This is a genomic window from Micromonospora sp. DT68, assembly GCF_049847245.1.
Lineage (GTDB): Bacteria > Actinomycetota > Actinomycetes > Mycobacteriales > Micromonosporaceae > Micromonospora > Micromonospora profundi.
In genome coordinates, this window is the sequence record NZ_JBNCNZ010000026.1 from 1 (window position 1) to 57,025 (window position 57,025).

The window sequence follows — 57,025 nt, forward strand, 5'->3', positions numbered from 1 at the left end:
CCTCTCCACCGGCACCACCTTCGCCCCCAGCACCAAATGGCACGACTACTTCGGCCTCAACGGCGAAACCACCCTCTGAACCGCGGCGGCCACCCGGCGACGTGCGGCCGGTTCAAACCTCCGAGCCCGGGTAGCAGAAAGGGCAGGGACCGAAGGAGGAAAGTCAGACATGAAGGCGTTGACCTGGCAGGGCAAGCGGGACGTACGAGTCGAAGAGGTGCCGGACCCCCGGATCGAGGAATCCACCGATGCGATCGTGAAGATCACGTCGACCGCGATCTGCGGCTCCGACCTGCACCTGTACGAGGTGCTGGGGCCGTACCTGAAGCCCGGTGACATCCTCGGCCACGAGCCGATGGGCATCGTCGAGGAGGTCGGGTCCGGAGTGACAGGGCTCAAGCCCGGCGACCGGGTGGTGATCCCGTTCAACATCTCCTGCGGCAGCTGCTGGATGTGTCAGCGTCAGCTCTACGCCCAGTGCGAGACCACCCAGGTCACAGGCGAGGGCAAGGGCGCCTCGCTGTTCGGGTACACCTCGCTCTACGGCTCGGTGCCCGGCGGCCAGGCCGAGTACCTGCGTGTCCCGCAGGCCCACTTCGGACCGATCAAGATCCCGCAGAGCGGGGCCGACGAGCGCTACCTCTACCTGTCCGACATCCTGCCCACCGCCTGGCAGGCCGTGAAGTACGCCGACACCCCGCCCGGCGGCACCCTTGCCGTCTTCGGGCTCGGGCCGGTCGGCCAGTTCTGCGCCCGGATCGGCCGTCACCTCGGCGCCGGCCGGGTCATCGGGCTGGACCTGGTGCCCGAGCGGCTGGAACTGGCCCGCCGGCACGGCATCGAGGTGCTCGACGTCAGCGAGATGTCCGACGTGCCCAGCGCGCTGATCGACCTTGTCGACGGGCGCGGGCCGGACGCCGTCATCGACGCCGTCGGCATGGAGGCACACGGTTCGCCCGCCGGCAAGCTGGCCCAGACCGCCGCCGGTCTCCTGCCGGACAAGCTGGCCCAGACCATGACCGACCGGGTCGGTGTGGACCGGCTCTCCGTCCTGCACGCCGCGCTCAAGGGGGTGCGCCGTGGCGGCACCGTCTCCCTCTCCGGCGTCTACGGTGGCGAGGCCGACCCGATGCCGCTGATGGAGATGTTCGACAGGGGCATCCAGCTGCGGATGGGGCAGTGCCACGTACGCCGGTGGACCGACGAGATCCTGCCGCTGCTCTCCGGGGACGACGATCCCCTGGGCGTGGAGGACCTGCGTACCCACCGTCTGCCGCTGAGCGACGCACCGCGGGCGTACGAGATGTTCCAGAAGAAGGAGGACGGTTGCATCAAGGTCGTTCTCGCTCCGTGAGCCATCAGCCTGACCTGCGGCGGCTCGCCCGGCACGTGTCCGGGCGGGTCTGGACGGTCGGTGCCGCGCCGCGCCGAGGGCTCGGCTGAGCGGGAATCCGGGGACACCGTGTATCGATCAACTCGCATAGTGTGGTGGGCCGGCAAGCATTCCGGCGCCGCACGACGGGAGAGAAGATTGACTATCCGGCTGAACCGCAGGACAGCGCTCGGGCTCGGCACCGTGGCCACCGCCGGCACAGTGCTCGGCACTGTGACACCTGCGAGCGCCGCCGAGGTCGCCCCGACCACCCCCGCGCGGGCCGCACGCCGGGTCGCCGCCAGCTACACCAAGTTCAGCACGCAGGCCGGCGGCAACTGGCAGGCGTACGTCAGCGTGGCCCGCCCGGACGGCCCGCCGGTGGTCGCCGTGACGGCCCAGGCCGACCAGCGGATCGAGGCGTACAGCGTCAACAAGATCGCGGTGGCCACTGCGGTGCTGGACAAGGTCGACCGGGGGCTGCTCGCCCTGGACCAGCGCGTGGAGGTGACCGCCGCCATCGTCGTACCCGGTGGTGACGGCATCTTCAGCCTGGACGGCGCGTACCCCAGCAGCGTGACCCTCGGCCACGTCCTGGCGAATCTGCTCACCGTCTCCGACGACACGGCGGTGCGGCTGTGCGGGTCGGTCTGCCCGGCCGCCGAACTCAACGCCATCCTTGTCGCCAAGGGCTTCCCGAACACACAGGTGGAGCCGGTCGCCAACCCGAACCGTTTCTTCCTGGGCACCAGCACCCCGCGCGAGACGCACGACCTGCTGCGCGCCCTGGTCGGGGGCAGCCTGCTCTCGCCGGCGTCGACGACGTTCCTGCTCGGGCTGCTGCGCTCGCCTGTGGCGTTCACCGACGGCATCCGGCGCACCATGTCCTCCGACGACCGGGCGCGCATCGCCACCAAGGCGGGCTGGTTCGCCGACGCGCGGCACGAGGCAGGGGTGATCTTCGACCGGTCCGGAGCAGCGGTGCTCACCTACGCGCTCTTCGCCGACGGGCAGGCCAACCCGGACGACTTCGGCGCCACCCACCCGGCCGTGCAGGCCCGCGCCTCGATGGGTCCCCGCTTCCTGGCCGCTGTGGACCGGCTCAGCGGCACTGGCACGGCGTACCGGACGACCGCCCGACGCCCCAGCAACGGCGGCTGACCTGGTGGCGGGCCGAACGTCGCACGGCGATCGGCCCGCCCCGGCGCAACCGGTCCCGGGTGACTACCGTGTAGTGCGGACACGGCGGAGGGACGGCGATGGCGCCAGCGGATCGTACGGACGGTGAACGGTCGCTCGGGCGACTGCTGCGAGGCACGGCAGGGCTGGCCGCGCTGGCGGGCCTGGCCTGGGTGGCCCGGGACGTGCCGGCGGCCCTCGGCGGCCGGCTCAGCGGCGCTCGCGCCGAACGGGCGGCCCGCTCGCCGCAGTTCCGCGACGGCACCTTCCACAACCGGGCCGGCACCCGCACGATGGTCGCCGACCCGGGCCGCAACCTGCTCCGCGAGCTGATCTTCGGCAAGCAGAAGCGGCGGCCCACAGCGCCAGTGCCGCTGCTGCGCCCGAGCGCGCAGCAGGCCACCGACGAACTCGCCGTCATCTGGTACGGCCACGCCTCAGCCCTCATCGAGATCGAGGGCCGACGGGTGCTGCTCGACCCCATGTGGAGCGACCGCTGCTCGCCGTCCGGGCTGGTCGGTCCACGGCGACTGCACGAACCCCCGGTACGCATGGACGAGCTCCCCCCGCTGGACGCCATCCTGATCTCCCACGACCACTACGACCACCTGGACATGGCCACCGTGCAGGCGCTGACGGCCGGGCAGTCGGCGCCGTTCCTGGTGCCGCTGGGCGTGGGCGCGCACCTTGACCGCTGGGGCGTACCCGCCGAGCGGATCATCGAGCTGGACTGGGCCGAGTCGCACCGGGTAGCTGGCCTGGAGATCACCGCCACCCCCGCGCAGCACTTCTCCGGGCGGGGCCTGCGCCGCGACGGCACGCTCTGGAGTTCCTGGGTGGTCGCCGGCTCCCGGCGCAAGGTCTTCTACACCGGTGACTCCGGCTACTTCGACGGGTACGCGGCGATCGGCGCGGAGTACGGGCCGTTCGACGCGACACTGATCCAGATCGGCGCGTACGACCAGGCGTGGCCGACGATCCACATGTTCCCGGAGGAGGCTGTCGACGCCCACCAGGATCTCCGGGGCGGGCTGCTCATTCCGGTGCACTGGGCGACGTTCAACCTGGCCCTGCACGACTGGTCCGAACCGGTGAACAGGCTGTGGGCGGAGGCGAAGGCACGCGACGTCCGGCTGGCGGTGCCCCGCCCGGGCGAGCGTGTGGTCGTCGCCGACCCGCCCGCCGTTGACGGCTGGTGGCAGGCGATCGCCTAGTGAAAGGAAGGGCCCCTTGTTAACGCCTGGCGTTAACAAGGGGCCCTTCCTTTCACTTCAGAGCACGAACGCGTCGGTCCAGAGGGCGCCGGACCGGCCGGACAGGGCGTCCAGCATGGCCACCGCCTGACCGTCGGTGAGCTGGGCCACGAAGTCCACGATCGCCCGGCCCCGGGCTCTGCCGATCCGGTCCGGGGTACGCGGGTGCAGCTCCGCCTCGGCCAGCTCGACGAGGTCGTGCAGCCGGCGGGGCAGCCGGGACTCCTCCTCCGGGTCGAGCAGCCACTCCCACAGCGCCTCGACAAGGGTGCCCAGCAGTCGGGCCTGGCCACGCTGGTGCAGGGCGAGATCCGGGCGGGCCAGCACGAACCGGTGGTGCACGAACTTGAGCACCTGCACCTCGTGCCACTGCGCGCTGCCGAGCAGCACGTAGCCGGAGCGCACCGACGGCTGGTCGGTCACCGTGATCGCCTCGACGAAGCGGGTCGACCAGCGGGCGGAGAACCGCGACACGTACTGCTCCGCCTCGATGGAGCCGTCGAACGGCATCGCCAGCAGCCCGTCGACAAGTTCCTCGCGAACATGCTCGACTGCGGCGGCGAACGCATCGTCGTCGGCGATCCAGGCGTCCTTGCGGTGCAGTTGCCGACGCAGTCGCTCGATCGCCGCGCCGGGCCTGCGGAACGCGCTGGCAAGCGCCGCGTCGGTGATCGCCCGGAGGTGTCCGCTCTCGCGCTGCCAGGCCATCAGCTCGGCCGAGACCGATCCCTGCTGGAGCACTCCGACGCGGTAGAAGTCCTCGACGTCGTGGATGGCGTACGCGATGTCGTCGGCGGTGTCCATCACGGACGCCTCCACGGTCTGCTGCCAGTCCGGGATGCGCCCGACGAACGGCTCCCGGGCCTGCCGCAGGTCGTCCAGCTCGGTCCGGTACGCGCCGAACTTCAACGAGCCGCTCTCCGGGTCGTTCGGCGGCGGGGTGGCACCGCGCGGCGGCGGGTCGAGCAGGCGGGGGTGCGGGTCGGGGTAGTCCAGCCGGGTCCACGGGTACTTCAGCAGGGCCGCGCGGACCGCTGCGGTCAGGTCCAGGCCGGTGGTGGCCGCGCCGCGGATCTCGGTGCTGGTGACGATCCGGTACGACTGGGCGTTGCCCTCGAAGCCGTCGGCGAGGCCGAGACGCTGGCGGGCCAGCCGGTCGAGCACCCGCTCCCCCAGGTGCCCGAACGGCGGGTGACCGAGGTCGTGGGCGAGCGCCGCTGCCTCCACCACGTCCGGGTCGCAGCCGCCGAGCCTGTCAAGCAGGTCACGCCACCTGTCGTCGGCGGTCAACCGCTCGGCGATCGACCGGGCCACCTGGGCGACCTTCAAGCTGTGGGTGAGCCGGTTGTGCACAAGCAGCCCGGAGCCGACCGGGCTGATCACCTGGGTGACTCCGCCGAGGCGGGCGAAGAAGGGCGAGGCGACGATCCGGTCCCGGTCGGCGCGGAACGGGTTCGCCGTAAGGTCGCCGAGAGCGCGGGCGCTGCCGCCGAAGAGCCGCCGGGTACGCGGCCCCGCAGGTGATTCCATGATCGCCACGCTAGCGCAGGCCCGGCCGGGACCGTCGACGGATCTGCCCGGCCGGGTGCGACGACAGCGCGCGGGAGCGCCCGGCAGAATGCAGGCGGTACCCGCTCTTTGAAGGCGGATCGAGTCGAAGGCGGATCGAGATCGTGACCCAGTCTGTTCATCAGCGGATCGCCGACGAGCTCGGCGTGGCCGAGCGTCAGGTGCGGGCGGCCGTGGAACTGCTCGACGGCGGCGCCACAGTGCCGTTCATCGCCCGCTACCGCAAGGAGGCCACCGGCCTGCTCGACGACAGCCAGCTGCGCACCCTTGAGGAGCGGCTGCGCTACCTGCGGGAGCTGGACGAGCGGCGGGCGGCCGTCCTGGAGTCGATCCGCGGCCAGGGCAAGCTGGACGAGGCCCTCGAAGCGCAGATCATGGCTGCGGATTCGAAGTCCCGGCTGGAGGACATCTACCTGCCGTACAAGCCGAAGCGGCGGACCCGAGCGCAGATCGCTCGCGAGGCCGGGCTGGCGCCGCTGGCCGAGTCGCTGCTTGCCGACCCCAGCCAGGACCCGAAGGCCACCGCCGCCGGGTTCGTCGACGCGGAGAAGGGCGTCGCGGACGCCGCCGCCGCGCTGGAGGGCGCGCGGGCGATCCTGATCGAGACGTTCGCCGAGGACGCCGACCTGATCGGCACGCTGCGCGAGCAGATGTGGTCGCGGGGCCGGCTGGTTTCCCGGGTACGCGACGGTCAGGAGACCACCGGCGCGAAATTCGCCGACTACTTCGACTTCGCCGAGCCGTACCCGAAGTTGCCCTCGCACCGGATCCTGGCCATGTTCCGGGGCGAGAAGGAGGGCGTGCTCGACCTGACGATGGAGCCGGAGGAGGCCGGCGAGGCGGACGCCGTACCGACCGGCCCGAGCCGGTACGAGGCGGCCATCGCCGGCCGGTTCGGCGTGTCCGACGCCGGCCGCCCCGCTGACCGGTGGCTGATCGACACGGTCCGCTGGGCCTGGCGTACCCGGATCCTCATCCACCTCGGTGCCGACCTGCGGATGCGGTTGTGGCAGGCCGCCGAGGAGGAGGCCGTGCGGGTGTTCGCCACCAACCTGCGTGACCTGCTGCTGGCCGCGCCGGCCGGCAGCCGTCCGACGATGGGGCTGGACCCGGGTCTGCGGACCGGCGTCAAGGTGGCGGTCGTGGACGCCACCGGCAAGGTGCTCGCCACCGACACGATCTATCCGCACGAACCGCGCCGGCAGTGGGACGCCTCGGTGGAGACCCTGGCCCGGCTGGCCGGGGCGCACGGCGTGGAGCTGATCGCGATCGGCAACGGCACCGCCTCGCGGGAGACCGACAAGCTGGCCGGCGAGCTGATCAAGCGGCACCCGCAGCTCAACCTGACGAAGGTGATGGTCTCCGAGGCCGGCGCGTCGGTCTACTCCGCCTCCGCGTACGCCTCGCAGGAGCTGCCCGGGATGGACGTGTCGCTGCGCGGCGCGGTGTCGATCGCCCGACGGCTCCAGGACCCGCTCGCCGAGCTGGTCAAGATCGACCCACGGTCGATCGGCGTCGGCCAGTACCAGCACGACCTGTCGGAGGTGAAGCTGTCCCGTTCGCTGGACGCGGTCGTGGAGGACTGCGTCAACGCGGTCGGTGTGGACGTCAACACCGCGTCCGCGCCGCTGCTGACCCGAGTCTCCGGGATCGGGGCCGGGCTGGCCGAGAACATCGTGCTGCACCGGGACGCCAACGGGCCGTTCCGGTCGCGTACCGACCTGAAGAAGGTCGCCCGGCTCGGGCCGAAGGCGTTCGAGCAGTGCGCGGGCTTCCTGCGCATCCCCGACGGCGACGACCCGCTGGACTCCTCCAGCGTGCACCCTGAGGCATACCCGGTGGTGCGCCGGATCCTCGCCAGCACCGGCCAGGATCTCCGTTCGGTGATCGGCAGGAGCACCATCCTGCGCGGGCTGCGGGCCACCGACTTCGTCGACGACAGGTTCGGCCTGCCCACCGTCACCGACATCCTCGCCGAGCTGGAGAAGCCGGGCCGCGACCCCCGCCCGGAGTTCCGCACCGCCACCTTCGTCGAGGGGGTGGAAAAGATCGGCGACCTGACGCCGGGCATGCTGCTGGAGGGTGTGGTCACCAACGTGGCCGCGTTCGGCGCGTTCGTCGACGTCGGCGTGCACCAGGACGGTCTCGTGCACGTGTCCGCGATGTCCCGCACCTTCGTGAAGGACCCCCGCGAGGTGGTGAAGTCCGGTGACGTGGTCCGGGTCAAGGTGCTCGACGTGGACGTACCCCGTAAGCGGATCTCGCTGACCCTGCGCCTGGAGGACGAGGCGGGCGCCGATGCCGGCCGCGGCGGCCGGACCAGCCAGGAAGGGCGCGGCGGCCCTGCGCAACGCGGACCCGGCGGACCGGGCGGACGCAGCGGGTCCGATGGTCAGGGCCGGCCTGGCGGACAGGGCCGGTCTGGTGGACAGGGCGGGTCTGGTGGACAGGGCGGGCGCGGCGGGCAGCAGCGGCAGGGCGCGGCACCGGCCAACGACGCGATGGCCGAGGCCCTCCGCCGGGCTGGCCTGGCCTGACCCGAGCCCGGAGGGCACCCCGTCCCCGTCGCGCCGCACCGGCCCGTCGCACCGCACCGCACCGCGAGAGCACCGCGTCGCGTCGCACCTCGTCGCGCCGCCACGTCGCGCCGCACCGCACCGTCGCACCGCACCATGACAGCACCGCACCGCACCAGCGGCGGGCCGCACGAGATCTTGGACAGTTTCCGTCAGGCGCTGACGGAAACTGTCCAAGATCTGCGGCGCCGCCACGTCTCGCGGCGGCGGGCGGCGAAACGGATCGCGGATCACGGGCGGCGGCGGCGGCGGCGGCGGCGGCGGCGGCGGCGGTGAAAACGGATCGCGGGGCGGCGGGGTTTCGGGTGAGGATCGCGCGGTGAAGATGCACGCCGATCAGGTCGACGTGGGTGCGGACGTGGTCGCCGCGCTGGTGGCCGAGCAGTTTCCGCACTGGCAGGAACTGCCGGTGCGACCGCTCGCCTCGACCGGCACTGTCAATGCCCTGTTCCGGCTCGGCACGGAGATCGTGCTGCGGTTCCCGTTGCGCCCCTCCGCCGATCCAGAATTGGGCGCCGAGCTGCGGCGGGAGCAGGAACACGCGCTGCTGCTCGCCGCGCACCTGCCTGTCGAGGTGCCGGAGCCGCTCGGCCTCGGCGCGCCGGGCGCTGGCTACCCGGGGCCGTGGACGGCGTACCGCTGGATCGCCGGCGACACCGCGGCGGCCGACCGGGTCGGCGGCTCGGACGCCTTCGCCGGTGACCTCGCCGACGTCGTGGTCGCCCTGCGGGGCATTGACACCGGCGGCCGGTCCTGGTCGGGAACCGGTCGCGGTGGGCCACTGACCGGCCAGGACGCCGACGTGCGTTCCTCCCTGGCCGTGAGCGACGGGCTCACCGACACCGTCGCGCTCACCGAGCTGTGGGCCCACTGCCGGGACACGCCCCGCGACGATCGCACCGACGTGTGGATCCACGCCGACCTGATGCCGGGCAACCTCCTGGTACGCGACGGACGACTGGTCGCGGTCATCGACCTGGGCGCGGTCGGCGTGGGTGACCCTGCGGTCGACCTGATGCCGGCGTGGAACCTGCTCGACGCCGGGGCGCGGGAGACCTACCGACGGGCGCTCGGCGTGGACGACGCGACGTGGGAACGCGGACGCGGCTGGGCGCTGGGACAGGCGATAAACGCCCTGCCCTACTACGTCGACACCAACCCGGTGATGGCCGACATCGCGCGGCGTACCCTGCGGGCCGTGCTCGACTGAGTAAGTCGCGTACCGTCGGCTCGTGGGCGAGGGCGACGACCGTGAGTGGCGGGAGCAGCGGCAGCGGGCCGTGCGGGCGCACGCCGACGCGGACGCGCGGCGGCGAGCCGCCGAGCAGTCCCAGGCCGCGGAGCTGGTGGCCTGGTTCGTGGCTGAGGCGACCCGGCGCGGGCTGCCCACCACCCGGCTGGTCGCCCGGGGCTACGACGGGCGCGGGCGCTACCGGACCGGGCTGACCGGCTGGTACGTCGACCAGGCCGGCACCCGGGCGGTGGACGTGACGGGCCGCTTCCACCTGCTTACCGTGTCGGGCGGTCTGCGGGCGTGGCTGTTCGGCGTCGACCCCCAGCCCAGTCCGGCGCCACTGGTCGTCGGGGCGGGTGGGCGCGACGGTGAGTCGATCCCGTTGCGGACACTGCTGCTCCGCCGGCTGGGCGACGACATGGACGGGCCGGATCCCGCCAGGTCGGATTCCGCCGCCGACATTCGCTAGCGCGCGGCGGCGAACACTTTTCGCGCCCCGGCCCGTGTCGGTTTTCCGACGCGGGCCGGATCGTTTCGTAGCCGGCAGGTCGTAAGCCCGGTCGCCCTGACCTCCGTGCGGGCAGTTTCCGCTGCGTGTCGCGCACCGATTACAGGTAAAGGTCGTTTGCCCCTAGTAGCGACCTCCTATGATTGATTTATCCCCGCATGGACAGTTAAACCTGAAGGTCCAATTAGTGAATCTAATACAGATTTCTCCCTATCGTCGGCGGCCGCATGCTGCCAGTAGGCCACGGTGAGCGTTCCGCTTGCCGGCGGAATCCTGCTCGCGCTCATCGTCGGCTCCCTGCTGCAACCATTGATCCTCCGGCTGCTGACCGCGGCCTCCGTCCTCGACATACCGTCCGATCGGTCCTCGCACGACACCCCGATCCCGCGCGGCGGTGGCGTAGGCGTCGCCGTGGCGGCCGGGCTCGCGATTCTCCTGAACGAGCACGCGCGGTCGATCGCCGTGCCGCTGCTGCTGTTCGCGACCATCGGCCTTCTGGAGGACGTCCGAGGCGTCCCCGTCCGGATCCGGCTGCTCATGCAGTTGCTCGTTGGCGTGGCCACGAGCCTGGCGTTGGTGCCGGGCGGCCACCCGGCGTACCTCCAGCTGGCCCTTGTCATCGCCCTCGCGGCGTGGCTGACCGCCTACGTGAACGCCTTCAACTTCATGGACGGCATCAACGGGATCTCGGCCGTCCACGCGATCCTCGCCGGATTGGTGTACGCCGCCCTCGGCGTGCTGCGGGACCTTCCGCTGCTCACCGCCAGCGGCAGTCTGATCGCCGCCGCGTCCCTGACCTTCCTGCCGTGGAACGCCTGGGTCGCCCGTGTGTTCCTCGGTGACGTCGGGTCGTACGCCCTCGGTGGCGCGTTCGGCGCGCTCGCCGCGTACGCGATCGTGCGCGGCATCCCGCCGGAGGCAGCCGTGGCGCCGCTCGCCCTCTACCTCGCCGACACCGGCTGGACGCTGCTGCGCCGCATCCGCAACGGCGAAGCCTGGTACCGCCCCCACCGCAACCATGCCTACCAGCGGTTGACCGACGGCGGGTGGTCACATCAACGGGTCACCGCGCTGACCGCCGGCATCGGCGCAACCGTCGCCGCCTGCCTGGTGGCCGCGTCCTTCAGCGGGCCAGTTCTCCGCGCCGCGCTCGATGTCACCGCCGTCGCCATCCTCGCCGGCTATCTCGCCGCCCCCGCGTGGCTCGCAGCCCAGCGGTCCCGGCCCCCAACAGACGAAAGGCCGATCCATGCCAGAACTGTCAACTCCCCGAGTCGGTGACCTGGCCGGCCGCGGGCCCCAGCCGGTCAAGCGGATCGCGGTGCTCGGCAGCAGCGGCTTCGTCGGCCGAGCGGTCGTCACCGAGCTCCGCAGCCGGGGCATCGAGGTCCAGACGGTGCCCGCGCCGCGCCTGTCGTGGCCGCTCGCACAGGCCCTCCGCGTCGATTCGGTGCCCGCGGGTCGGGACGACGAGTCGGTCGCCGACCTCGCCCGACACCTCGACGGCGCGCAGGTCGTGATCAACACGGCCGGGTTGCCGAACGGGTCCGCGCCGGACAGCGCGGAACTGTACGGGGGCAACGCCCTGCTGCCCACCCTCGTCGCCCGAGCCAGCGCCCTGATCGGCGCCACGCGCATGGTGCACGTCAGCTCGGCGGCAGCGCAGGGGGCGCTGGCGCTTGACGAGACCGCACGGACGATGCCCTTCTCCCCGTACTCGCGCTCCAAGGCGATCGGCGAACGCATGCTGCTCCACGAGAACTGCATCGACACCGTCATCTACCGGTCGACCTGGGTCCACGACGTGGACCGGCCGAACACCCGGGCGCTCGTCCGGCTCGCCCAGTCGCGGTTGAGCTGCGTCGCCGGAGCTGGTGACGCGCCGACGCCACAGGTCCTCATCGAGGACGTCGTCGCCTCGATCGTCCATCTCGGCCTCGTGAACGGACCGGTGCCGCCCATCGTGCTGCAACCTCCCAACGGGATGACGACAGGGCTCCTGCTCCGCCTGCTCGGTGGCCGCGAGCCGCGGCACGTCCCCGCGCGGCTGGCGCGGTACGCGACGAGCGGCATCAACGCGTACGGGAAGACGAGCCTGCGGGCCAACGCGCACGCGCGGCGCGTGGACATGCTCCTGTTCGGCAAGCCGCAGGTGCCCGGCTGGCTGGCCGAGCAGGGGTTGGCGCCGCAGTTGCGCCCCGAGGCGTGGGAGCGGCTCAGGACGTCCGGCAGCCCACAGACGTCCGCTGCCGGCGTGGACAGCGTCGCGCGCCCGAGAGCAGGCGAAGCGCAGCGGCACGACATGAGCGGAGCACCGTCCGACCGATCCGGCCGAGCCGACACGCCTGAGACGTACCTGACGAAGTAGCTCTTTTCGCCGACGCCCGGTGTCGTGCCCAACGCGACACGCCTGCGGGCTTCCGGAGGGGCGGTTGAACTTGTCCCAAATCCGTTGAAAGCCGACATCCGTTCCGAACGGATGTGTAACAAGGACATAAGGCACGGAAGCTTCTTTTGCCGAACGGCGGAAGCAGTGGTTGGACGGACAGGAGCCAGGACATGCCGCAGGACACGGAGCACACGGAGCGGGCGAGCCAGCGGGCGCGGCGGGCCAGGGCACGTCGCCGCGCGCTCGGGTTCCTCGCCGCCGACACCACCGGCTGGGTCGGCGGTTTCATCGTGGCCGCCTGGTCCCGGTTCGAGTTCCAGCTCGACCCGAGCCAACTGGCTCGGGCGGCGGGGGTCGGCGCCCTCGCGGCGTTCCTGCACCTCGCGGTGGCGGCGGTACGCCGGATCTACTCCGGGCGGCACCCACTGGGCAGCCTCCAGGAGGTCCAAGGTGTCGCCAGCACCACCATCCTGACGGCCGCCGTCATACTGCTCGGCCTGCTGTCGTCCGACGGCCGACCGGTACCGGCGAGCACCCCGCTCGTCGGCGGCGCGCTCGCCCTGCTCTTCATGCTCGGTGCCCGATTCACGTACCGGCACCGGCGTGATCTCTCGATGCGGCCGGACGTACGGTCGTCGACACCGGTGCTGCTGTTCGGGATGGGCGACGCGGGGCAGGGTCTGCTGCGGGCCATGCTCAGTGACCCGCGCGGCCGGTACCTGCCAGTGGGCGCCCTCGACGACGACCCGGACAAGCGCGACCTGCGTATCCGGGGGGTCCGTGTGCTCGGCGGCCGAGACGACATCGCCGCCGCGCTCCGGCGCACCGGGGCGGGCACTGTCATCTTCGCGGTGGCGAACGCCGATGCCGCGTTGATCCGCCAGATCCGCGAAGCCACCCTCCAGGCTGGCGCGGTGTTCAAGGTGCTGCCCCCGGTACGGGAGCTTGTCGACCACCGGATCACCGTCACCGACGTCCGGGAGGTACAGGTCAGTGACCTGCTGGGCCGCCGTCAGGTGGTCGGTGACCTGCCGATGAGCGAAAACAGTCTCACCGGCCGGCGGATCCTGGTGACCGGCGCAGGTGGCTCGATCGGCTCGGAACTCTGCCGGCAGGTGATGAAGGCCGACCCGGGCGAGCTGATGATGCTGGATCGGGACGAGTCAGCTCTGCACAGCCTGCAGATGTCGCTGTTCGGGCGGGCGCTGCTCGACGGCCCGGAGCTGATCCTCGCAGATCTGCGCGACGACGAGGGGGTGCGACGGATCATCCGGGAACGCCGTCCGGACATCATCTTCCACGCTGCGGCGCTCAAGCACCTGCCTCTGCTGGAGCAGTACCCGGGCGAGGCGGTCAAGACCAACGTCTGGGGCACGCTCTCGGTGCTTGACGCCTGCCAGGACGTGGCGAAGTTCGTCAACATCTCCACCGACAAGGCCGCCAACCCGATCAGCGTCCTCGGCTACTCGAAGCGGATCACCGAGCGGCTGACCGCGCACGCCGCATCCCGGTTCCCGGGGACCTTCCTCAGCGTCCGGTTCGGCAACGTGTTGAGCAGCCGCGGCTCGGTGGTCACCGCCTTCCAGCGACAGATCGAGGACGGCAAGCCCTTGACCGTCACCCACCCCGACGTCACCCGCTATCTCATGACCATCCAGGAGGCCGTCCACCTGGTGCTCCAGGCCGCCGAGATCGGGCGCGACGGTGAGGCGCTGGTGCTGGACATGGGCGAGCCGGTCCGCACCGCCGACCTGGCACGGCAGATGGCCGAGCACGCCTCCAGCTCGGTGCCCATCGTCTACACGGGCCTGCGGCCCGGCGAGAAGCTGCACGAGGATCTGCTCGGCGCCGGCGAGATCGACGCCCGGCCGTTCCACCCGCTGGTGTCGCACGTGGCCGTTCCGGCGCTCGACCCGATGGAGGCCGGAAGCATCGACCCCTTCGACGATCCGGCAAAGGTCGTCGAGCAACTCGCCCTGCTCTGCGCTCAGCCGGTCATACCGATCATCCGCGACTCGGCGCAGGTGCCTCTGGTCCGCTGAGCAGGTCGCGGAGACAGCGGCGGCCGGCATCGGTGCCGTTCGAGGGCGCTGGCGAGGAAGGACGAACGTGACGACCGATGTGGTGATCGTCGGGACCGGCGGCATGGGTCGGGAGATCTTCGGCATCGTCCGGGCCATCAACGCCCGCGCTTCGGGCGCACCGGTGTGGCAGGTTCTCGGCTTCGTCGACGACTACCCGACGGAGTCGAGTGTCAAGCTGGTCCAGCGACTCGACGTACCCTTCCTCGGTCCGTCGCGGTGGCTGGCCGGGCAGTCGCCCGACACCCACGTCGCCCTGGGTGTCGGCGATCCGCGCCGGCGCCGGGAGACGGATCTCGCGCTCCAACCGTATCGGCTGCCCGCGGCCACGCTCGTGCATCCCGCTGCCGAGATCGGCCCGGACTGTGTCTTCGAGGAAGGGTTGATAGCCCTCGGTGGGGCACGGGTGACGACGAACGTGGTCGTCGGCCGGCACGTACACCTCAACCAGAACTGCACGGTCGGGCACGACTGCGTGCTGGGCGACCACGTCTCGGTCAACCCGCTGGCCGCGGTGTCCGGCTACTGCCGGATCGAGTCCGGCGTGATGATCGGTACGACAGCGGCGGTGCTCCAGGGACGCACTGTGGGCCGGGACGCGACAGTTGGTGCGGGAGCGGTCGTGACCCGCGACGTCGCGGCCGCGACGACGGTCAAGGGTGCGCCGGCCCGGTAGCCGGGCATCGGATAAGCGGCGACCGGGGTCAGCGTCGGATGCCCGCCCAGTCGTGGTGCCGGCGCACGGTCGACAGGATGAAGTCGACGACCCGCCGCGACGTGTCGGCCACCAGGTAGTCGCTCGGGCAGGGAACCCCGCCGGCGGCGGTCTGGTCGACAACGACGCCTACCGATTCCACGACGGACTGCGGGTCGAGCCCCGTCATCACGATGCCGCCGACGTCCAGGGCCTCCGGGCGCTCGATCGATTCGCGCAGCGTCACCGCAGGGAATCCGAGGATCGTCGCCTCCTCGCTCACGGTGCCGCTGTCGGACAACGTACAGCGGGCGTGCCGTTGCAACGTGACGTAGTCGAAGAAGCCGAACGGCTCGTGGAAGGCGATCCCCTCCAGCACCGCGTCGTCCATCGCGAGGGCCTCCAGGCGCTTGCGGGTCCGGGGGTGGGTGGACACCAGCAGCGGCAGACCCCACCGGTCCCGTACGGCGCGCAGACAGTCCAGCAGCCGCCGCAGCCGATCGGGGTGGTCCACGTTCTCCTCGCGGTGGGCGCTCACCACAAAGTACTGGCCTGGTTCGATCTCAAGCTGCCGCAGCACCGTCGACCGTTCGATCTCGGACCGGTAGTGGTCCAACACCTCACGCATCGGCGACCCGGTGTGCAGGATCCGGCGCGGGTGCAGGCCCTCGGCGAGCAGGTTGCGCCGCGCGTGCTCCGAGTAGACGAGGTTGAAGTCGGCCACGTGGTCGACGAGCTTGCGGTTGGTCTCCTCGGGCACGTTGAGGTCGAAGCAACGGTTGCCCGCCTCCATGTGGTAGACCGGCACCCGCATCCGACGGGCCATCAGGGCGGCGATGGCGCTGTTGGTGTCGCCCAGCACCAGGAGGGCGTCCGGTCGCAGCTCGGTGATCGCCTGTTCGGTGCCGACGAGGACAGCGCCCAGGACGTGGCCCAGCGAATGGGTGTCGACCTGAAGGAAACGGTCGGGTTGGCGGACCTTCATCTCGTCGAAGAACACGTCGGACAACGCCGGATCCCAGTTCTGTCCGGTGTGCACGAGGACGTGATCCATTGTCTGGTCGAGCCGCTCGATGACCCGCGACAACCTGATGATCTCGGGCCGCGTTCCCACGACCGTCATGACCTGTGTCATTCGGCACCCTTTCGGCGTTGATCCCGGCTGGGCCGGCGCGTCGTCGTTCGCCGTTGTCGACGGGCGACGCCACAGGGGCCCTCTCTGGCGGAGCAACGACTCGACACCCGCACCGTAACGCGGTATGAACCAAGTTTTCTTTTCGCAGGTTCCGTGAATCAAAAACCGATTATTGGCGTTTCAGCAGTGACGTGCCACTTAGATCGCTATCGTCACTCTCTGATCCCGTCCCCTACCTTTCGCCGTGAACGGCGGATCAGACAGGAGGAGATGTGTCGTCCTCACTTATGGACCGACGCGTTTTGATCACCGGTGGGACCGGGTCGTTCGGTCAGACGATGGTTTCCCGGCTGCTTGACGCTGGTGCTACCGAGGTACGCATTCTGAGCCGGGACGAGGCCAAACAGGAGGCCATGCGGATCCGTCTGCTCGACGACCGCGTGCGGTTCTACGTGGGCGACGTCCGCGACGTCGACAGCGTCAACAAGGCGACGCGGGGTGTCGAGTACGTCTTCCACGCCGCAGCGCTCAAGCAGGTTCCCTCTTGCGAGTTCTTCCCGCTGGAGGCAGTACGCACCAACGTCCTCGGCAGCGCCAACGTGGTCGACGCCTGCGAACGCAACGGGGTCGACGCCCTGGTCATGCTCAGCACCGACAAGGCGGTCTACCCGGTCAACGCGATGGGCATGACCAAGGCCCTCATGGAGAAGGTTGCGCAGGCGCACGTCCGCAACAACCCCCGGGCCAACACCAGGGTCTGCTCGGTCCGCTACGGCAACGTCATGTGCTCACGGGGCTCGGTCATCCCGCTGTTCATCCACCAGATCAAGAACAGCCTGCCGCTGACCGTGACAGAGCCGACGATGACCCGGTTCCTGATGTCCCTGATGGATTCGGTGGACCTCGTCGAGCACGCCTTCCAGCACGGCCAGCCCGGTGACGTGTTCATCCGGAAAGCCGACGGCTGCACCATCGGCGATCTGGCCACGGCGCTGTGCAACCTGTTCGAGGTGCCGGCCAAGTTCGACGTGCTGGGGCTACGACACGGCGAGAAGATGTCGGAGACCCTGGCGAGCCACGAGGAACTGGCCCGCGCGGAGGACTTCGGTGAGTTCCTGCGCGTACCGGTCGACAGCCGCGATCTGAACTACTCCCTGTACTTCGAAGAGGGCGACACCACCAGCGACCACCGCGTCGACTACACCTCGGACAACACCACCCAACTGTCGGTGCCGGAGATCATGGCACTGCTACTCACCCTGCCCGAGGTGCAGCAACACCTCGACCCCGTACGGTCCCTGTCGTCGGCGGGCCGCGGATGAGCCCGGACACGGGCCTCCCCCGCACCGGGGGCGGCAGGTCGGGGCAGAGCGCCCTCCGGGTCGCCTTCGTCACCCAGTGGTTCGCCCCCGAGCCGACCACCACTCCGGTCTGGATCGCCAGATCGCTCAGTGAGCAGGATCTGCGGGTCGAGGTGCTGACCGGGGTGCCCAACTATCCCACCGGGAACGTCCACGACGGCTACTCCAGTTGGCGGCGTACCCGGGAGGTCCACCAGGGCGTCCCCGTGCGACGCGTGCCGCTGTACCCGAGTCATGACCAGTCCGCCGTGCGTCGTGTCGCCAACTACGCCAGCTACGCGGCGTCCGCCGCGACCCTTGGCGCCTCGGTTCTGCGGTCCGCCGACGTGGCTGTCATCTACTCGACGCCGGCGACCGCCGCCGCCGCCGGCATCTACGCGCGCTTCCGCTGGGGGCTGCCGTACGTCCTGATGGTGATGGACGTCTGGCCAGACTCGGTCTTCGCCACCGGCTTCCTCACCGGTGGGGCAAAGCGCCGTATCGCGGAACCCGCCCTGACCTGGTACACCGAGCAGACGTACCGGTGGGCCAGCCACATCACCGCCACGTCGCCGGGGATGCGCGACGCGCTGGTCTCGCGCGGCGTACCCGAGGACAAGCTCTCCGTCGTCTACAGCTGGACCGACGAGAAGGTCATGCGGCCCAGCGAGCCCGACCGGCAGCTGCGGTCCAGCCTGGGCCTGTCCGACGAGTTCGTGCTGATGTACGGCGGCAACCACGGCGCGGCCCAGAACCTGGACGTCGCGGTCCGGGCGATGGGCGAGCTGCGCGATCTGCCGATCCACCTGGTGCTGGTGGGCGACGGCATCGAGAAGGCCGGGCTGCGCTCGCTCGCCTCCGACCTCAATCTCCGGTCGGTGCACTTCCTCGACCCGGTGGAGCCGGAGCGGATGCCGGCCATCATGGCCGCCGCGGACATGCAGTTGGTCGCGCTCGCCGACGAGGAACTCTTCCGCTTCACGCTGCCCAGCAAGGTCCAGTCGATCCTCGCCTGCGCCCAACCGATCGTCACGTGCGCACCGGGGGACGCGGCCCGGGTGGTGCACGAGGCGGGTGCCGGTTTCAGCTCCCCGGCGGGCGACCCACACCAGTTGGCGAAGACCATCCGGCAGGCCGCCGAGGTGCCACGCGGCGAGCTGCGGTCGATGGGCCGGGCCGGCTACGCGTACTACCGGTCCCACCTCAGCGAGGAGATCAACGCGCGGACGCTGGCCGGCATCATCCGGGCCTCCTCCGGCCGGCGTCGCCGCGGCCGCGGCACAGGGGGTACGCCATGACGCAGCGCGTGCTGATCCTCGGGGCGACCGGGATGCTCGGCCACACCCTGCTGCGCTCGCTGAGCGAGGCCGCCGAGTTGGACGTCTACGGTTGTGCGCGCAGCACGTCCGTGACTCCGGCCCTGTTCCCCGGTCACCTGAGGCAGCAGATCACGCCGGGGATCGACGTCACCGATCCGGGTGCGCTCCGCCGGATCCTGGGCGAGTTGAGCCCGGACGTGGTGGTCAACTGCGTGGGCGTCATCAAGCAGCGCCCGGACGTCGAGGACGCCCCCAACACCATCGCGGTGAACGCGCTCTTTCCGCACGTTCTCGCTCGGGAGTGCGCGGCGCAGGGCATTCGGCTCGTCCAGGTGAGCACCGACTGCGTCTTCTCCGGCAGGCACGGCGACTATCGGGAACAGGACATTCCCGACCCGTACGACCTCTACGGTCGCGCGAAACTCCTCGGCGAGACCGTCCAGGCGCCGGCGCTGACACTGCGTACCTCGATCATCGGTCACGAACTAGGCACCGCCCGGTCTCTGGTGGACTGGTTCCTCACCCAGTGCGGGACCGTCAACGGCTACACCCAGGCCATCTACAGCGGGGTGACGACCGTCGAGTTCGCCGCGATGCTGCGTACGGTGGTGCTGCCCCGCCCGGATCTCACAGGCCTCTACCACGTGGCCTCGGCGCCGATCTCGAAGTACGAGCTGCTGAAGATCGTTGCCGAGGTGTACGGGTGGCCGGGGCGGATCGAGCCGTCGGATCAGGTCCGGTGCGACAGGTCGCTGTCAGCGGACGCGTTTCGGCAGCGGACCGGCTACCAGCCACCGGAGTGGCGGGACATGATCGTGCAGATGCACCGCCGCGCGGTCCAGTGGCGTCTTCCGGCGGCCCTCGGCACCGCCCAGCCGGCACGTTCCTGAGCGGTGCCGGGCCGCCGGCCCGGCACCGCTCACGGTCGGCTTCACCGTCCGGCGTACGCCCGGGGCCTTGTCAGCGCCTCCCGCGCACGGTCGAGGACGCTGGGCCGCCCGACCTGCTGGCGCCAGTCGCGGTATGCGGCGGAAGCCGCCATCCGGGCAGCATGACGCTGCTCGGGCGACGCGGCCACGAACTCCTCGATGCAGTCCCGCAGGGCCTCTGCGGTGAGGTCGGGCAGCACCATTCCACCGCCGGAACGCAGGACCGGTGTCCAGGGGGTCCGGTCGGAGCAGATCACCGGGCAGCCCACGGCGAGGCTCTCGGCGATCACGTGTCCGAAGTTCTCCCCACGAGTGGGCAGGACGAAGGCGTCGTGGCCGGCGAAGACGTCGCACACCTGGTCCGGCTGCACCGCTCCCCGGTAGGTCGCCCGGATGTTTCCCGGCAACGACTCCAGCAGGGACAGACAGGTCCGCCAGTACGCCTGGTCCTCGGTCGGACCGAAGATGTCGAATTCCACAGGGCCCTTGACCTCAGACAGCGCGGTGAGGACGAGGTCCAGGTTCTTCATGGGTGAGATGCGGCCGAGAAAGACGAGCCGGGCCGGGCCGGACGACCGCGCGGGCGGCAGGTCGACCGGCTCGGGGCCCCCCGCTCCGACCACTACCGGAATACGGGCCGACGGTACGACCCGACGGATGTCGGCCGCCTCCAGAGCGGTGGTGGCGTGCCAGTAGACCCGCTGGCCGTTCAGCATCCACCGCCAGCCGACGAGGAAGATCCGCTTCCTCGTCGAGTTGATGGAGAGGGCGCCCACGCCACATTCACCGCGCGGAGCGATCAGCACGCGTTCGACCCGCAGGGCACCCGTCTTCGCCGCCACGATGGGCACGATCGAGAAGAGCGACCAGAGGCTGTTGACGTACAGCAGGTCGAACCGAGTGGCCCGGAGCTCGCGGTACAACCGCCGCCAGTGCCGGAGCCGTCGGGCGCCGAGGTAGAACACCCGGTGCCGGCCACGCTGGACCCATCGGCCGGACAGGCCGGGAAACGACTCGGGAGCCCCGAGGTCGTGGTCCCGGGTCACGAGTGTCCCCTCGATCGCGGGACTCGCGGCGTCCATCAGCGACGAGACGGATCGTATCGGCCCACCCGCGAGGTAGCCGGGCTCGAAGTAATCGGCAGTCACCAACACCCGGTACGGATCCGGCGCGTCAACTGGCGACGTTGCAAACCGGTCCGCGTCGTACGCCATGGCGATCTCCCGGCTCTCGGCTGAACCCGGCGGGAGCGCCCGGGCCGGAAAGGTCAACGAATGAGACCGAGCCGGGGTGACGATTTGCGAAAGCGATGAGGACCACCACTGGCCGAATATGTGAAACCACGGGAAAAGAACCACGCATCCGGTATAAGGAATTGACGCAGTCCTCCGGTTTTCTTCGAACGCCACCGGAGGTATCGGCACCTCGAGAGGGACGCATGTCGCGAGTAGCGCTCATTTCAGGGATCACCGGGCAGGACGGCAGTTATCTGTCTGAGCTTCTGCTCAACAAGGGCTACACGGTGCACGGAATAAAAAGGCGGTCATCCAGTTTCAACACAGAGCGAATCGATCGGATCGACGTGCACCCGCGGCAGAACGACGCGCGGCTCTTCCTGCACTACAGCGACCTGTCGGACCCGGCTTCCCTGACCACGCTCATCCGCGACATCCGGCCCGACGAGATCTACAACCTGGGCGCGCAGAGCCACGTCCGGGTGTCCTTCGACATTCCGGGTTACACCGCCGATGTCACCGGGCTCGGCGCCATGCGGATGCTGGAAGCGGCTCGCGCGGCCAACATCGGCTGCCGGTTCTACCAGGCGTCCTCCTCGGAGATGTTCGGCTCCACCCCGCCGCCGCAGCGGGAGGACACGCCGTTTCACCCCCGCAGCCCGTACGCCTGCGCCAAGGTCTACGCCTACTGGTCGGCGGTGAACTACCGGGAATCCTGGGACATGTACTGCGCCAACGGAATCCTCTTCAACCACGAGTCGCCACGCCGGGGCGAGAACTTCGTGACCCGCAAGATCACCCGGGCGGTGGCCAGGATCGAGGCCGGCATCCAGGACACGCTCTACCTGGGCAATCTCGAAGCGGTCCGGGACTGGGGCTACGCGCCGGAGTACGTCGAAGCGATGTGGCTCGCTCTACAGCAGGACAAGCCCGACGACTACGTGGTCGCCACCGGCGAAGGGCACACCGTCCGCGAGTTCGTCGAGGCCGCGTTCGCCCACGTCGGGCTCGACTGGGAAAAGCACGTGGCAACCGACCCGGTGTACTACCGTCCGGCGGAGGTCGACGCCCTCATCGGCGACTACAGCAAGGCCCGCCGGACGCTCGGCTGGGCACCCAAGACGCTCTTCCCGGACCTGGTCCGGGTGATGGTGGACGCCGACCGGCAGTTGCTCGAGGACGAGCGAATGGGCCGCCTGGTGCGGGTGGACCGATGAAGGTGACGATCGAGGCGACTCCGATCCGCCCCGCGCACGCGGCCGGAGTCGAGGCGTTCACCTACGGGCTGCTGGACGGGCTCGTGACCGCCACCTCCCACGATCTGCACGTGAACGTCCTGCGCGGAACGCTCGACGCCTGGCGGGAACGAGTGCCCCACGACCGGCTCTCCTGGACTGAGGTCGGGATGCCGCTGCGGTCGGACAACCGCTACGGGCGGATTCTGCGCGGCTGGACACCGGACCGGGTTCGCGAATCGGTAGCCCTGCGGCGAACGGTGAACGCGCTGCGGCAACGGGCCCGCCCCGCCCGCGACGACTCCGACGTCGTGTTGTTTCCGTTCCACTGTGCTCCGGCGCGGGCCCGCTCGTCGGTGGTGGTGGTGCACGACCTGCGCCACCTGGACGCCGAGTTCAGCTCGCCAGGATTCGGAGAGGTGGTGCGGGAGAACGTCGCCCACGCCTCCGCAGTGGTCGTGTCGTGGCCCCACCCGTACCGCGAGGTCCTGACGCTCTTCCCGGAGGCGGCGGACCGGGTCGCCCTCATACCGCCGCCCACGTTCCAGCCGGCACCCGACAGGTTGCTGTCCGACCCGGAACCGGGCCTGCTGCTCTATCCGTCATCGACAGCCACCCACAAGAACCACGCCACGCTGCTGGAGGCGATGGCGCTGCTACCCGAATGCCGGCTCGTCTGCCCCGGCCCGCTTGTCGAGCCCGAGGCCACCCGGCTGCTGGCCCGCGCCGCCCGTCCCGACCTGCGGGGCCGGGTGACCTTCCCGGGGTTCGTGACGCTCGACGAGCTCAACAAGCTCTACGCCCGCGCCGAGGCCGTGGTGGTGCCGTCCCTGTGGGAGGCCGCGAGCGGCGCGATCCTCGAGGCGTTCAGCTGGGGCCTTCCGGTGGCGTGCGCGGACGCGGACCCGCTGCGGGCCCAATTGGAGTTCACCGGCGCCGACGCGGCCGTGTTCAGCGCGAAGGACCCGGTGGCCCTCGCCGACGCCGTCCGGCGGTTGCGGGCCAATCGGGAGCATTACGCGACGGCGTCCCGCAGGGCGAACGGCCGCCTGGCCGGTCGTACCTGGGCGGACACTGCGAGCGACTACGCTGCCGTCCTGGAATGGGTCGCCGCCGGACGACCGGGCCCGATACCCCGCTCCCCTTTCGCCACCGCGCTGGCCAACGGAGAGACGCGGTGAGTACGGCGGGCCGATATCCGGTGGCACGACCGTGCCTGTCGGAGCTTGAGGAGAGCTACTTGCTCGACGCGCTCCGCAGTGGCTGGATCTCCTCGCAGGGCCCGTACCTCAACCGGTTCGAGCACCAGTTCGCCGAGCGTTGCGGTGCCAGCTCCACGGTGGCGGTCGGCAACGGCACGGTGGCCCTGCACCTCGTTCTCGCGGCGGCCGGCATCGGCCCGGGCGACGAGGTAATCGTTCCCGCTCTCACCTACGTCGCCACAGCCAACGCCGTTGTCTACTGCGGGGCCCGGCCGGTGTTCGTCGACGTCTTGGCCGACACCTGGTGCATCGATCCGGACCAGGTACGGGCGGCCATCGGTCCCCGCACACGGGCCGTCCTCGCCGTCGACCTCTACGGTCATCCGGCCGACTATTCCGCCCTGCGGACGATGTGCGACAAGCATGGGTTGCTGTTGGTGAGCGACGCAGCCGAGTCGTTCGGGGCGACCCTGGACGGGCTGCCCACCGGGTCCCTGGCAGACGCCACCACCTTCTCGTTCTTCGGCAACAAGGTCATCACCTCCGGCGAGGGTGGGTGCGTGACGACGTCGGACCGAGCGCTCGCGGACCGTATGCGCCTGCTGCGTAACCAGGGGATGGATCCGCAGCGCCGGTACTGGTTCCCGGTCGTCGGCTACAACTACCGCCTGACGAACCTGGCCGCCGCGGTGCTCTGCGCGCAACTCGAACGCGCCGACGAGATCATCCAGCGGCGTGACCGGGTGATCGCGTCGTACGAGCAGCAGTTGGCGGATCTGCCTCTGCTGCGACCACAGCCGGTCGCCGCGAACGTCCAGCGCGCCCCGTGGATGGCGTCCTTCCTGGTCGGTGAGAGCGGCGCGAAGCCGCTGCGGGACGAACTGGCCCATGCACTGGACCGCCTCGGCGTCGAGACCCGCCCGTTCTTCGTCCCGATCCCGGACCTACCTCCGTATGGGGAGGACGGAGTGAGTTGCCCGGTGACCGACGACCTGAGCCGGCGGGGCATCAATTTGCCGACGTACGCCGACCTGGACGACGGCGACGTCAAGGTGATCTGTGAACGCCTCCGGGCCGCTGTCGAGACGATCGCATCGTGAGCACTGCGGACGCGCCACAGCCCTGGACGGGCGACTGAGGCATGCGGCCCGCCTGGCCGGCAACGGATCAGGCGGGCTGCGGCACCAGCCGCCGCCGGGCGTCGTGGCGTCGCAGCAGCACCTGGTAGCTGCGCCACCAGAGCGCCCCGCTGAGCAGCGCCATGACCACCAACGCGGCGGCCGCTCCGAGGGCGCCGAACAGCACCGCGCCGGCGACCACCACAGGCACCCGCAGCACGCCCAGCACGGCGCCGGCAAGCAACGCTCGGCCACCGGCCCCCTCGATCCGTACCCCGGCGAAGCCGATCACGGCAGGCACCGCCAGCAAGCTCTCGACCACGAGCAGGGGCAGCAGCATCTGCGCGATCTCCCAGTTGCCGCCCAGCACCGCGAGGCCGACCCGATCGGGTAGCACCGCCACGGCCAGCGCGAGTGGTGCGGCGGCCCCGGTCACCAGCACTGTGAGCCGGATGGCCGCGCGCATCCGGGCCGCAGCCGGGGCGGCGTGGCTCCGCCGCAGGTGGGGAAGCACGAGCGCCGAGGCTGTGGACACGACGAGATTCACAGGCCCGAGCACGGTTCGACCGGCGCTCAGCGCGCCGACCACTGCCGTTCCCGCCGTGGCTGCCACCGCCGTGAGAGCGAGTTGCGCCGAGCCGGTGGTGACAAGGAACTGAGCGCCGAAGCTCGCCGCGACACGCGTCTCGGCCCGGTCCGTCCGCCAGCGCGGGAACGTCCGGAAGCCCTGGCGCCATGCGGTGACGAGCCCGACCAGCGCGCCACCGCCCGCCCAACCGGCGAACACGACCGCCGGCTGCACAAGGTGGAGCAGGCCGGGCACGGCGACGGCGACCACAAGCGCGGCCCAGCCAATCTCCTGGAGACAGGCGATCCGTGGTGACCCGATCCCGAGACTGACCGCCTTGGCGTAGTCGTAGAGCGCCAACCCTGGCAGGGCGGCTCCGACGATCGTCAGATAGGCCGAGCCGGTCGCGAGGCCGGCGGCGACGACCGCCACCGCCGCCACGGTGCTCACCGTGGTGACCCGTGCGGACGCGGAGGCGGCGACATCCGCCTGCCCTGCGGCGGCAAGGACCGAGTCGGTGACCATCGCCCGCGTAAGCCCGGACACCAGGATGTAGAACGAGAAGGCGACAGCGAAATGCCCCACGCCGCCAACCGACTCGAGCCGAGTGATCGTGATAGCGAGGAGGAAGTTCCCCGCGCTGGACACCCCGCCGACGAGCAGAGCGGGTGCCGCTCGGCTCCTGACGAGACGGGTGAGCGCGGAGCCCCATCGGTGCGCGCGACTCCGCGGATGAGCGCCGGCCATCACCGGATGGCTCGGACCGGGAACTCGTACTCCCGAGGGCCGGCGAGGCGTCGAGCGTCGACGGTCGGCGGCCGGCGTCGGGTCGTCACCAGGATGTAGAACACCGGCAGCACCGACACCGTGTGCTGGACCAGGCTGATCATCGAGTCCGGGTACGTACTCGACCACAGCAGCGGGTTCGTCAGGATGAGGCACAGGATGCTGAGCCGGAAGGGGCCTGGTGCGCCCCGCCAGCGCAGCAGGAACCCGACCACCGCGGCCCAGACGCCGTGGAAGACGACCACCCCCGTCGGGCCTTCAAAGAGGTAGATGTTCCCGATCGACAGGAACGTGTACGCCGACGTGGGGCCGCCACCCAGGTACTGGTTGATTGCCTGGCCGGTGGAGAGGGCCGGCCGGTCCGGGTCGACGACTCGGGGCAGAACGCCGTACCTGAGGTAATCCGCGAGGCCGGGCCGGGACAGGTCGACCGGGACGCTGATGTCCGCGAGAGGTGCCAGTTGCAGATCCAGGCGCGCCCGGTCCCCCGCTGTCACCTGGTCCGACACGGCGACCCCGTGATCGGTACGGATCGCGTTACGGATTTCGAACATGGCCGGCCAGACGAGGAACAGCAGTGCGGCTGTGACCACGAGATATCGGACCCGGATCACTCCGCAGATGACGCCGGCGGCAGCGACGAACGAGATGAAGCCCATCAGGGGCGCCGAGAGGGCGGTCATCGCGGCCAGGACGACCTCGGCCGCCGTGAGCAGAGCGAGCCATCCGTAAAGCTTCCGGATGGAGATATGGCCACCGAGGTGGCTGGCGATCAACAACGCACAGGCGAACGCGTTCCAGCCGGACACCAGCGCCGTGATCGGGGCGAGGCTGGAGTCGGGCAAATCGCCGGACACCTGCGCGACGATCGTTCCCCTGCCGACGTACGCCCCCAGCAGGCTGGCCAGCGCGCTGACCACCGCGACCACACGGGCGACGCCGTAGATCCTCGGATACTGCGCGTTGGCGCGCTCAAGGCCACGTCGCCACTGGTGGTCGGGCCGACCGAAGATCAGGGCGGCTGTCTCCACAAGCACGCTGCCGAGCAGCGCGAGCCCCACCAGGCGCAGAATGAACCCGAGCTCCGGGTTCTGGTACAGCACGGCGGTGGGAATGATGAGGAGCAGGAACGGCGCGAGGACGACGAGGCTGACCGGGTAGCACCGGAAGATCCGCGGCAGGAGCCGCCCCGGCCGACGGCTGCCGGACACCGCGCGGTGCCGGGCGCCTCGATGTGCCGCGGCCTCGACGAGGGAGCCTGCCAGAGGTGTACGGCTGACCAGAGGTCCCACACGGGCCGTCATCGTGCAGGGACCTCCGCCTCGCTGTCGTCTACCTAGTGAGCAACGACATGCCCGACGCCGGGACACGCCTCGATGGCACCTACGGCGCCCATCCGTCACCGCGAAAGGCCGTGCCGACACGGCCAGCCAGCGCGCTCCCATCGACCGATTGACATTGATCAGTTCGCACCGGAAGGCTCGCGCCTACAGGTCCTTCACCCAAGGAGGCGCGATGAGACCGAGACGACTGGCTATCGCCGGCGTGGTCACCCTGCTCGGCGCACTGGCGTTGGCCCCACCGGCGAGCGCGCGGCCACCGTCCGACCCGGGCGCCCGCGACGGCCTGGAGGTGTACGTCGGCACTGTCGACGCTAAGCAACGCGACCAGCTACGCGCGGCGGGGGTGGACCTCGGCCACGACGCGAAGACGGACTCGGCCGGTCGCACCACTGTCGAGACGGTCCTCAGCCGACGGCAGGCGAAGCGGCTGACCGACAAGGGTGTCCCGCTGTCGGTGAAGAAGGTCCGCGGCAGGGAGGCCTCGCAGGCGCTGCGGGAGCAGGCCGCCGCCGGCTGGACGTCGTTTCGCCCCTACGGGGAGCCCGGCGGCATCCGGGACGAGCTGAACGCGACAGCCGCCCGTCACCCGAAGCTCACGAAGGTGGAGACGATCGGCCGCACCCATCAGGGTCAGCCGATCCTCGCAATGAAGGTCACAAAGAACGCGCGGACCGTCCCGGACGGCAAGCGACCGGCGGTGCTCTACGCCGGCGCCCAGCACGCCCGGGAGTGGATCACGCCGGAAATGACCCGCCGGCTGATGCACCACGTGCTGGATCGCTACGGCACCGACCGGGAGATCACCCGTCTGCTGGACACCACCGAGTTGTGGTTCCTGCCGGTGGCCAACCCGGACGGCTACGACTTCACGTTCACCCCCGGCAACCGGCTGTGGCGCAAGAACCTGCGTGACAACAACGGCGACGGGCAGATCACCTCCGGTGACGGTGTCGACCTGAACCGCAACTTCGCCTACAAGTGGGGGTACGACAACGAGGGCTCGTCGCCGGAGCCGAGCAGCGAGACGTACCGCGGCCCCAAGCCGAACTCGGAGCCGGAGACCGTAGCCCTGGACAGGCTCTTCCGTCGGGTCGGCTTCGAGTTCTTCGTCAACTACCACTCGGCCGCCCAACTGCTGCTCTACGGCGTCGGTTGGCAGGTGAGCACCCCCACCCCGGACGACGTGATCTACGAGGCGATGGCCGGCGACGACGCGAACCCGGCCGTACCGGGCTACGACCCGGACATCTCCGCCGAGCTGTACACCACGAACGGTGACACCGACAGCCACGCCACAGTCAAGTACGGCACGTTGGGCTTCACCCCGGAGATGTCGACATGTGAGGCAGCCGCGGCCGTCGACCCGGACGACCAGTGGCGCCCGGAGGACTGCGTCAGTGGCTTCATCTTCCCCGACGACGAGAAGCTGATCGCCGGTGAGGTGAGCAAGAACCTGCCGTTCGCGCTGTCGGTGGCGCGCTCCGCGGCGGACCCGGACGACCCGGTGTCGGTAGTGGGCCGCACCACCCCGGACTTCGTGGTGGACGCGTTCGACACCTCGTACGGGCGCACTCAGCAGGTCGCCGCGATCACCCGCCGGGCGCTGAAGAACGTACGGATGCACTACGTCGTCAACGGCGGCCGGCCGAAGACCACGGCGGTCCGCGAGTGGCGTGGTGGTGAGCGGTACGGCGACACCCACGACGCCTACTACGCCGAGCTGCGCGGCACTGTCACCGGGGCGAAGCCGGGCGACCGGGTGGAGGTCTGGTTCACCGGGGTCAAGCAGCGGGCCGGAGTGGTGTCCAGCGAACACTTCACCTACCGGGTGCACGGCGACATCGGCGGCGACGTGCTGGTCCTCGCAATGGAGGACGTCACGGGGCTCAGCCCGACGCAGACGGGCACCACGGCGAAGTACGCCGACGAGATCGCGGCGTCCCTGACCGCCGCCGGGCGCAGCAGTGACGTGTACGACTTCGACGCGCAGGGGCGGACGGCGCCGCATCCGCTCGGCGTGCTGTCGCACTACAAGACGGTGGTCTGGGAGACCGGCGACGACGTGATCCCGCGCTCCGCCGGTCAGGTGCCCGGCACGGCGGCCAAGGCCGCGCTGGACACCGAGCTGGCCGTCCGGGACTACCTCAACGAGGGCGGCAAGCTGCTGGTCAGCGGGCAGTACGCGCTGTACGCGCAGGGCGCCAACGGGTCGTACGTGTACCGCCCGGACGCGCCGCCGGAGTGCACCGACGCCGAGGACCCCACGTGCCTGCCACTGTTGAACGACTTCCAGCAGTATTGGCTGGGCGCGCACACCTACGTCAGCGACGGCGGCACGTCGCCGGAGGGTGACCCGTACCCGGTCGCCGGCAACAGTGCGGCGTTCACCGGGTTCACCGGGCAGCTCAACGCTCCCGGGTCGGCGCAGAACCAGGCGCACACCGCCTCGTTCCTGACCACGTCGAGTTTCCTGCCGCCGGACCAGTTCCCCCAGTTCGCCAGCTCCGCGCCGGTGGGCTGGACCAGGCCGGGCGGCGCGCCGTTCGACCCGCGTACCGGTGAGTGGTACCTGCACAGCGGCCAGTCCGACGAGTCGTACAAGCGGCTCTCCCGCACTGTCGACCTGACCGGGGCGACGAGCGGCGAGCTGCGCTTCTTCACGTCGTACGAGATCGAGCAGAACTGGGACTTCCTCATCGTCGAGGCGCATGAGGTGGGCAGTGACGGCTGGACGACCCTGCCGGACGCCAACGGCAAGACCAGCACGGCCACCGGGGAGAGCTGCGCCTCGGGTTGGGTGGAGCAGCTGCACCCGTTCCTCGCCCACTACCAGGGCGCGGACTGCTCCTCGACAGGCAGCACGGGCAGCTGGAACGCGGCGACCGGCTCCTCGGGCGGCTGGAAGGAGTTCGTCGTCGACCTGTCCGCGTACGCCGGCAAGCAGGTCGAGGTGTCGATCTCGTACGTCTCGGACTGGGCCACCCAGGGCCTCGGCGTCTTCGTGGACGACGCTCGGGTGATCGTCAACGGTTCCACGGTCGCGGAGACGTCGTTCGAGTCCGCTGACCTGGGAGGCTGGACGGTGGCCGGTGCACCGGCAGGCTCCGCGGGCAACCCCAACGACTGGTCGCGCAGCCAGCAGGCGTTCGAGGAGGGCTCGGTGGTGGTCACCGCCGACACCGTCTACCTGGGCTTCGGGCTGGAAGGACTGTCGCCCGCGGCCCGCGACGACCTGGTCGCCCGCTCGCTGACCCACCTGACCGGCCGACCCCGCCACTGACGGCGTCGAGGTGGGGCGCCCGGGCCCCGCGCCGCGGGGCACCCTAGTCGGGTGGGCGGGGGGGGGGCCCCGCCCGGGGGGGGCCCCGGGGGGATTCCCCGGGGGCGCCGACGCGTGTGGTGCGGCTTGCTCAGGCGCGGCCGCGGCGGGTGCGAACTTCCTGGAGCCGTTCGGCGAGGATGTCCTCGAGCTCGGCGATCGAGCGCCGCTCCAGCAGCATGTCCCAGTGGGTACGCGGCGGCTTGGCCTTCTTCTGCTCCGGCTCGTTGCCGTCGACGAGTCGGGCGACGCTGCCGTCGAACTTGCACTCCCAGGTCGTCGGGACCTCGGCGTCGACGGCGAACGGCACCTCGAACTGGTGGCCCTTGGCACACAGGTACTCGCGGGTCTGACGCGGCGCGAGCTCCGTGTTGCGGTCGGATTCGTAGCTGACCGCGCCTAGCCGGCTTCCGCGCAGCATACGCTCGCCCATGATCGACTTCCCCTCGTTCGTGGTGCTGGTCTTCCGGGTGTAACGGTGGGTTCCCGTCGCCCCATTCCCGCCCGAGGGCACCATGCGTCCACGGGTGGGCCGGAACCAAGGGTAGCTGGCTTGGCCGGACACCTGCCCGGCCGTGTTCCGGCGGCGGCGGGTGATGGCTGCCACCGGGGATGTTAACCGCCGAGGCGCGGTGAAGGTTGCGCCGGGCAGCCACCGGCGGTTCAGCGGGTGGCCTCGTCGGGGGCGGCGGCGCCGAGGCGGGCCAGCGCCACGGCCAGGTCGCTGACCTGGTCACCGAGCTGCGCCACCCGCCGCTGGGCCAGGTCACGGTCGGATTCGGCGGCGTCGAGGCGTACCGACAGGGCGGTGAGCCGGCCCTCGGCGGTGGCCGCGACCTGCCGGGCGGCGGTCAGCTCGACGGCGAGGGAGTCACGGTGCGCGGCCGTGGCGGCAAGCTCCGCGCGGAGCTGGGCGGCGAGTTCCGCAGCCTCCTGCCGGGCGTCGTCGGCCGCGCGGGCGGCGACCTGGGCGCGGTCGCGGGCCCGGTCGGCCTGCTCGCGGGCGCGGGCCGCGTCGGCGGCCTCGGCACGGGTCCGGGCGGCGTCGGCGCGGGCCTGGTCGATCTGGCGGCGGACGTCCTGCACCTCGCTCTGCCACCGGCCGGCCCGCTCGGTCGCGTCGGCGGCGGCCCGGGTGGTCCGCTCGAGGTCGGCGCGCAACCCGTCGCGTTCGACGGTCAGGTCGGCAACGCGCTGCCGCTCGGCGTCGCGGTGCGCCCGCAGGTCCCGCGCCTCGGCGCGGGCCTGGTCCCTGTCGTGTTCGGCCTGGACACGCAGCGCCTCGGCGGCGCTGGCGTCGTGTCGTGCCGCGTCGCGGGCGGCCTCGGCGTGCTGCGCGCGCTCGTCGGCGGCGGTTGCCCGCCGTGCTGCCTGCTCGGCGCGTTGCCGGGCGTCGTCGGCCTCGGCGAGGGCGGTGCGGGCCTGCTCCCGGGCGCGTGCGGCGTCGGCCGCCGCGTTCTCGGCGTCGTCGCGGGCCTCGTCGCGTTCGGTCTGGGCGGCGGCGATCTCGGTGGCGGCGTCGGCGCGCGCCTGGGCGAGTTGCCGTTGCACACCCAGCGGGGACAACTCGGCGTGCAACGCCTCGGTCAACGTCTCGACGATCTGGTCGAGCCGGTCCACCGCCTCCCACGTGCGGGCCACCTGCCCGGGCAGGCCGGGGGCGTTGCGGTGTCGCATCCGGCTGTTGCGGGAGGCGCGCTGGCACGCGCCGTCGTTGTCCCGGCAGTAGCGGAAGGGGCGACCCGCGCCGACGCGCTGCGGCACCGGCCGTCCACAGTGGGCGCACGGGCGGGTGTCGGTGGGGGTGGGCTCGGCGTCCATCGAGGTGGCAGTCTAGTGCCGGGCCGCCGACGGGGTCAGGTCGCGGCCCGGGCCGTCGAGTCCAGGGTGTAGCGGCGTTGCAGCAACAACGCGGCGAGCATCGCCACCGCCGGCAGCAGCCCGAAGCCGTAGCGGACCGCCGCGAGCGCCGTGTCCGGCTGCACCGGCGACTCGCCGGCCGTCGAGGCCACGAAACCACCCACGGCCAGGCACAGCGCGTACGCGTACGGGCCCAGCGCCGCCCCGGTGGCCTCGGTGGCCGTCCACACCCCTGTGTAGGTGCCGGCGCCGGTGGTGTTTGTGGTGGCGGCGCGGATCACGTCGGGCAGCATCGAGAACGGCAGCAACTGCATGCCGGCGAACGCCACCCCGAGCACCGCCACCGCGCCGATGAGCAGTGGCAGGCCGGCCGGGCGGCCCACCGCCAGCACCAGCGAGCCGGCCGCGAACGCGCCCTGCGCGCCCAGCAGCGCCCGCTGTTTGCCGATACGGCGGGCCAGCACCAGCCAGGCCGGCGTGACAAGCAGCGCCGGCGCGACGAACGCGGCCACCAGCACCGTCGTGAGGCCGGGCGCGCGAAGCTCGTACTCGGCGTAGTAGGGCACTCCGGCCAGCACCAGGTGGGTGGTGGTGGACATGGCCAGGTAGGCGGCGACCAGCCAGCGGAACTGCCTGTCGCGCAGCGCCGTGCGCAGTGCCCGCCACCCGCCGTGACCGGCCGGGGTGGGGGTCGCCGCAGAGCCGCGCAGGCGGGCGATGCCGGCGACGCCGACGAGCATCGCGATCAGCATCCCGACCGCGAGGATCACACCCATCCGCTGGTAGCCGGCGCGGGTCGCGGCGTCACCGCCGGTGAGCAGCGGGGCCAGCAGACCGGAGACCAGGATGCCCAGGGTCAGCACGACCATCCGGAACGCCATCAGCCGGGTGCGCTCGTGGTAGCCGATCCGCAGGTCGGCCGGGGTGGCCAGGTAGGGCACCTGGTAGGCGGCGAACAGCAGGTTGCCGGCGACGAAGAGCACCGCCACCCAGGCGGCGGCCGACGCGCCGGTCAGGCCTTCGGGCACCGCGAAGAGCGCGGCGAACGCGACAGGCAGGGCGCAGCCGACCAGCAGGAGTCGACGCCTGTCGCCCCGGCGGGTCTGCTCGACGTCGGCGCGGTGACCGATCCACGGGTGCAGCAGCACGTCGGCGATCTTCGGCAGCAGCAAGGCCAGGCCGGCGAGCCAGGGTGCGACGGCCAGCACGTCGGTGAGGAAGTAGAGCAGCAGCAGGCCGGGCACTGTCACCCAGACACCCATGCCGAGCGACCCGACCGCGAAGCCCGTCAGGGGGCCGCGGGGCAGCGTCGCGTCGGTGGCGGCCGCGGGCCGCCGGTCGAGCCCGGTCATGGCCGTTTCCTCTCCGCAATCCAACGGTTGCTGGATTCTAGGGGCAGAATGGCGCCCATGACCATGCCCCGACGCCGTCCGGGTCGGCCCCGACGCGAGGAGACCCGACCGACCCGCGAGGTGGTGCTCACCGCCGCCACCGCGCTGTTCGCCGAGCGCGGCTTCGACGCCGTCGGGCTCCGGGACGTCGCCGCCGCCGCCGGCGTGGACGTCGCCACCGTCGCGCACCACACGGGTACGAAGGCCGCACTGTACGACGCCTGCTTCGCCCGGGTGTTCAGCGCCGAGCGGGCCGTGCTCACCGAGGCCGCGCAGCGGGCGCGCGTCGCCCTGGACGCGGGGCCGGACGCGGCGCGGCGGGCGCTGCACGATCTGGTCGACGTGTTCGTCGACTTCCTTGAGGACCACCCGGAGACCACAGCGCTGTGGCTGCGCCGCTGGCTGGAACCGCAGCGGCACGCCGAACTGGACCAGCGCTACGCCGAGCCGCTGTACCGGTTGGTGGCGGAGCTGCTGACCGCCGCGGCGGCGGCCGGCGCGCTGACCGAGCCGACCCCGCACGTCACGGTGCGCAGCCTGGTGTGGGCCACCCACGGACACGTGGTGGCGCTGGCCGCCGGCGCCCCGGGCGCCAGGGAGCGGCGCGAGTTCCGGGCGTTCGTGCACCGTCTCCTGGACGGCCTGTACGGGCCGCCACCCTCTTGACGGGCCGCTCCCGTCCGACGATTATCCATCGGACGTTGGATTAATGGGGGCAGCGATGCAGGCACCACCACCGAGGGTCGCGGTCATCGGCGCCGGCGCGGCCGGCCTCGCCGCGGTCAAGGCGCTACGCGACGCCGCCGTGCCCACCGTGTGTTTCGAGGCCACCGACCAGGTCGGCGGCCTCTGGGTGTACGGGGCGCCCGACTCGCCCGCGTACCGCACGCTGCACCTGAACACCAGCCGTGGCCGCACCGAGTTCGCCGACCACCCGATGCCCGCAGACTGGCCCGACTACCCCGACCACCGCCGGATCGCCGGCTACCTGGGCGACTACGCCGACCGTTTCGGGCTGCGCGACAGCATCCGCCTGCGGCACACCGTCGAGCAGGTCAGCCGCGACCCCGCCGGCACGTGGACGGTGACAGCGAGCGGACCGGACGGGCCGGTGCAGGTCACCGTCGAGGCGGTTGTCGTCGCCAACGGCCACAACCGGGTGCCCCGACTGCCCGACCCGCCGTACCCCGGTGAGTGCACCGCCGAGCAGATGCACAGCCACGACTACCGCGGCCCCGAACAGTTGGCCGGCAAACGGGTCCTGGTCGTCGGCGGCGGCAACTCGGCGATGGACATCGCTGTCGACGCCTCGTACGCCGCGCAGCGCACCCTGCTGTCGCTGCGCCGGGGCGTCTGGGTGGTGCCCAAGTACCTGCTGGGTCGCCCCTCGGACACCCTCAACGGCGCGCTGGCCCGCCGCCTGCCGTGGCGACTGCGCCAACGCATCAGCCAGACCATGCTCACCGCGACCGTCGGCAGTCCCTCCCGCTACGGGCTGCCCGCGCCCACCCACGGCTTCCTCCAGGACCACCCGACGCTCTCCGACGGGCTGCTGTCCCGGCTTACCCACGGCGACGTCGAGGCCCGGCCCGGCGTCGCCGCCCTGCACGGCGACCGGGTCGAGTTCACCGACGGACGCAGCGACCACGTCGACCTGATCATCTGGTGCACCGGCTACCGGGTGCAGATCCCGTTCCTCGACCCGGCGCTGCTCGGGGCTGGCGCCGACACCCTGCCGCTGTACCGACACGTGTTCCACCCCGAGGCTCCCGGCCTGACGTTCGTCGGCCTGATGCAGTCCACCGGCTCCGCGTTCCCCCTTGTCGAGGCGCAGGCCAAGCTGATCGCCGCGCACCTGGCCGGCCGGTACGCGCTGCCCGATCCGCAGCGGCAACTCGCCGCCTGCCGGGCCGAACTGCGCGCCGCGACCGCCCGCTGGGGTCAGCGTCGCCCGGCCATGCGTGTCGACTTCGACGCGTACCTGGCCGAGCTGACCCGTGAGCTGACCTCCGGGGCCCGCCGAGCCGCCTCGGGAGCGGGGCGGTGACGGGCCGCTCGCTGGCCGGACGGCGGGTGCTCGTCACCGGGGCGAACGGGACCTTCGGCCGCCACCTCGGCGCCGCGCTGACCGCAGCCGGCGCCCGGATCGTCGGGCTCGACCTGCACGCGCGCGCCGACGACGACGCGCCGGTGCTCGGCTGCGACCTGACCGACCCGGACGCCGTGCCTGCGGCCGTACGGGCCGCGGTGGACCTGCTCGGCGGCCTCGACCTGCTGATCAACAACGCCGGGGTGGGTGGACCCGCCCCCGCCGAACTGCCGCCCGACGAGGTGGTCCGCCAGCAACTGGAGGTCAACCTGCTCGCCGCGTGGCGGACCACCGCCGCGGCGCTGCCCCCACTGATCGCCGTCCGCGGGCGGGTGATCTTCGTGGCCAGCCGGATGGCGGTGCTGCCGTTGCCGCTGGCCGCCGCGTACGGGGTCAGCAAACGGGCCCTCGTCGCGTACGCCGACGCGCTGCGCCACGAGGTCGGCAGCCACGTCGGCGTGAGCGTCGTCTACCCGAGCATGGTGGCCTCACCGATCCACGACAGCACCGCCGAGGCCGGCCTGTCCCTGCAGGGGGTGTCCCGACCGGAGCCCGTCGAGGGTGTCGTCGCGGCGATCCTGCGTACCGCCATCGCCCGACGGGCACCCCGGGACGTGGCGACCACGAGACGCGGCCGGCTGGAGATGGCGGTCGGCCGGCACGCGCCCGCGCTGGCCGACCGGCTGGTACGGCGTACCCTCGCGGCCCGGCTCGCCGCCGGTGACCTGGACGCCGCGCCGCTGGCCGCCGGGATGCTCCGTCGCCACCGCGAGCCCGACAGCTGACGCGCTCAGCGCGCGGCGCTTCCCGCAGCGGTCTGCGCGGGCTGAGCCCCGATCCTGTGTGCCTGGTCCGTCACGGCTGCCAGGAGGGCAGTGAGTGCGGGAGCCGGCGGGGTGTCCCGGGTGGCGGCGAACAGCCGTCGTTTGAGGGTGGCCTCGGCGACGTCCCGGACCGCGAGCGCGGGGTCGTTGTCGGGCACTGTCAAGGCAGGCATCAGGGCAACGGCGGCAGCCACACGGACGAGTTCGAGTTGAACGTCCGCGTCGCTGCAACGGTGCCGCAGGTCGGGCTCGTAACCGCCGAGCCCGCGGCAGGTGCCCACGACCATGGCATGGTGACCGGTGCCCTCGGCGGAGGCGGCCCAGATGTCCGATCGCAGGTCGGCCACCGCGACGGGTCCGCCGGACTGGGCGAGGGGATGCGTCGCGGGCAGCACGAGTTTCAGGCGCTCTTCGAGCAGGAGGGTGAAGCGGAGTCCGGCCGGGCGGGGGCGGGGATGACTGTCGTACTCGTCGCCGACGACGAGATCGACAGCGCCCAGGCGTAGCCCTGGCAGGGACTGTTCCAACTCCAGCTCGAAGACCTCCACGCGGACCTGCGGGTGCTCGGCCCTGATGCGGGCCACCGCCGGGACGAGGAGACGGCGTGCCGCCGACTGGAGGCCGCCGGCCCGCACGGTGCCCCGGATCTCCCCGCTGAGGGCGGCAAGGTCGGCTTCTGCCGCCTCGGCCGCCGACAGCAGCACCCGCGCGTGCTGGGCGAGAAGGTGCCCGGCGTCGGTGAGCCGTACGCCCCGTCCGGCCTTGTCGAACAGGCGGGCGCCGACCTCCTTCTCCAGCAGGGCCAGTTGCTGCGAGACGGTGGACGGGCTGTAGCCCAGGGCCGCGGCGACCGCCGCCAGGGTGCCTCGCTCCTCGAACTCCCGCAGGAAGCGCAACCGCCGGAGACCCAACTCGATCATGCGGTAATCCTAACGATTCACCTCCGGAAATCATCGCTAGACCTGATCGGTCACGTCCGAGATCCTTGGCCGCATGGGTGCCGCGATGTGTCTTGTGTCCGCAGCCTGTTTCGGCGCGATGGCGATCTTCGGCAAGCTCGCCTACGACGCGGGCGTGCCACCCGGGTCGCTGCTGCTGGTCCGCTTCACCCTGGCCGCCGTCCTGCTCGGAATCGCCCTGCTGGCACGACCGGAACTGCGCCGCGCCACGTCCGGCCCTCCCGGCGGCGCGGCGGCCGGTCAGCCGACGATGACGCGCTCCCGCATGCTGGCCATCGCCGTCGGTCTGGGCGCCATCGGGTACGCCACGCAGGCGAGCCTGTTCTTCTCCGCGTTGCAACTGATGGACGCCTCGCTGCTGGCACTGATCCTCTACACCTACCCGGTCATGGTCACCGTGGTGGCGGTGGCGCTCGGCCGGGACCGGCTCACACCAGCGCGTGGCGCCGCGCTGGCGGCTGCCTCCGGTGGAACACTGCTGGTCCTGCTCGGGGCCGGCGCCGTGAGCTTCCACCTGCTCGGGGCGCTGCTGGCCTTCGCCTCCGCGATCACCTACACCGTCTACATCCTCGTCGCCGACACCGTCGTACGACGGCTGGCGCCCGTGGTGCTGTCTGCCCTGGTGATGACCGGCGCGGCAGGCACTCTCGGCGTCCGCGCCCTGGTCACCGGTGGCGTCGACCTCGGCTTCGAGGTGGCGGGATGGTTCTGGCTGGCCTGCATCGCCGTGGTCTCCACAGTTGCGGCGATGCTGAGCTTCTTCGCCGGGCTCAAGCGCACCGGCCCGTCGACCGCCGCCATCCTGTCCACCTTCGAGCCCGTCGTCACCGCCGCCCTGGCAGCGCTCGTCCTCGGCGAGTCCCTGACTCCGATGCAGCTCGTCGGCGGCGCGGTGGTGCTGTCCTCCGTGGTGGTCCTCCAACTCCGACGCACCGGCAACCGCCGCCAGGAGCCGTCCGCCGCTGACCAGCCCGACCTCGGGGCAGCCCGCCAGGCGTCAGCCGGCGGCGACGGCCGCGCGGGAGCGGTCGGTGGCGATCCGCACAGCGAGCGCCGCCAGCGCCGTCCCGGTCACCCAGCGCTGCACCCGCAGCCACACCGGACGGCGGGCGAAGAACCCGGCGAGCGAACCGGCAGTGAGCACGATCAGCGCGTTGACGCTTAGCGCCACCACGATCTGGGTGAGCCCGAGCAGCAGGCTCTGCGCCGCCACATGCCCGCGCGCCGGGTCGACGAACTGCGGCAGCAGCGACACGTACAGGATGGCGATCTTCGGGTTGAGCAGGTTGGTGACCAGGCCCATGGTGAACAGCCGGCGCGGCCGGTCCGGCGGCAGTGGCGCGGGCGTGAACGGCGACCGCCCGCCAGGGCGGATGGTCCGCCAGGCCAGCCAGAGCAGGTAGCCGGCCCCGGCGAGCTTCACCACCGCGTACAGCGTCGGCACCAGGACGAACACGGCGGCCAGGCCGGCGACCGCGGTGGCCAGGTAGACACCGAACCCGGCGGCCACCCCGAGCAGGGAAACCATCCCGGCCCGGCGGCCCTGCGCCACCGACCGGGAGATCAGGTAGACCATGTTCGGGCCGGGCGTGAGCACCAACCCCAACCCCACCAACGCGATGCCCAGCACCGCACCCGAGCTCACCATGACCGTCCCCCCGTTCGCTGATCCACTCCGCACCGACCGTAGACGCGGCCGGCGTCGGTGGCCCAGAGCCACCTGACCGGTGGTGGCCTGCCGTGTTGAACCGGCCACGGGGGCAGAAACCACCTGGTGGGCGTACGGCGGGAATGGTCGACGGCCCGGCCGCGCTGACCTGTTGCGAGGCGTGTCGGCGGGCGGACGCGGCGCGTTACGGTGACCGGGGGAGGTGCCGCAAGGTGACCGAGGCGTGGGACGCGGCCGTGGAGGCGCAGATCCGGGGAGCCGTGCAACGCGGCGAGTTCGACGACCTGCCCGGCATGGGCAAGCCGATCCCCGGCAAAGGCGCGCCGTACGACGAGTTGTGGTGGATCAAGAGCTTCCTGGAGCGTGAGGCGCTGCCCAGCGACCTGCTCCTGCCCACCCCGCTGCAACTGCGCCGCCGCATCGAGCAGGTCCCCGACGAGGTCCGTGACCTGCCCACCGAACAGTCCGTACGGGATTTCGTGGGGCAGCTCAACGCGCAGATCGTGGCCTGGCTGCGCAACCCCGAAGGCCCTCGGGTGGTGGTACGGCCGGTGAACGCCGACGCGGTGGTGCACCGCTGGCGCGCCGAGCGCACCCGACGCGAGATCCGCCCACCGGCCGAGCCGACAACTGCCACCGCACCGACGACGGCCGGGACATCGCCCCGCCGCGGCTGGTGGCCGCGCTGGCTGCGCTGGCGCTGACCCCCACGGCGGCGATCACGACGGCACACTGTGCCGATGCAGATCTCGACACTGGCCCTGCGACACTGGCACGCCGACGACCTCGATGCGCTGCTGGCCGCCTACCGGGATCCCGTGCTGCGCCGCTGGACCCGGGTCCCGGTGACAAACGCCGCCGAGGGCCGACAGTGGCTCGACCGGGTGCGTACCGACTGGGACGACGGCAGCCGGTACACGTTCGCCGTCATCGACGCCGACGACGGGCCGCCGGTAGCGAACGTGGTGCTCAAGCGGGCCGACCTCGACCGGCCGGGAGCCGAGGTGGGGTACTGGACGGCGGCGTGGGCGCGCGGGCGGGGGATAGCCCCACGGGCGGTCACCATGCTCAGCGAGTGGGCGTTCCAGCGGTTTCCCGAGCTGACCCACATCGACCTCATGCACCAGGTCGACAACGTGGCGTCCTGCCGGGTGGCGCAGAAAAGCGGCTACCTGTTCCAGGAGGTGTTGCCGGCCCGGCCGCCCTTCCCCCTCGACGGTCACCGGCACACGCTGACCGCCCCCTGAGTCAGTCGACGGCCGCCTGCCAGGTCCAGGAGGTGCGCCGTTGCCGTCCGGGCAGCTCGGCGCGTCCGGTCATCCACAGCAGCACCTCCGGGGCGTCGCCGTCCGGCGCGTCCGGAAAGAGCCGCCGCAGCACCAGCGCGCTCAGCCGCTGCGGAGGCAGCCACGGCACGCCCAACCCTGCGGTGATGTCGTACGTGTGCAGCAAGGTCTCCGCCACGCCCATCGCGGCGAAGCCGGCCGGGTCGCACGGCCCGAAATGCCAGGCCCGCACCTCCGGCCCGGCGGAGTCGACAGCGGCGGCGAGCAGCCCGGCACACGCCCGCACCACGACGAGCACCTCCGCCGGGCTCGCGGCGGGGGAGACCCGCAGGTCGTACGGAAGGTAGCCGTCCTGCGGGCGGCCGGTGACCTGCCCGGCGTACGCGAGCAGGTCGTGCGCGACGTGCGCGGCGGTGGTCCAGCAACTCCACGTCAGCGTGCCGGCCGGCACCGACCAGTCGCCCTCCCGCTGCGGGTGCAGCACCGCTGTCATCTCGTCGGCCGCCTGGAGCAGGTCGGCACCGGTCACCGCTGGCATCCGTCGACCCTCGCAGCGGCACCGGGACGCCGCAACCGGAATCGTCAGCGGTAAGGAAGGGCCCCTTCTTATCGCCTGGTGTTGTACAAGGGGCCCTTCCTCACGGCGTGGCATCGAGGCGTCGCGTCGAACCCGCCTCCAGCGCTTCGGCAACACCGCGGATCCCGGCGCGGATCATGTCGCCGTAGGGGTCGTCGGGCAGCGCGTCGGTGATCTGACGGGCAGTGGCCAGATGCTCGCCGGCCAGCCCGACGTGACCCAGCCGCCGGTGTACGTCGGCGAGGTTCAGGTGCAGCGAGGGCAGGAACCCCCGTACCCGCAGGTGGTCGTCGTGTCGCCGGGCGCGCTCGTCGGTGAGGTCGGCGGCGGCGGCCAGCGCATGTTCGTCCCACACCAGCTCGGCCTCGGCGGTGTCCTGCAGGTCGGCCAGGTAGTGGGCGAGGGTGCAGCGGTGCAGGGCGTCGCCGGCGGAGCCGATCTCGTCCCACAGCGCGGTGAGCTGGCCACGGGCCTGTGCCCGCGCACCGGATTGGCCGAGCTGCACCGCCTCGATGATGCGCGCCATGGTCGGGTCGGGTGTCGTCTGGTCGTCCATGCCGCCGATGCTCGGGCCTCGACCCGGTCGAGGGTCAACACGCGACCTCGCAGGTGCGTTGGAAAACCGTTTGAGGCTGCCCCGCGTGCTCGCATAGATTGCCGCCAACCCACCAGTGAGGACATCTCGCGTGACCCCGCCCGCTCTGTAGACCTGACACTTTCACGCTCACCGGTAGCCGACCGTGCCGTCGGCTCTTCCGGGCTGCCCTTGTGCGCCCGGCCATCCAGCGTTCGAGGCCGCCTGTGACCGGCCTCTTTGTCAGGTCTGGAGAGTCATGTCTTCACCACCGCATATCGTGCTGCCCTGGGTCGTTCGTCGGACCAGGTTGCCCCTGCTGTCGTTGCGCTGCGTGGACTGCCGATCAGAGTCGGCCACCACCGGCCAGGGCAGATTCCGCGTCAACGCCAACGGCAAACTGCTGGACGTGTGGCTGCTGGTCCGCTGTGTGACCTGCGATCGCACCAGCAAACTCACAGTGCACGAGCGAACGCCGGTCAGCTCCTTCGATCCGGACGAACTCGAGGGATACCGCGTCAATGACGCAGACCTGGTGGCGTCCCGGTTGCTGGATCCGTTGCTCGCCCGGCGCTGCCACTTCACCCTGGACTGGACGGGCGCCTGGCGTCTGGACGTCCCGTCCGCAGTGTCCGACGAAGCGTGGCCGATCCGGGTAGCGGTCGCCTTCGAAGATCCCGTGCCGGTACGCCCGGAACGGCTCATCGCCCAGGGGCTCGGCCTCAGCAGGAACGACGTACGGCGCAGGGTCAAGTGCGACGTTGCGCTGCACCGGTCCACCAGCGCCGGGTTCACCTTCACCGTGCTGGCGGGGGACTAGCGAGAACCCAGCCGGGCGGGCCGTTTGGCCCGCCCGGCTACGGGCTCCGCGCGCCACCTGCCCGTCTTCCCAGGTCTGGGGGTCAGGCGGCGTCGTCGCAGGCGGTGGCTGCGGACCTTGTCCCGCCAGGCCGCGAGGTCGTCCTGAATGCTGCCGATCTTGACCAGTTGGCGTTCGATCGCGCCACGGCCCAGGGCCAGATGGCCGGGAAGCTTGTCCCCACCGGTGACCTCGTAGATCAGGGCCGCGCCCTTGACGGGGTCCCCGAGCTGGGTGTGGTTGGCGGTGTCGCTCCACTCCAGGGTCGCGTGGGCTGGGGTGCCGTCGTAGGCACCGATGCGCTGTGCGGCTGTCGACAGCGAACTGGCGTCGAGGAAGTCGGTGCGGAAGACACCAGGCTCCACGGTCAACAACCCACTCGCCGGTCGCCTGATCACCGACTTCCGCGCGCTCCCCGCCGCCGAGCGCAACCAGGCGCCTGAGGGAGGAACGCGGCGCCGGCGGCGGTGAGCCGGCTGCCCTGGCTGGTGCGCTCCAGCAGGAGTACGCCGAAGGTGTTCTCCAGCCGCTGGATCTGGCGACTCAACGAGGGTTGGGCCACCCGGAGTTCCTCGGTGGCGCGGGCGAAGTTCAGGTGCTCGGCGACGACAGTGAAGTACCGGACCAGCCAGAGGTCGAGGTCGGGAAGCAGTTTTCGAAGCCTACGCGTCATGCACCTGCGGCATAACGACGTGCGGAGCGGGTGCTGGACGGGCGCCCCCGGCCGTTGCTGTCGGCGGGTGCTGACGGGATGGGCGGCAGGCGGCCCGCAGCGGGGTTGATGGCGGGTGGGAGCATGATCGCATGGAGATTTTCGAGGACTCCCGCAACGTGTCGCGCGACGATCTGGCCGCCTGGCTTCGCCAACTCGCCAGTCAACTGGAATCCGATGGGCGGATCTTCTTCGGCGCCGCAGGCACCGTGCGGGTCCCCGACGAGGTCGAGTGTGAGTTCGAGATCGAGGACGAGGACGGCGAGCTCTCCGTCGAAATCGAGTTCACCTGGCCCAGCCCGCGGCCGGCTTCCGCCAACGCCTCAGAGGACGAAGACGAGGACGCGGAAGAGTCGGAGGACGAAGGCGCGGAGGAGTCGGCGGACGAAGACGGCGAGGAGGACGAGCCGGCCGCGTCCGCTGTGGAGGTCACCGCCCCGGTCAGCGCGGAATCCCTCGGTGCCGCGCCGGCGGAGGCCGGGACCGCTGCCGCCGAGCAGCCCGCCACCCCGGCTGAGGATGCCACGCCGGCCGCCGCCGAGCCTGCCGACACCGCAGGCGGGGAAGAAACGACCGACACCGCCAGCGCGGAAGAGCCTGGCGACACCGCCGGCGAGGACGAGTCATCTCCCGCCGGCGACGCTGAGAAGCCCACGGGCGAGGAGACTCCCGCCGAGAAGCCTGCGGGCGAGGAGACCGCCACCGAGGCAGTCGACGGCGGCCCCGCCGAGCGGACGGCCTGACCCCAGGTCCCGAGAGGTTCTCCGGAGAGCCACACCGCGTGGCCTCCGGAGAACCAACACCGGCCCGTCAAGCAGGCCGCAGTTGCGCCGTCTTTCTGGAATCCGAGCGGTCGCTGCTGCGTACGGCCACCGACGCCGGCCTCAACGGAACCGGTCGACGGTGACAGGGATCATCCCCTGCTGGCGCATCTGCGTTGTCAGGCCGCGCAGCAGTACACCGACCGCTTCATCGCGCTCCCCGAGAAGATCGCAGGCCACGTCCAGTCCGTAGGCGGCACCCGCAGCGACCCGGCGTAGCTCCCACCGAAAGGCGTCGCCGGAGACCTGACGGCGCACCTCGCCCAAGACGCGTACCTCGGGATCCGCCGGGTCTCCGGTGATCGGCATCTGCCACGCTTCGCTGAGTGCCGCGAGGCCGTCCGCGCTCAGCTCGTCGGTGAACAGGATCCGGTAGACGCGCGTCTCGCGGAACCCTGGCCGGGGCCCGGAATCGCTCAGCCGCAAGGAAGATGGCGGCGGCTGAGCGGGAGAAGCACCGAAGAATGCCCGCACAGCGTCCTCGTCCGGCAGGTCCGCGCCACACAGGTTCTGATAGAGGGCAGCCGCCGCAGGGCGGCCGACCGGCGTCACCCGCTTGCGCAGCACGGCGTCAACGCGTATGCGCCAGCTGGTGGCCGATGCTTCGTACCAGCGGCCCTCCGGTCGGCTCCAGCCACCGCTCACCAAGCCGACGGTGGAGTAGTCCGCCGCGAGCAGGAACTCCTCCACCAACAGCCCTTCCGGCACGCCAGCACCGTCGTGCACCACGTAGTAGTGCAGTGCGGGCGAGTCGGCCGTCTGGCGCGTAACCGAAGTCGTCGTCACACGTCGATCTTCGAGCAGGGTGGCGTGCTGCTGCCGTCCGGCGCGCCGAGGTGACCTCGGCACGTCGCCGACCCCAGGGCCCAGGAATCCCAGGCGAGCGTTGGGAGGTCTGCTGTTATACCTTCGCAGCCGATACATTGAGGGCGTGGAGACACCGGTACGCGAACCCACGTTCCTGATCCTCACGGCGTTGGCCGCGCAGCCGCTGCACGGCTACGCGCTGATCACCGAGGTGGCCCAGCTTTCCGACGGCCGCGTGTCGCTGCGCGCCGGCACGCTCTACGGCGCCCTCGACCGACTGCTCGACGCGGGGCTGGTCACCGTGGAGCGGGAGGAAGTGGTGGACAGCCGGCTGCGGCGCTACTACCGGCTCACTGAGCAGGGCGGTGACCTGCTCGCCAGCGAGACCGAGCGGATGCGCCGCAACGTCGAGGCGGCAACCGCGCGGTTGAACGCACGTACCCGTCGAGGTACGCCCCGACTCAGCGGAGGGATCGCATGAGCGACCTGGAACGCCGCTATCTGCGACTGATCCGGATCTTCTATCCGGCCGGCTACCGCGATACGCGCGGCACCGAGATCGCGGACACGTACCTCGCACTGTGCCCACCGGACCGGCGGTGGCCTTCGGTAGCCGACGTCGCCGACGTGGCCGGTGGCGGACTACAGCAGCGCCTACGTGCGGTCGGCGCCACTGGAATCGGCCCCGGCGTGTGGCTGGCCGCGACGCTGGCGTTGGTGACCGCCACGGCTCTCGCCGGTGGTTGGGCCATGCTGGAGGTCAATCCGTGGACGACGGCGTGGTTCGGCTTCGAGCAGCACGGCATGTCCGTCTCGCTCGGTCTCGGCGCGTGGGCGGCCTGGCTGCTCGCCGCGGTGGTGTACGTGGTGGCACCCGGCCGGTGGACCCGCCTGGCGATCGGTCTCGCCCTTGTTCTCACCGTCGCCGTCGTACCGCTTGCCGCCGTCGTCGACCGGCCTCGGCCTCCGCTGTTCGTGCTCCTCGCCCAGGTCTGCCTCGGATTCGTGGCGCTCGGCGTTCCCGGCCGGCCGCCCTCGTGGATACGGCTGCTGCCCGTCACCGGCGCCGCCGCGGCTCTGCCCGTAGCGGCGACCGTTGCCCGCAACGGTGGCGACGTGCTTCCCGTGTACTACGGCTGGCCCGCCGGGCAGGTTCTGCCCGGCGCCGGGATGGCACTTCTGTTTGTGACGTTGCTCGTGGGTGTACGGCTTGCGGCGCGCAACGACCTTCGTGGTGCTTGGGCGCTGCTGGTGCTGCTCTGTCCGATCGGCATGCTGTGGCTGCATCCGCTTGCCGAGGAATTCGCCGTCAGCTTCTACGGCGGCGGGCCGAACGCTGACGGGACGACCCTGGCCACGGCCGCGATCATCGTGGCGGTTTCGGCGGCGATCGTCATGGCGGTTGCGGTGCTTGTCCACCGACGGGTCACCTTCACGCAGGCCGCCGTCGAAGGGCGTACGTCGGCGGACTCCCTCACCAGCGACAGCGCGAAGCGGTAGCAGCCCGCCGGCGCCGAGCCTGGACACTGCCGCCAGTCAGCCAATGGCCATCTCGCTGAGGCTTGCCCCGGCCATCGCCTGCCAGCCTTGCGCGATCGCTCTCTGGAACAGTCATCGGCTCATTACTAGATTGTCGGTAACAGTAATCCATTAATTAACTCCGGCATAACTGGGCAAAACGTCGAAGCATCATAATGACAGTTAATGTGCGTAAGGAATCAGGATGGTGTGGATCCGTCGATGAGCCTGGGCAAGCGACCCTGTTGAGTGCCACCAGGTCGTCAGCGGGTTTTGCCACCGAAGGTCAGTGGGTTCGCCAGGAAACGTCAGTGGGTTCGCCAACCGAACGTCAGTAGCCCGGTGTCGGTGTGCACGACTCCCACGTCCCGGTAAGGGTCAGGCTGGGTCCCGTCGGCGCTGATTCTCGATAAGGTTGCTTCTCATGAATGAGATGGCGGCGCGGGGGAGTGCCCAGCACGTCGATTCGAGCGATCCGAACGAACAACTCTCGGAATCCGCCCGGCGGCGCATCCGCGAGTCGGTGCCGGCGTCCACACGCCGAGCGTACGCCGGTGACTGGAGCCGGTTCACCCAATGGTGCATCGACAAACAGCGATTCCATCTGCCGGCCACCCCAGCGACCCTGGCCGAGTACATCTCACAATTGGCCGACGAGGGCAAGGCGTCGTCCACCATCGAACGCGCGATGGCGGCCATCACCGTCGCCCACGCCAGCGCCGACTTCCCGCCACCCAACACCCGACCGGCCCGTGCCGTCCTCCGCCGGCACCGCGCCGAACTCGCCGAGGCTGGGCCCGTGACTAACGATCTTGCGGGAACTGGCGCTAAGGGGCCCCGTGGTTGACCTCCGCGGTTGACCTCCGCGGTTGACGAGCCTGCGTCGACCGTGTGCACACGGCGTCGCTGCCTGATTGCATTCGTCGATGCCGATACAGTGGCGGGCTCGGGTGCGGCGGCGGGGGGCGTGGTGACGGGTGCGGTGGTGCAGGTAGACAGGATGGCGGGCCGGTTCCGGTGGCGGCTGCTGGATTCGGGGGTGGGTTCGGGTTCGGGTGTGGCGGTGGCGGTGTGTGGTGACTACAGCCATGGCTCGTTCGCGGCGTGTTGGGCGTGCGCGTCGGCGTCGGTGCGTTTGGCGCGCTCTGGGGGTGTGCGGGTGCGGGCGGTGGTGCCGGGCCGCTACGGGTGGCTGCTGGTGTACGGCGAGGTGGTCCTCGCGCGCGCGGTGGACGCCTATCCGGACGAGATGGCCGCCCGGGAGGCGGGGGATCGGGCGCACCGGGACCTGCGGCTGGCGGTGGTGGTGGATGGCCGCCGATGACGCGATCGCAGATCCGCTGGTGGTCAGTGAACGCCGGAGGCTCGGGTGTCGGCGAGGTGGGTGAGGCAGGCGATCAGCAGCGGCTGGTGCCAGGCGCCGGCCGGACCCGCCGGCATAGCGCCGCGGCGGTGGGCGGCGTTGGTGGCTAGGTGCAGCAGTTCGGCGTCGTTGTGGCGTGCCTATCGCGGGTTGCCTGTCAGGTAGTGACGCCGCGTCTGCAGGGTGTGCGCTGGCGCGGGGTGGGCCTCGGCGGTGAGGAGTTCGGCGGTGTGGTGCAGCACCGTGTGACGCCACGTGCGGGGGTGTCATAGCAGGTCGTCGTCGTGGTCTCAGTCGCGGGTTGTCCTCTGTAGGTATCGGGTGGTCGGTGCCGCGTTCGGCGGTGGTGTGCGGGGTAGCCAGCCCAGGAACCGGGCGTGCAGGTGTATGGCGACGGTGCCCGGCAGGTCGGCGACGGCGCTGGCATAACAGGAGCTCAGGCAGTGGAAGAGCAGGACCGGCGTGCGGTGGTGTTCGGCGAGGAGCCTGCGCCGGCCGTCGGGGCATGGCCATTCCTGCTCGCAGTCGGCGCAGCCCCAGTTCGGCGTGACGGGCAGGTGCCCGTTCATCGTGTCGCCTGCCGCGCGACTGGCGGGCGGTGGTGCGGGGCGCGCCGGCGTTGGCGTAGCGGACTGACAGGGCGCGGTGTGCCCGTCGGATGCTGTCGTGGCGCTCCGGTCATGTGCCGGTCCTTTCGGTCTGCCCCGTGCGACCTTGGACCGCGGACGTTGACGTCGATCCACGGCGATGGTGACCGTCCTATCACGTTGCGGCGTGGGCGCTCGCCGATTGGACAAGCCCTGGGCGGGATTGTCGACAGGTGCGTATTCCGCTCGGTCCGCAGGGATCGACGTGGGTCGCGGCGGCTCTCCTGCCCGCCCGGATCAGAGATGCGCCGCCGATCTACCTGCCGGTGGGCGTCGGGTCCGACGGCAGGCGCGTGCGGGGCAGCCACGCCGGCGTCATCGCTGCCGGTAGGGCGTGACCGGCGCGGTCGTGAGCGGCCAGGGCGGCATCCAGGAACGCCGCGACCCGCAGGTCACCGGTGGTCGCGATCTCGGCGATCAGCAGCAGCCGGTGCCGCGTCGCGGCCGGCTCCGGTAGCCACCCGGTGTCCTCACCGCCCAATGCCCCGACGAACAGCAACACGGCCAGCAGTTCCTCATCGACCTGCGGCAGCCAACGCCGGGCCCGATCCCGGCAGCGGGCCAGCGCCGGCCATGCCGTCGCGGCCAGGGCGGCGTCGTCAACCAGTTCCTCCAGCATGAGCCGCGCTGTCATCTCCAGCACTCGCGGGGTCGATGGCGCGGACATCCGCCACAGGCGCCTGGCCGCGACGTCGAACGCATGTGGATCCCCGGCAGCCACCGCCGTCACACCCTCACCCACGGCGCGCAGCAACGTGAGCGACCGACCCTGCTGTTTCGGCTTCTCCACCGGCTCACTCCTTCGCAGAACCCGGAAGACCCGTCGCGGCCGATCCGCCGGTTCGTGGCCGCCGATCGCGGTGAACACTCTTGTCACGGGGACGCCATCGTGCCCGGTTCGCCGCCGTATAGAGCGGCTCCACAGGAGCAAAGCTCCGCACCGCGGCCATGCCGGCGGTGAGGCCACACCGGTGCGGGACGACGTCGCCATCTGCGGGGTGTGCGCCGCGGCGGGGGTGGCCTCGGCGGTCTGGTGCAGCACGGTGTGACGCCAGGTCCGGGGATGTCGTAGCAGGTGCGGGGCGGCGGCGTCGACGGCTGCCCGGTTGTCCGCGGCGAGGGCGTGCAGCCGTCACGGTGGCCTGCCGGAGGTGCTGCTCGCGCGCCGTCGGTGCACGCCGCATCGGTACCTCCTCGATCGGACGGCGTCCGCGGGGCGGCGGCGCGAACGGGTTGGTGGGTGCGGCCGGCACGGGGCGCCGTAGGAGGTGGCGTCCCGTGCCGACCGCGGGTGACCGCACCGGTCACCTGCTTGTTGCGCCGACGCTGAGCGGGGCGTGGTCAGCCGCGGGTGTCGCGGCGGCGGCGCGCCAGCACCAGGGCTGTCCCGGCCAGCAGGGTGAGCACGCCGGCGGTGGCCAGGCCGAGCGGCCCGGATCCACGGCCCGTGCCGGTGACGGGCAACTCGGACTTCGTCGGGGTGGGGGTGGGCTGGCCGGTGGGTGTGCCGGTCGAGGTCGGGGTGGGGGTGGGTGTGCCGGTCGGCGACCCTGTCGGGGTGGGCGTCGGAGTGGGTGTGCCGCTGGCTGCGCAGGTGTGGGTGAGGACGAAGAACGACGCCTCGCCGCTGATGGTGGCGGTCGCGTCGGTCAGCGTCCATCCCGCGGGCAGCCGGATCCACGCTTTGCTGGTGCCGAGGTTGTTGACGATCTGCCCGCCGTCGGTGGGGATGGTGCGGGTCACGGTGCCCTGCGGGGTGGAGAAGGTCGCGGTGACCGACTCGAACACCCCGGAGGTCTGCGGGTTGCCCGGCAGGTTGAACACCCACACGTCCTCGTTCGGGTAGGGGCCGCCGCCGAGGTTCGGGTCGCAGTTCTGGGTGAATTGCGCTGCGTTGGTGGGCACGTTGCCCGGGTTGATGTCGATCGTCTGCTGCGCTGCGGCCGGCGCGGTCCACGCCACCAGTAGCGCCGCGGCCATCGCGGCGACTGCCGCGTATCGGCGTATGTGTCTTCTCACTCGCACAACCCCCGTCATGAGTCTGAACGCGAACACGAACACGAACGACAATAGGGCCCGTGTGAGCGTTTTAGGCGGTTATGGAAGTATTGCGGGGTGGAGGTCAGCAGTGAGCCCGGCGAGGCGAACCCGCCATGCAGCGGACCCAGGCGACCGTGCTGCCAGAGGGGGTGCCCGTAGTCCTAGCGGAAAAATCAACGGATATCGCTGACCAGGGCAAACAGGTGGTCAATAACGATCTTGCGAGGAGGGGCCAAAAGTTGATCTGGGTGATCCGGCTTCGGTTCGCGCGAGGCGTTGCTGACTTGTGCTGCTTGGGTAGGTGTCACCAAGCCCCAAAGTCGCTGGACGAGTGGACGGAAAGCAGCCGCGATGCTCGCAGGACTGTGGGGTGGGTGTCCGTTCTGTTCAGCCGGCCTCGGTGGGCAGCTTGGACAGGTGCCGGTAGATGGTGGGGCGGGTGACGCCGAACTCAGCGGCGATCTCCTCCACGGTGTGCAGTCGGCGTCCGTCGGGTCCGGTCTCCTCGTGCATCTCCCGCGCGATCTTCGCCTGGCGCGGGGTGAGCTTGGGTTTCTGGCCGCCGGTGCGACCGCGAGCGCGGGCGGCTGCCAGGCCGTCGAGGGTGCGTTCGGACATGAGGGCGTGTTCGAACTCGGCGATGGAGCCGAGGATCTGGAAGAACATCCGGCCCATTGCGGCTGACGTGTCGATCTTCTGGTCGAGCACGACCAGGTCGACGCCGCGCTGCTGCAGCTGTGCGGAAAGTTCGATGAGGTGTTCCAGGGAGCGGCCGAGCCGGTCGAGTTTGGTGACCACGAGCTGATCCCCGGGCCGGTGCGCGACCAGGAGCGCCTTGTCGAGTTCGGGGCGGCGGGCGAGTTTGCCGGACGCCTTGTCGACAAAGATCTGCTCGCAGCCGGCCGCGGTGAGTGCATCGTGCTGGGCGTTGGGGTTCTGGTCGCGGGTGGAGACCCGTCCGTAGCCGATCCGCATGCGGTGACTGTATCGCGAACCCCCGATCGCGTTACGAAGGCGCGGACACGGGTTCCGTTACAGATGCGACCTGGGCGAACATCACCGGTGCCCGGGTGTCAAGCGAACGATCGTTACCGGACGCATCCTCGACGCCCTGGACCCTACTGAGTGTTCTCGCCCGGGCGCTCGCCGCCAACAGTGACCGGATGGCGCGCCCGGCCACCGCAGGCTCGGCTGGGCGGGCGACACCGCGGGCAGCTTCGGCGCGCCATCCGGCGGTGATGCCGGTCGATGCCTACAGTGTGGGGGCGTTGTCGGCGCATCCCGGGTGTTGTTCCCCGCCGCGTCCCGGGTCGCCGCCGGCGCGTGGCGTGGCCGGCACCCGGGGGGTGGGGTGCCGGCCACGGGCGCATCATGGCACGCCCTCGGGTGGGTGGCCGGCGAGGGACCAGGCCAGCGCGGCGATCCCGTCGACAGCGGCGGCGGCGCGGGGTGGATGGTCGATCACCTCCGCCAGCGCCCGCCGCTGGATGCGCACGGTAATCTCGCCCCAGGGTGTGCCGTCGCGGCTGAGCTGCGTCCCGGTGATCTGCAGCATCGATTCGGGCAGCACCGCCAACTGGCGCACGCGGATGAACACAATGACCGGGCCGCCCCAGTGTCGCGGATGGCAGGCGACGACGAGTTCGCTGATGCCAGCCCCCTCCCCTCAAGCCGGCCGGTTCCCGGCCAGGGTAGGCGTTGCGGCGTCGCGAAAGTTGGATGTTCTTCGCGACCTGCCGAACCGTGCGCGGCGCGCGCCACCAGGACGGCCAGTGATGCCGATGCCGCCGCCTCGTTCGGCGGCGGTCGGGAGACCACCCGGATGGGGGCGTACGCGGGGCAGGTGGTGACAGCCGTGCCCCTTCCCAATCGCAGGCGGCGGGCTGGGGCTGCCAACCTCACGCCAAGGGCAGGCGGCGCCATCGCGCTTACCCGCGGTGCTGATGTCGTGTACAGCCCGGGGGTGAGCATGTTTGTGCCATCACCATGACCGCGACGTGCACCGTGCATCTGCGCATGCGCATGCGCATGCACGGGGGTGGGGGCATGAGGCGAAAAGGCCAACGACGGGAAGCACCGAGCGGCACGAGCACCTTCCCGTCACACCCGCCTGGGCTCGCCGCGCTCCCCAGCGGCCCTGGCCGGGGCCGCCACACCGGACGGTTGACGTAATCGCCCTGCGGAGATCCCGGATGGTTGATCGTCCGTTCGACCCGGCGTGTCAGGCGTCGTCCGGGTCGGGTTGCTCGGGGTCCCGTAGGGCGCGGCGGCCGTCGGCGTCGAGGTCGGGCGGGGTGAAGCTGTAGTGGCCGTGGACGTTGACGTGCTTGAACCAGTAGGGGTGAAGTCGGGCGACGTCGGCATCGCGCACTTGGTAGCCGTCGGCGCGCAGTGTGGCCAGAATCCGGTCCAGGTAGACGGTGTTCCACAGCGTGATCGCGTTGACGACCAGACCGAGGGCGCCGAGTTGGTCTTCCATTCCGGCGTGGTATGCCTCCCGCAGTTCGCCCTTGCGGCCGTGGAAGACGTGCTTGGCCAGGCCGTGGCGTTCCTCCTGGAGGTTGCGGATCCGCTTGATGTCGCGTCGGTAGCCCTCCCGGTCGGCGTAGGACAGCACGTGCAGTGTCTTGAAGATCCGGCCGAGGTGCGCGAGGGCGTCGCCGAGTTGGGTGGGGTTGCCGCCGTGCTGCAGCATCCGCATCACGTCGGAGGCGCTGATCGCGCCGGAGTGCACCGAGGCGGCGATTCGGCAGATGTCCGGCCAGTGCCGGCGGACCTTCGCCAGGTCGATCTTCCCGCGTGCCGCGGTGTTCAGGGGTCCGTAGTCGGCGCTCGGGTTGACCCGCCACAGTTTCTGGTCGGGTAGTCCGGCGAGCTCCGGGCGGTAGTCCACGCCGAGAAGCTTGAGTAGGCCGAAGACCATGTCGGAATAGGAGCCGGTGTCGGAGACGAACACCTCCGGGCGTGGCCCGCCGTCGCGGCGGTACATCAGGTCCACCGCGTACAGGGAGTCCTTCGGGGTGCCGGACAACACCATGCCCGCGATCCCCACCCCCTGATCGTTGATCATGTTGAGGTAGGTGGCGCCGCGTTTGCGGCCGAAGTACTTCGGGTTCGGCCGGGCGTGGATCGAGCGCACCGGCACCACGAACCGGGTGCCGTCAACGGCGGCGACCAGCCCGCCACCCCACACCTCCGCTGTACCGATCCCGGCCTGCCCGCTGATCAGCACCGCGTTGGCCACGGCGTGGGTGTCGGCGCGCACGTAGTTCTGGTACACGTGGCTGATCCTCGAGCGGGTCAACGCCGGATTACCCGCCGTGATGACCGGCTTCCAACCGACGTTGAGGGCCTGGGCGGTGAGCACCGCCGCGAGGGTGCGGTCCATGCCGGCGTCCAGGCGGGCGCCACCGGAGACGTGGGTGTAGGCGGCGGCGAAACCCGGTTGCCAGCCCATCACCTCCAGCAGCAACTCCCCGATGTCGACCTCCGGGATCATCGCCTCGCACCGCTCCCGCAGCTCGCCCAGGGAGTCCGGTTCGGGTACGGCTTTCACCGCGGCGACGCGCACCCGGCCCTCGCCGTCGACCGTCACGTCCCCGGCCTCGACCCGCCGCGCCATGTGCTTCCACATGCCGTCCAGCTCAGCCGAGTACGCGCTCAGCAAGTCGGCCGGGTCGTCGGGAAGCTGAAGAGAGTCCAGCAGATCCGCCCGCCGGGCCTGCCACGCCGCGCCCGACAGCAGCAGCGCCCTCGGATCGGCCCAGCGTGAGGAGGCGGCGGCGAAGATGTCACGGCGGCGTAGCCGCTGGTGGAACTGGTCGAGCACACAGAACACGTAGGCGACCTTGTCCACCGTCTCCGCCGGCCGGTCCTTGCGCAGCACCAGGTTCCGCCAACCGGGGGTGATCACCTCGATGGCGACCTTCCGGGCGTCCAGACAACCGGCCGGCACCCGCCTGGTCGCGTCGGCGTCGAGCAGGTCCGGCAGGCTGGTCAGCGCGTACAGCACGGGCGCGGCGTCCGTGGTGGCCCCGAACTCGATGGTGGTGGTCAGCAGCCGAATGAACCGCCGGACCAGGGGATAGCGGGTCAACAACGCCGTCCGCCACTCACCATCCGGATCGACCCCCGGCGGCACCACCTGGTGCACCCGCTCGACCGCGCCGCGCAACTCCGCCCGAGAGGCCACGTCCTCGATCGCGTCCCACAACCGCGCGACCGTCAGGTCCTCGCTCCAATCCTCGGACGCCAGCAGCACCGCCACCGCCGCCGCCAGCTTGGAGGCGTCACGGGCCACCCGCGGGTACCGCTTGGCCTTGTCGGCGTTGGACTGACGCTCGGCACGCGCCAGCAACTCGCTCGTCATGATCACATCGAAGAGCTCCAGGGCGTCATCGGTGGCCTTGGCCTCCAGGTACACCACCGTCGACAACAACGTCGCCAGCCGCTTCGGATACGGACTCGTCCGGCGCAGGTCCGTGGCGTTCGCCGACATGCCCCGACGGGCCAGGTCGACCACCCGCCGCCGCGGCACCACACCCAGGTCCACCTGCCCAAGGCCGAGATCCGCGACTTCAGCGACCCGGCTCAACGCGCCCGCCATCGCCTTGCCGGTGCGGTCGACCGGACCCTGACGCAGCCTCTCCAGCGGCGATACCCGCCGCCCCGGCGGCACCTCGACCAAGTCCAGCAGCAGACCGGCCTGCCAAGCGGTCACCATCGCCGCCAGCGTCGTCCACAACCGCACGTGCGACAAGCGGACCACCCGGGCCACCAGCCGCTCCAACTCCCGCACCGCAGGCAGCAGCACCTGACGGGCCAGCAACCACGCCAGCACCCCCTGAAAGATCACCTTCGGGCCCGCACCCGTCGTCCACGCCCGATGATCAATCCAAGCAGTCAAGTCCTCGCGGACGTCGGCGAACTCCCGCCACCCGTCGGCAACGATGATCTCCCGACGGTGCTCCCACTTCGTGTTCGCCCGCTCTACGTACGTCTTCACACACGAGGCGTCCGCGATTCCCAACTGGCTAGCCAGCACGTCCACCACCACCGACGGCAAATCGATCGGGTCATCCAGGAACGTGCCCAGATACCGCACCGTCGTCAACTGCAGCGCGAACCCCAACCGGTTGCCGTCGCCCCGACGCTTGGCCAGCAACACACGGTCAGCGTCATCAAGGAAGAAGAACCGCTCCAAGTCCTCCACCGGCGGCGGCCCGTCGAAACACCCGTACGTCGCGACCTGCCGCGCCGACAGAAACGACCTCTCGTCCCCGTCCCCGACCTGCTGCTCGTCCACCTCAGACACGAACGATCAAACTACGCGACATCCGCGAAGCCGAATACCCATCGGCTGGCCATGACCTCAGCCCAGACGCTTAACGCCAGTTCCCGCAAGATCGTTAGTCACGGGCCGGCTGGCCGAGGAGTGCGCAAGGCCAAGGCCATGACCATCACGGCGCTGCGGGCGATGGTGGACACCCTCGACATCTCCACCATCGCCGGGGTACGTGACCGCGCCATCATCGTGGTCGGCTTCGCGCTGGCCGCTCGGCGAAGCGAACTCGCGGCGCTCGACATCGCCGACCTCACGTTCACCGGCGACGGCCTGCAGGTCACCATCCGCCGTTCCAAGACCGACAAGGAATCCGTGGGCCGCGCCACCGCCCTTCCCTACACATCCCGACCGGCTACCTGCCCCGTCCGCACCATGCAAGCATGGCTGGGCGCCCTGGCCGCCCGCGGCGAGACATCCGGACCGGTGTTCCGGCGCATCGACCGACACGGGAACCTCGGCCGGGCACCGCACGGCCGCGGAGAAGCCAACGGCCGCATCACCGGCCAAGCCGTCGCCATCATCGTTCGCCGCACCGCACAACGCGCCGGCTTGGACGCCGCCTCCGCCTTCTCCGGACACTCCCTGCGCCGCGGATTCGCCACCGAAACTCACCGCCAAGGCAAGAACCCGCTGCGAATCGCCCGGCATGGCGGATGGAAGGACGGTTCCGCGACCCTCGCCAGCTACATCGAGGACGCCAACCAGTGGGAGGACAACGCCCTCACCGACGTCGGCTTGTGACCGCCCGACCCGCTCTCGTCGGGCGCGTAATGCGGATGGTCGTCATGTTTGCGACCCTTGCGCGGGTCCAAGTCGGACAGTCAGACTGGCGAGATGCGGCCGCATTTGACATACCGAACGCAGCGCTCCTGTCGCCTGGGGATGGGCGAGGGCCTTCCTGTACGCGACGAGAGTTGACGGTATGCTCGCCGATCTTCGCAAACTCGAACAGAAGTGGAAACAAGCCAAGCCGAGCCATGCAGACGGTGGACGGAACGCGGTCGCCGGCTTCTATTACCAATTTCAAGCTACCTTGCTGAGAACCGTGATCAGGTTTCTTGAGAACAGGGCCGCTGGGTCGTATTCGGTTGTCGCGGAATCCCTCTCTGATTTGCGTGTCGTCGAGGACACAACGGTTATCGTCACGCAGATCAAACGGCGACACACGAGCCAATCCGTCGGCACAGCACTCGACCAGTTATGGGAGGTCTACCGCCTCGCTGAGGAGTTCCCGGAACTTCGGCCCCGTTTACGGTTCGAGGTACAGGCTGCTGAGTCCGACCTCAAGTCGCTCGAAGCGC

51 protein-coding genes and 1 pseudogene (1 of these 52 cut by a window edge) are annotated in these 57,025 nt (G+C 70.8%); 31 read left to right on the forward strand and 21 right to left on the reverse strand.

The genetic code is table 11. From position 1 onward, the window contains the following. The first annotated feature begins 169 nt into the window (after positions 1 to 169). The 3 genes from ACPXB1_RS28790 to ACPXB1_RS28800 all read left to right on the forward strand — a co-directional run bounded on the left by ACPXB1_RS28790 (position 170) and on the right by ACPXB1_RS28800 (position 3,765). Entirely contained in the window at positions 170 to 1,354 is a 1,185-nt protein-coding gene (locus tag ACPXB1_RS28790) for a zinc-dependent alcohol dehydrogenase (RefSeq protein WP_355633169.1), read from the forward strand. A 177-nt stretch (positions 1,355 to 1,531) separates the two neighbouring features. Next, positions 1,532 to 2,533 carry a serine hydrolase gene (locus ACPXB1_RS28795; protein WP_355595322.1) on the forward strand — a complete coding sequence of 334 codons (1,002 nt, stop codon included), beginning with the start codon at positions 1,532 to 1,534 and terminating at the stop codon, positions 2,531 to 2,533. A 98-nt stretch (positions 2,534 to 2,631) separates the two neighbouring features. Further along, complete coding sequence (locus ACPXB1_RS28800; protein WP_355633166.1) at positions 2,632 to 3,765, forward strand: MBL fold metallo-hydrolase; 1,134 nt, start codon at positions 2,632 to 2,634, stop codon at positions 3,763 to 3,765. Between the two features lie 57 nt (positions 3,766 to 3,822). Here the strand turns inward: ACPXB1_RS28800 and ACPXB1_RS28805 are convergent, their stop codons facing one another. Beyond that, positions 3,823 to 5,334 carry a deoxyguanosinetriphosphate triphosphohydrolase family protein gene (locus ACPXB1_RS28805; protein WP_355595326.1) on the reverse strand — a complete coding sequence of 504 codons (1,512 nt, stop codon included), beginning with the start codon at positions 5,332 to 5,334 and terminating at the stop codon, positions 3,823 to 3,825. 143 nt (positions 5,335 to 5,477) lie between these two features. On the opposite strand from ACPXB1_RS28805, the gene ACPXB1_RS28810 reads away from it, so the two are divergent. From ACPXB1_RS28810 to ACPXB1_RS28840, 7 genes are all read left to right on the forward strand, one after another. Further along, complete coding sequence (locus ACPXB1_RS28810; protein WP_425736049.1) at positions 5,478 to 7,910, forward strand: Tex family protein; 2,433 nt, start codon at positions 5,478 to 5,480, stop codon at positions 7,908 to 7,910. Between the two features lie 364 nt (positions 7,911 to 8,274). Beyond that, on the forward strand, positions 8,275 to 9,159 hold the full coding sequence (locus tag ACPXB1_RS28815) for an aminoglycoside phosphotransferase family protein (protein ID WP_355632558.1): 885 nt from the start codon (positions 8,275 to 8,277) through the stop codon (positions 9,157 to 9,159). 22 nt (positions 9,160 to 9,181) lie between these two features. Next, a complete protein-coding gene (locus ACPXB1_RS28820; RefSeq protein ID WP_355595330.1) occupies positions 9,182 to 9,652 on the forward strand; it encodes a hypothetical protein in 471 nt (156 codons plus the stop codon). A 285-nt stretch (positions 9,653 to 9,937) separates the two neighbouring features. Next, complete coding sequence (locus ACPXB1_RS28825) at positions 9,938 to 10,972, forward strand: MraY family glycosyltransferase (RefSeq protein ID WP_355595332.1); 1,035 nt, start codon at positions 9,938 to 9,940, stop codon at positions 10,970 to 10,972. Further along, a complete protein-coding gene (locus ACPXB1_RS28830) occupies positions 10,941 to 12,059 on the forward strand; it encodes an NAD-dependent epimerase/dehydratase family protein (protein WP_355632541.1) in 1,119 nt (372 codons plus the stop codon). Before ACPXB1_RS28825 ends, ACPXB1_RS28830 begins: the two co-directional genes overlap by 32 nt. Before the next feature lie 191 nt (positions 12,060 to 12,250). Continuing rightward, on the forward strand, positions 12,251 to 14,122 hold the full coding sequence (locus tag ACPXB1_RS28835; protein ID WP_425736050.1) for a polysaccharide biosynthesis protein: 1,872 nt from the start codon (positions 12,251 to 12,253) through the stop codon (positions 14,120 to 14,122). Positions 14,123 to 14,189: 67 nt separating this feature from the next. Next, a complete protein-coding gene (locus ACPXB1_RS28840) occupies positions 14,190 to 14,837 on the forward strand; it encodes a NeuD/PglB/VioB family sugar acetyltransferase (protein WP_355632546.1) in 648 nt (215 codons plus the stop codon). A 28-nt stretch (positions 14,838 to 14,865) separates the two neighbouring features. On the opposite strand, the gene wecB is transcribed toward ACPXB1_RS28840, so the two are convergent. Beyond that, positions 14,866 to 15,978, reverse strand: coding sequence for a non-hydrolyzing UDP-N-acetylglucosamine 2-epimerase (wecB, locus tag ACPXB1_RS28845; protein ID WP_355632549.1), 1,113 nt, complete (start codon positions 15,976 to 15,978; stop codon positions 14,866 to 14,868). A gap of 299 nt (positions 15,979 to 16,277) precedes the next feature. Here wecB and ACPXB1_RS28850 point away from each other — a divergent pair, with 299 nt between their 5' ends. From ACPXB1_RS28850 to ACPXB1_RS28860, 3 genes are read left to right on the forward strand one after another with little or no spacing between them, the layout of a single operon-like run. Next, positions 16,278 to 17,312, forward strand: a complete 1,035-nt coding sequence (locus tag ACPXB1_RS28850) for a polysaccharide biosynthesis protein (protein ID WP_355632561.1) — start codon at positions 16,278 to 16,280, stop codon at positions 17,310 to 17,312. Further along, positions 17,309 to 18,628: a glycosyltransferase family 4 protein gene (locus ACPXB1_RS28855; RefSeq protein ID WP_355632552.1), complete on the forward strand. Its 1,320-nt coding sequence runs from the start codon at positions 17,309 to 17,311 to the stop codon at positions 18,626 to 18,628. The genes ACPXB1_RS28850 and ACPXB1_RS28855 overlap by 4 nt, the downstream gene beginning before the upstream one ends. Further along, positions 18,625 to 19,539, forward strand: coding sequence for a dTDP-4-dehydrorhamnose reductase family protein (locus tag ACPXB1_RS28860; RefSeq protein ID WP_355632555.1), 915 nt, complete (start codon positions 18,625 to 18,627; stop codon positions 19,537 to 19,539). Before ACPXB1_RS28855 ends, ACPXB1_RS28860 begins: the two co-directional genes overlap by 4 nt. A 41-nt stretch (positions 19,540 to 19,580) precedes the next feature. Here the strand turns inward: ACPXB1_RS28860 and ACPXB1_RS28865 are convergent, their stop codons facing one another. After that, positions 19,581 to 20,726: a glycosyltransferase gene (locus tag ACPXB1_RS28865; protein ID WP_425736051.1), complete on the reverse strand. Its 1,146-nt coding sequence runs from the start codon at positions 20,724 to 20,726 to the stop codon at positions 19,581 to 19,583. A gap of 290 nt (positions 20,727 to 21,016) precedes the next feature. Here ACPXB1_RS28865 and gmd point away from each other — a divergent pair, with 290 nt between their 5' ends. The 3 genes from gmd to ACPXB1_RS28880 are packed head-to-tail and all read left to right on the forward strand — an operon-like array spanning position 21,017 to position 24,350. Continuing rightward, positions 21,017 to 22,030, forward strand: a complete 1,014-nt coding sequence (gmd, locus tag ACPXB1_RS28870; RefSeq protein ID WP_167945084.1) for a GDP-mannose 4,6-dehydratase — start codon at positions 21,017 to 21,019, stop codon at positions 22,028 to 22,030. After that, the gene (locus ACPXB1_RS28875) at positions 22,027 to 23,229 is read left to right on the forward strand and encodes a glycosyltransferase (protein ID WP_425736052.1); all 1,203 of its coding nucleotides are present in this window, start codon (positions 22,027 to 22,029) and stop codon (positions 23,227 to 23,229) included. The genes gmd and ACPXB1_RS28875 overlap by 4 nt, the downstream gene beginning before the upstream one ends. Beyond that, entirely contained in the window at positions 23,151 to 24,350 is a 1,200-nt protein-coding gene (locus ACPXB1_RS28880; protein WP_355627933.1) for a DegT/DnrJ/EryC1/StrS family aminotransferase, read from the forward strand. Before ACPXB1_RS28875 ends, ACPXB1_RS28880 begins: the two co-directional genes overlap by 79 nt. Before the next feature lie 67 nt (positions 24,351 to 24,417). Here the strand turns inward: ACPXB1_RS28880 and ACPXB1_RS28885 are convergent, their stop codons facing one another. After that, the gene (locus tag ACPXB1_RS28885; protein ID WP_355627935.1) at positions 24,418 to 25,521 is read right to left on the reverse strand and encodes a hypothetical protein; all 1,104 of its coding nucleotides are present in this window, start codon (positions 25,519 to 25,521) and stop codon (positions 24,418 to 24,420) included. A 161-nt stretch (positions 25,522 to 25,682) separates the two neighbouring features. Continuing rightward, entirely contained in the window at positions 25,683 to 27,026 is a 1,344-nt protein-coding gene (locus tag ACPXB1_RS28890; RefSeq protein WP_355627938.1) for a hypothetical protein, read from the reverse strand. A 211-nt stretch (positions 27,027 to 27,237) separates the two neighbouring features. Between ACPXB1_RS28890 and ACPXB1_RS28895 the strand changes: the two genes are divergently transcribed. After that, complete coding sequence (locus ACPXB1_RS28895; protein ID WP_425736053.1) at positions 27,238 to 30,345, forward strand: M14 family zinc carboxypeptidase; 3,108 nt, start codon at positions 27,238 to 27,240, stop codon at positions 30,343 to 30,345. A 130-nt stretch (positions 30,346 to 30,475) separates the two neighbouring features. Here the strand turns inward: ACPXB1_RS28895 and ACPXB1_RS28900 are convergent, their stop codons facing one another. From ACPXB1_RS28900 to ACPXB1_RS28910, 3 genes are all read right to left on the reverse strand, one after another. Next, on the reverse strand, positions 30,476 to 30,817 hold the full coding sequence (locus ACPXB1_RS28900) for an RNA polymerase-binding protein RbpA (RefSeq protein ID WP_007460094.1): 342 nt from the start codon (positions 30,815 to 30,817) through the stop codon (positions 30,476 to 30,478). Positions 30,818 to 31,047: 230 nt separating this feature from the next. Beyond that, on the reverse strand, positions 31,048 to 32,205 hold the full coding sequence (locus ACPXB1_RS28905; protein ID WP_355594571.1) for a hypothetical protein: 1,158 nt from the start codon (positions 32,203 to 32,205) through the stop codon (positions 31,048 to 31,050). A 35-nt stretch (positions 32,206 to 32,240) separates the two neighbouring features. Further along, positions 32,241 to 33,596: an MFS transporter gene (locus ACPXB1_RS28910; RefSeq protein WP_355594569.1), complete on the reverse strand. Its 1,356-nt coding sequence runs from the start codon at positions 33,594 to 33,596 to the stop codon at positions 32,241 to 32,243. Positions 33,597 to 33,653: 57 nt separating this feature from the next. Here ACPXB1_RS28910 and ACPXB1_RS28915 point away from each other — a divergent pair, with 57 nt between their 5' ends. From ACPXB1_RS28915 to ACPXB1_RS28925, 3 genes are read left to right on the forward strand one after another with little or no spacing between them, the layout of a single operon-like run. Beyond that, complete coding sequence (locus ACPXB1_RS28915; protein ID WP_355594567.1) at positions 33,654 to 34,301, forward strand: TetR/AcrR family transcriptional regulator; 648 nt, start codon at positions 33,654 to 33,656, stop codon at positions 34,299 to 34,301. A gap of 55 nt (positions 34,302 to 34,356) precedes the next feature. Beyond that, positions 34,357 to 35,682 (forward strand): flavin-containing monooxygenase, encoded by a 1,326-nt coding sequence (locus tag ACPXB1_RS28920; protein ID WP_355628403.1) that lies wholly within the window; start codon positions 34,357 to 34,359, stop codon positions 35,680 to 35,682. Beyond that, complete coding sequence (locus tag ACPXB1_RS28925; protein ID WP_355628400.1) at positions 35,679 to 36,509, forward strand: SDR family NAD(P)-dependent oxidoreductase; 831 nt, start codon at positions 35,679 to 35,681, stop codon at positions 36,507 to 36,509. Before ACPXB1_RS28920 ends, ACPXB1_RS28925 begins: the two co-directional genes overlap by 4 nt. 5 nt (positions 36,510 to 36,514) lie before the next feature. Here the strand turns inward: ACPXB1_RS28925 and ACPXB1_RS28930 are convergent, their stop codons facing one another. After that, complete coding sequence (locus ACPXB1_RS28930) at positions 36,515 to 37,468, reverse strand: LysR family transcriptional regulator (RefSeq protein ID WP_053661215.1); 954 nt, start codon at positions 37,466 to 37,468, stop codon at positions 36,515 to 36,517. Between the two features lie 85 nt (positions 37,469 to 37,553). Between ACPXB1_RS28930 and ACPXB1_RS28935 the strand changes: the two are divergent. Further along, positions 37,554 to 38,414, forward strand: a pseudogene (locus ACPXB1_RS28935) (DMT family transporter); the annotation flags it as partial. A 90-nt stretch (positions 38,415 to 38,504) separates the two neighbouring features. Here ACPXB1_RS28935 and ACPXB1_RS28940 read toward each other — a convergent pair. Further along, on the reverse strand, positions 38,505 to 39,155 hold the full coding sequence (locus tag ACPXB1_RS28940; RefSeq protein WP_355628397.1) for a LysE family translocator: 651 nt from the start codon (positions 39,153 to 39,155) through the stop codon (positions 38,505 to 38,507). A gap of 233 nt (positions 39,156 to 39,388) precedes the next feature. On the opposite strand from ACPXB1_RS28940, the gene ACPXB1_RS28945 reads away from it, so the two are divergent. Next, a complete protein-coding gene (locus tag ACPXB1_RS28945; protein ID WP_355628394.1) occupies positions 39,389 to 39,880 on the forward strand; it encodes a DUF1992 domain-containing protein in 492 nt (163 codons plus the stop codon). A gap of 36 nt (positions 39,881 to 39,916) precedes the next feature. Continuing rightward, on the forward strand, positions 39,917 to 40,423 hold the full coding sequence (locus tag ACPXB1_RS28950) for a GNAT family N-acetyltransferase (protein WP_355594555.1): 507 nt from the start codon (positions 39,917 to 39,919) through the stop codon (positions 40,421 to 40,423). Position 40,424: 1 nt separating this feature from the next. On the opposite strand, the gene ACPXB1_RS28955 is transcribed toward ACPXB1_RS28950, so the two are convergent. Together ACPXB1_RS28955 and ACPXB1_RS28960 are read right to left on the reverse strand one after the other, a co-directional pair. Next, positions 40,425 to 41,000, reverse strand: a complete 576-nt coding sequence (locus tag ACPXB1_RS28955; RefSeq protein WP_355628391.1) for a maleylpyruvate isomerase N-terminal domain-containing protein — start codon at positions 40,998 to 41,000, stop codon at positions 40,425 to 40,427. Between the two features lie 100 nt (positions 41,001 to 41,100). Continuing rightward, positions 41,101 to 41,595, reverse strand: a complete 495-nt coding sequence (locus ACPXB1_RS28960; protein WP_355596635.1) for a hypothetical protein — start codon at positions 41,593 to 41,595, stop codon at positions 41,101 to 41,103. A gap of 277 nt (positions 41,596 to 41,872) precedes the next feature. On the opposite strand from ACPXB1_RS28960, the gene ACPXB1_RS28965 reads away from it, so the two are divergent. Further along, positions 41,873 to 42,433, forward strand: coding sequence for a DUF1062 domain-containing protein (locus ACPXB1_RS28965; RefSeq protein WP_334549829.1), 561 nt, complete (start codon positions 41,873 to 41,875; stop codon positions 42,431 to 42,433). Here ACPXB1_RS28965 and ACPXB1_RS28970 read toward each other — a convergent pair. Together ACPXB1_RS28970 and ACPXB1_RS28975 are read right to left on the reverse strand one after the other, a co-directional pair. Then, positions 42,430 to 42,837 (reverse strand): hypothetical protein, encoded by a 408-nt coding sequence (locus ACPXB1_RS28970; RefSeq protein WP_355628388.1) that lies wholly within the window; start codon positions 42,835 to 42,837, stop codon positions 42,430 to 42,432. The two genes, ACPXB1_RS28965 and ACPXB1_RS28970, sit on opposite strands and share 4 nt — an antisense overlap. A 29-nt stretch (positions 42,838 to 42,866) precedes the next feature. Further along, entirely contained in the window at positions 42,867 to 43,145 is a 279-nt protein-coding gene (locus ACPXB1_RS28975; RefSeq protein WP_355628385.1) for a LysR family transcriptional regulator, read from the reverse strand. A gap of 131 nt (positions 43,146 to 43,276) precedes the next feature. Between ACPXB1_RS28975 and ACPXB1_RS28980 the strand changes: the two genes are divergently transcribed. Continuing rightward, entirely contained in the window at positions 43,277 to 43,927 is a 651-nt protein-coding gene (locus ACPXB1_RS28980; RefSeq protein WP_355628382.1) for an amphi-Trp domain-containing protein, read from the forward strand. Positions 43,928 to 44,068: 141 nt separating this feature from the next. Here the strand turns inward: ACPXB1_RS28980 and ACPXB1_RS28985 are convergent, their stop codons facing one another. Next, a complete protein-coding gene (locus ACPXB1_RS28985; RefSeq protein WP_355628380.1) occupies positions 44,069 to 44,713 on the reverse strand; it encodes a hypothetical protein in 645 nt (214 codons plus the stop codon). A 223-nt stretch (positions 44,714 to 44,936) separates the two neighbouring features. Between ACPXB1_RS28985 and ACPXB1_RS28990 the strand changes: the two genes are divergently transcribed. From ACPXB1_RS28990 to ACPXB1_RS29005, 4 genes are all read left to right on the forward strand, one after another. Further along, positions 44,937 to 45,293, forward strand: coding sequence for a PadR family transcriptional regulator (locus ACPXB1_RS28990; protein ID WP_334549823.1), 357 nt, complete (start codon positions 44,937 to 44,939; stop codon positions 45,291 to 45,293). Then, entirely contained in the window at positions 45,290 to 46,312 is a 1,023-nt protein-coding gene (locus ACPXB1_RS28995) for a hypothetical protein (protein WP_355628376.1), read from the forward strand. Before ACPXB1_RS28990 ends, ACPXB1_RS28995 begins: the two co-directional genes overlap by 4 nt. Before the next feature lie 442 nt (positions 46,313 to 46,754). After that, entirely contained in the window at positions 46,755 to 47,177 is a 423-nt protein-coding gene (locus ACPXB1_RS29000; protein WP_425736054.1) for a site-specific integrase, read from the forward strand. Positions 47,178 to 47,489: 312 nt separating this feature from the next. Further along, the gene (locus ACPXB1_RS29005; RefSeq protein ID WP_425736055.1) at positions 47,490 to 47,654 is read left to right on the forward strand and encodes a hypothetical protein; all 165 of its coding nucleotides are present in this window, start codon (positions 47,490 to 47,492) and stop codon (positions 47,652 to 47,654) included. Positions 47,655 to 47,983: 329 nt separating this feature from the next. Here ACPXB1_RS29005 and ACPXB1_RS29010 read toward each other — a convergent pair whose 3' ends face one another. The 6 genes from ACPXB1_RS29010 to ACPXB1_RS29035 form a co-directional block, all read right to left on the reverse strand. Beyond that, complete coding sequence (locus ACPXB1_RS29010; protein WP_425736056.1) at positions 47,984 to 48,262, reverse strand: hypothetical protein; 279 nt, start codon at positions 48,260 to 48,262, stop codon at positions 47,984 to 47,986. 334 nt (positions 48,263 to 48,596) lie between these two features. Further along, positions 48,597 to 49,130: a hypothetical protein gene (locus ACPXB1_RS29015; RefSeq protein WP_425736057.1), complete on the reverse strand. Its 534-nt coding sequence runs from the start codon at positions 49,128 to 49,130 to the stop codon at positions 48,597 to 48,599. A 551-nt stretch (positions 49,131 to 49,681) separates the two neighbouring features. Then, a complete protein-coding gene (locus tag ACPXB1_RS29020; RefSeq protein ID WP_425736058.1) occupies positions 49,682 to 50,359 on the reverse strand; it encodes an LPXTG cell wall anchor domain-containing protein in 678 nt (225 codons plus the stop codon). A gap of 408 nt (positions 50,360 to 50,767) precedes the next feature. Continuing rightward, entirely contained in the window at positions 50,768 to 51,355 is a 588-nt protein-coding gene (locus ACPXB1_RS29025; protein ID WP_425736059.1) for a recombinase family protein, read from the reverse strand. Positions 51,356 to 51,749: 394 nt separating this feature from the next. Continuing rightward, positions 51,750 to 51,977 carry a hypothetical protein gene (locus ACPXB1_RS29030; RefSeq protein WP_425736060.1) on the reverse strand — a complete coding sequence of 76 codons (228 nt, stop codon included), beginning with the start codon at positions 51,975 to 51,977 and terminating at the stop codon, positions 51,750 to 51,752. 624 nt (positions 51,978 to 52,601) lie between these two features. Further along, positions 52,602 to 55,694, reverse strand: coding sequence for a Tn3 family transposase (locus ACPXB1_RS29035; protein WP_425736061.1), 3,093 nt, complete (start codon positions 55,692 to 55,694; stop codon positions 52,602 to 52,604). Positions 55,695 to 55,832: 138 nt separating this feature from the next. Here ACPXB1_RS29035 and ACPXB1_RS29040 point away from each other — a divergent pair, with 138 nt between their 5' ends. Both ACPXB1_RS29040 and ACPXB1_RS29045 read left to right on the forward strand, forming a co-directional pair. Beyond that, positions 55,833 to 56,465: a site-specific integrase gene (locus tag ACPXB1_RS29040; protein ID WP_425736062.1), complete on the forward strand. Its 633-nt coding sequence runs from the start codon at positions 55,833 to 55,835 to the stop codon at positions 56,463 to 56,465. A gap of 181 nt (positions 56,466 to 56,646) precedes the next feature. Then, positions 56,647 to 57,025, forward strand: partial view of a hypothetical protein gene (locus ACPXB1_RS29045; protein WP_425736063.1) — the 5' end (the start) only. Its footprint extends 3,323 nt past the window's final position; the window shows 379 of its 3,702 coding nt (coding positions 1–379); its start codon is at positions 56,647 to 56,649; its stop codon lies beyond the right edge, outside the window.

Coding starts and splice junctions, on each gene's coding strand:
- ACPXB1_RS28790 (WP_355633169.1), top strand. CDS start 170: ATGAAGGCGTTGACCTGGCAGGGCAAGCGGGACGTACGAGTCGAAGAG.
- ACPXB1_RS28800 (WP_355633166.1), top strand. CDS start 2,632: ATGGCGCCAGCGGATCGTACGGACGGTGAACGGTCGCTCGGGCGACTG.
- ACPXB1_RS28805 (WP_355595326.1), bottom strand. CDS start 5,334: ATGGAATCACCTGCGGGGCCGCGTACCCGGCGGCTCTTCGGCGGCAGC.
- ACPXB1_RS28815 (WP_355632558.1), top strand. CDS start 8,275: ATGCACGCCGATCAGGTCGACGTGGGTGCGGACGTGGTCGCCGCGCTG.
- ACPXB1_RS28830 (WP_355632541.1), top strand. CDS start 10,941: ATGCCAGAACTGTCAACTCCCCGAGTCGGTGACCTGGCCGGCCGCGGG.
- ACPXB1_RS28835 (WP_425736050.1), top strand. CDS start 12,251: ATGCCGCAGGACACGGAGCACACGGAGCGGGCGAGCCAGCGGGCGCGG.
- wecB (WP_355632549.1), bottom strand. CDS start 15,978: ATGACGGTCGTGGGAACGCGGCCCGAGATCATCAGGTTGTCGCGGGTC.
- ACPXB1_RS28850 (WP_355632561.1), top strand. CDS start 16,278: ATGGACCGACGCGTTTTGATCACCGGTGGGACCGGGTCGTTCGGTCAG.
- ACPXB1_RS28855 (WP_355632552.1), top strand. CDS start 17,309: ATGAGCCCGGACACGGGCCTCCCCCGCACCGGGGGCGGCAGGTCGGGG.
- ACPXB1_RS28860 (WP_355632555.1), top strand. CDS start 18,625: ATGACGCAGCGCGTGCTGATCCTCGGGGCGACCGGGATGCTCGGCCAC.
- gmd (WP_167945084.1), top strand. CDS start 21,017: ATGTCGCGAGTAGCGCTCATTTCAGGGATCACCGGGCAGGACGGCAGT.
- ACPXB1_RS28875 (WP_425736052.1), top strand. CDS start 22,027: ATGAAGGTGACGATCGAGGCGACTCCGATCCGCCCCGCGCACGCGGCC.
- ACPXB1_RS28880 (WP_355627933.1), top strand. CDS start 23,151: ATGGGTCGCCGCCGGACGACCGGGCCCGATACCCCGCTCCCCTTTCGC.
- ACPXB1_RS28890 (WP_355627938.1), bottom strand. CDS start 27,026: ATGACGGCCCGTGTGGGACCTCTGGTCAGCCGTACACCTCTGGCAGGC.
- ACPXB1_RS28895 (WP_425736053.1), top strand. CDS start 27,238: ATGAGACCGAGACGACTGGCTATCGCCGGCGTGGTCACCCTGCTCGGC.
- ACPXB1_RS28900 (WP_007460094.1), bottom strand. CDS start 30,817: ATGGGCGAGCGTATGCTGCGCGGAAGCCGGCTAGGCGCGGTCAGCTAC.
- ACPXB1_RS28905 (WP_355594571.1), bottom strand. CDS start 32,205: ATGGACGCCGAGCCCACCCCCACCGACACCCGCCCGTGCGCCCACTGT.
- ACPXB1_RS28910 (WP_355594569.1), bottom strand. CDS start 33,596: ATGACCGGGCTCGACCGGCGGCCCGCGGCCGCCACCGACGCGACGCTG.
- ACPXB1_RS28915 (WP_355594567.1), top strand. CDS start 33,654: ATGACCATGCCCCGACGCCGTCCGGGTCGGCCCCGACGCGAGGAGACC.
- ACPXB1_RS28920 (WP_355628403.1), top strand. CDS start 34,357: ATGCAGGCACCACCACCGAGGGTCGCGGTCATCGGCGCCGGCGCGGCC.
- ACPXB1_RS28930 (WP_053661215.1), bottom strand. CDS start 37,468: ATGATCGAGTTGGGTCTCCGGCGGTTGCGCTTCCTGCGGGAGTTCGAG.
- ACPXB1_RS28940 (WP_355628397.1), bottom strand. CDS start 39,155: ATGGTGAGCTCGGGTGCGGTGCTGGGCATCGCGTTGGTGGGGTTGGGG.
- ACPXB1_RS28950 (WP_355594555.1), top strand. CDS start 39,917: ATGCAGATCTCGACACTGGCCCTGCGACACTGGCACGCCGACGACCTC.
- ACPXB1_RS28955 (WP_355628391.1), bottom strand. CDS start 41,000: ATGCCAGCGGTGACCGGTGCCGACCTGCTCCAGGCGGCCGACGAGATG.
- ACPXB1_RS28960 (WP_355596635.1), bottom strand. CDS start 41,595: ATGGACGACCAGACGACACCCGACCCGACCATGGCGCGCATCATCGAG.
- ACPXB1_RS28965 (WP_334549829.1), top strand. CDS start 41,873: ATGTCTTCACCACCGCATATCGTGCTGCCCTGGGTCGTTCGTCGGACC.
- ACPXB1_RS28975 (WP_355628385.1), bottom strand. CDS start 43,145: ATGACGCGTAGGCTTCGAAAACTGCTTCCCGACCTCGACCTCTGGCTG.
- ACPXB1_RS28980 (WP_355628382.1), top strand. CDS start 43,277: ATGGAGATTTTCGAGGACTCCCGCAACGTGTCGCGCGACGATCTGGCC.
- ACPXB1_RS28995 (WP_355628376.1), top strand. CDS start 45,290: ATGAGCGACCTGGAACGCCGCTATCTGCGACTGATCCGGATCTTCTAT.
- ACPXB1_RS29000 (WP_425736054.1), top strand. CDS start 46,755: ATGAATGAGATGGCGGCGCGGGGGAGTGCCCAGCACGTCGATTCGAGC.
- ACPXB1_RS29010 (WP_425736056.1), bottom strand. CDS start 48,262: ATGAACGGGCACCTGCCCGTCACGCCGAACTGGGGCTGCGCCGACTGC.
- ACPXB1_RS29025 (WP_425736059.1), bottom strand. CDS start 51,355: ATGCGGATCGGCTACGGACGGGTCTCCACCCGCGACCAGAACCCCAAC.
- ACPXB1_RS29040 (WP_425736062.1), top strand. CDS start 55,833: ATGACCATCACGGCGCTGCGGGCGATGGTGGACACCCTCGACATCTCC.